Origin of the sequence: Pseudonocardia sp. Ae150A_Ps1 (genome assembly GCF_001932315.1) — a bacterium.
In the GTDB taxonomy this organism is placed as follows: domain Bacteria; phylum Actinomycetota; class Actinomycetes; order Mycobacteriales; family Pseudonocardiaceae; genus Pseudonocardia.
This window is the reverse complement of the sequence record NZ_MCIJ01000001.1, coordinates 4,718,360-4,775,609: the sequence shown is the minus strand read 5'-3', so window position 1 is coordinate 4,775,609 and position 57,250 is coordinate 4,718,360. Positions and strand designations below refer to the sequence as shown.

Sequence of the window (57,250 nt, the reverse complement as noted above, 5' to 3'; positions counted from 1 at the left end):
CCGCACGGCCGCCGCGTACGGCGCGCACGTGGCGACCCGCGCCCGCGTCGTCGGGCTGCTGAAGGACGCCGGCCGTGTGGTCGGCGCGACCGTGCAGGACCTGGAGACCGGCGAGCGGGTCGACGTCCGCGCCAAGCAGGTCATCAACGCGACCGGCGTGTGGACCGACGACACCCAGGGCCTGGCCGGTGAGCGTGGCCTGTTCAAGGTGCGGGCCTCGAAGGGCATCCACCTGGTGGTGCCCCGCGACCGGATCCGCGGTGAGTCCGGGCTGATCCTCCGCACCGAGAAGTCGGTGCTGTTCGTCATCCCGTGGGGCCGGCACTGGATCATCGGCACCACCGACACCGACTGGGACCTCGACAAGGCCCACCCGGCTGCCAGCGCGGCCGACATCGACTACCTGCTCGAACACGTCAACGCCGTGCTGGAGCAGCCGCTCACCCACGACGACGTCGAGGGCGTCTACGCGGGCCTGCGCCCGCTGCTGTCGGGCGAGTCGGACTCCACGTCGAAGCTGTCCCGCGAGCACGCGGTCGCGACGCCGGTGCCCGGCCTCGTCGTCGTCGCCGGTGGGAAGTACACGACCTACCGGGTGATGGCGAAGGACGCGGTCGACGCCGCGGTGCACAGCCTGGACGCGAAGGTCCCGGAGTCGTGCACCGAGGACGTGCCGCTGCTCGGCGCCGAGGGCTTCCACGCGCTGACCAACGCCACCGCACGGCTGGCCACGCAGTCGGGCCTGCACAAGGCCCGGATCGAGCACCTGCTCGGCCGCTACGGCTCGCTGATCCAGGAGGTGCTCGGCGTCGCCTCCGACGACCCGACGCTCACCGAGCCCCTCGCCGGCGCGCCGGACTACCTGCGCGCCGAGGTCGTCTACGCCGCGTCGCACGAGGGCGCCCGGCACCTCGAGGACATCCTCGCCCGCCGCACCCGGATCTCGATCGAGACGTTCGACCGCGGTGTCGGTGCGGCCGAGGAGGCCGCCCGGCTCGTCGCCCCGGTCCTCGGCTGGAACGAGGAGCAGGTCGCCCGCGAGGTCGACCACTATCGCAAGCGGGTGGAGGCCGAGCGGGAGAGCCAGAAGATGCCCGACGACGCCACCGCCGACGCGGCCCGGCTCGGCGCCCCGGACGTCGTGCCGGTCAGCGGCTGAGCCCGCCGTGAGCGAGCCCGGGCGGACCCCGGACGGCCGGTACGTGGTCGTCCGGGGCCGCCGATCCCGAGCTGCCCGACGACGTCCGGTCCCGGCTGCAGCAGCACCTCGGGCAGGCCCGCGCCGAGGTCGGCGCCGGGCGGCGGACCGGCGACGACGACCGGGTCACCGCCGCACGCGCCCGCGTCGACGCGGCCAAGCACGGCCTGGGTGAGCGCGGCACGCCGTGGTGGGAGCTCGGGCTCGGCGAGCGGCGCGACCGCTGGGAGGACGCGCTGCGCGAACTCTCCTGAGGAGCCCGGTCATCGAGGACCGGACCTGTCCGCATGGGGTCCTACCGTCGTTCTCGTCGGGCCGGGGAACAGCCCCCGGCCGGAGAACCCCCGAGAGGCGGGCCCATGAACGCCACCACCGAGTCCCAGGCCCTGACCGGCGAGCGCGCCGAGCTGGTCGCCCTGCTGGAGCGGCACCGCGGTTTCCTGTTGCAGACCGCCCAGGGCCTCACCGAGTCCCAGGCCCGTACGGCGAGCACGGTCAGCGCCCTCACCATCGCCTCGCTGCTCAAGCACGTCGCCGACACCGAGGAGCAGTGGTTCCGGTTCGCGCTGGAGGGCGCGAGCGCCTTCACCGCCGTCTACACCGACGACGTCGACTGGGACGCCGTCGCCACCGAGGGCGAGAGCAACGGCGGCGACTGGTCGGACTCCGAGTGGACCGACACCCGGTTCGTGCTGGCGGACCACGAGACCCTGGAGTTCCTGCGGGCGCGGATCGAGCAGGTCGCCGGGCGGACCGAGGAGATCCTGCGGACCGCGGACCTCGACGTCGTCCACGACCTGCCCGTCGCCCCGTGGTTCGAGCCGGGCGCCGCCTGGTCCGTGCGGCGGGTCGCGCTGCACATGCTGGCCGAGATCAGCCAGCACTCCGGGCGCGCGGACATCATCCGCGAGGCCCTCGACGGCGCGCGGACGATGGGCTGAGGGGGCAGGCGATGAACGACACCGCCGAGTCGATGACCGAACTGCTGGGCTCCGCCGCGCGCGGCCTGTCCGGCGAGCGGGCCTGCATCCTGGAGACCCTCGCGAAGCACCGGATGCTGCTGCGGCACACCGTGGACGGACTCTCCGAGTCCGACGCCCGGCGGCGCCCGACGGCGAGCGCGCTGACCCTCGCCGGGATCCTGAAGCACGTCGAGGGCGTCGAGACGTGGGCCGACGTCGCCGCGGACCCCGACGCCGAGCGTGCGGACTTCGCCGTCGGGCCCGACGACACGTGCGAGTCCCTGCTCGCGCGGTACGCGGCGACCGCGGCCCGCACCGACGAGCTGGTCACGACCGTGGACCTCGACGTCGCGCACAAGCTGCCGCCCGCGCCGTGGTTCCCCGGGGAGGCGTGGTGGAGCGCCCGTCAGGCGCTCGCACACATCGTCGGCGAGACCGCCCAGCACAGCGGGCACGCCGACATCATCCGGGAGACGATCGACGGCCGGAGGTCGATGGGCTGACCGGGTCACTACCGTCGGGGGCATGGCCGACCTGGTGACCCTCGACGACATCGAGACCGCGGCGGAGCGGATCGCCGGGGGCGTGGTCCGCACCCCGACCGTCCCCTCCCCCGGCCTCGCCGCCCTGCTGGGCGCCCCGGTGCTGCTGAAGCTGGAGCAGCTCCAGCGGGCCGGGTCGTTCAAGCCGCGCGGCGTGCTCGCGAAGCTCGCGACGTTGTCCGCCGCCGAGCGCGACGCCGGGCTGGTCGCCGTCTCCGGCGGGAACCACGGCCTCGCGGGCGCGGAGGTCGCGGGCGCGGCGGGGGTAGCGGCCGTCGTCGTCATGCCCGAGAACGCGCCGGCCCGTTCGGTCGCCGCCGCCCGGGCGGCGGGTGCCGACGTCCGGCTCACCGCGGACATCCCGGCCGCGTTCGCGCTGGCCGGCGAGCTGCAGGCGGCCGGGGCGACGCTGGTGCACCCGTTCGACGATCCGGTCGTCCTCGCCGCGCAGGGCACGGCCGGGCTGGAGCTGGCCCGCGACGCCGCCACGCTCGGCGAGCCGCCGACCGACGTCCTCGTCTCGATCGGCGGGGCGCGCTGCTCTCCGGTGTCGCGACCGCCGTGCGGGCGCTGCTGCCGGAGACCCGGGTGTGGGGCGTGGAGACGGTCGGGGCCGAGGCGATGTCCGCGGCGCTCGCCGCCGGTGGCCCGGTCCCGGTGACGATCACCTCGGCGATCACCACGCTGTCCGCGCCGTCGGTCTCGCAGCTGACCTACGACCACGTCCGCGAGCTGGTCCACGACGTGCTGGTCGTGCCGGACGCCGACGCCGTCCGCGGCAGCGTCGAGCTCGCCGAGCACGCCGGGATCTGGGCCGAGCCCGCCGCGGGGTGCCTGGTCGCGGGCGCCCGCACCGTCGTCGCGCGGCATCCGGACGCCCCGCTCGCCCTGGTCGTCTGCGGGGCGAACGCCGACGTCGCCGACGTGGTGGGCGCGGCGCGGCCACCCGCCTGACCGGCCGGGATGGCGGGGCGGCTCCCCGGCGTTGAGTCCGGCGTGGAGCAGCGGACGGACGTGGTCGTGATCGGCGCCGGGCAGGCGGGGCTGTCCGCGGCGGCCGGGCTGCGGCGCGGCGGGCTGGAGCCCGGCCCCGGGTTCGTCGTGCTCGACGGCGAGGACGGCCCCGGCGGCGCGTGGCGGCACCGCTGGCCGACGCTGCGGATGCGCACGGTCAACGGGATCCACGACGTCGCCGGCGTCCGGTCCGGGTTCGACGACCCGGGCGCCGATCCCGACCGGCCCGCCCGGGAAGCGGTCCCCGGCTACTTCGCCGCGATCGAGCGGGCCTGGGACCTGCAGGTCGTGCGCCCGGTCCGGGTGCACGCGGTGCGCGACGCGGACGACGTGGCCGGCCGGGACGGCGAGCTCACCGTCGAGACCGACGCCGGCACCTGGACGGCCCCGCACCTGATCAACGCCACAGGCACCTGGACGCGGCCGTTCGTGCCGTCCTACCCGGGCGCCGGGTCGTTCCGCGGGACCGCCCTGCACGCCCGCGACCACACCGGCCCGGAGGCGATGGCCGGGAAGCGGGTCGTCGTGGTGGGCGGCGGGATCACCGCGGTGCAGCTGCTCCTGGAGATCGCCCCGTACGCGGCGTCGACGACCTGGGTGACGCGGCGCGAGCCGGTCTGGCACGAGGGGCCGTTCGACGCCGGGCACGGCCGCGCCGCCGTCGCGCTCGTGGAGGAGCGGGTGCGGGCCGGGCTGCCGCCCCGCAGCGTCGTCGGCGTCACCGGGCTGGGCCTGACGCCGGAGGTCCGGGTCGGGATCGCGAGCGGCGTGCTGCGCAGGCGGCCGATGTTCGCCCGCATCACCCCCGACGGCGTGACCTGGGACGACGGCACCCACGAGGCCGCCGACGTCCTGCTGTGGGCGACCGGCTGGCGGCCCGCGACCGGGCACCTCGCGCCGCTGCGGCTCCGGTCGCCGGGCGGCGGGATCCGGCTGGGCGAGCCGCTCGACACGACCGTCGTCGCCGACCCGCGGGTGCACCTGGTCGGCTACGGGCCGTCGGCGAGCACGATCGGCGCGGACCGGGCGGGCCGGGCCGCCGCCCGCGCGGTGCTGGCCGGGCTGCGCGAGCGGGACGGCGCGGCCGCCCGAGCCGTCACTCCCGCCGTTCCCGGCTGAGCAGCCGGTACTCCCGCAGCACCAGCACGATGATCGCGACGTCGAGCGCGGCGAGGAACGGCAGCAGCAGCGACCCGGTGTGCCAGGCGTGCACCAGCTCGTAGACCACGAACAGCGACAGCACCACGATCGCGGGCGGGTACGCCGGCAGCCACTTCCGCAGCAGTGCCCCCACCAGCGCCAGCTTGATCGCCCCGTGCAGGGCGAGGTAGACGACGGCGAAGGTGCGGTCGCCGCCGGCGAACGCGTCGGTCCCGGCGACGAGGTGCCGCGCCAGGGTGCCGTCCGGCGGCCCGACGAGGTCGCGGGCGAGGATCCGCGCCACCACGTGGTGCAGCCATTCCCCGGACACCAGCAGCAGCGCGACCCCGGCCAGCAGCTCGGCCGCGCCGTCGACACCCTTGACCACCAGGGCGATCCGGAACAGCCGCTCGGTCCACCGGGCCTGCTCGGCCGCCGGTCGTGTCATGGCGCGACCCTAGACCGGCCCGGTCCCGTTGCAGCGCGCAACCGGCCGTCGTAACCTCGTTAGCGATACTCAAGGAAACCGGCGGCCGCTACCGGTGGGTCGCGCTGTCGAACACCACCATGGGCGTGCTGATCGTGACGATCAACATGTTGATCCTGCTCATCGCCCTGCCGGACATCTTCCGCGGCATCGGGGTCGATCCGCTCGCTCCGCAGAACATCGACTACCTGCTGTGGCTGATCATGGGCTACCTGGTCGTCACCGCGGTGCTGGTGGTCAGCTTCGGGCGGCTCGGCGACATGTACGGCCGCACCCGGATGTACAACCTGGGCTTCGCCGTCTTCACGCTGTTCTCGGTGCTGCTCGCGGCGACCTGGCTGCAGGGCGACGCCGGCGCCGTCTGGCTGATCGTGATGCGGGTGCTGCAGGGCGTCGGCGGGGCGCTCCTGCTGGCGAACTCGACCGCGATCCTCACCGACGCGTTCCCCGCCGACCGGCGCGGGCTCGCCCTCGGGGTGAACTCGGTCGCGGCGATCGCCGGGTCGTTCCTCGGGCTGGTCGTCGGCGGGGTGCTCGCCCCGGTGGACTGGCACCTGGTGTTCCTGGTGTCGGTGCCGGTCGGGGTGTTCGGCACCGGGTGGGCGTACGCGAAGCTGCGCGACACCGGCGTCCGCCGGGCGGCCCGGATCGACTGGTGGGGCAACGCGACGTTCGCGGTCGGGCTCGTCGCCGTCCTCATGGGCATCACCTACGGCATCCAGCCCTACGGCGACGACGTCATGGGCTGGACGAGCCCGCTCGTGCTCGGCTTGATCGGCGGCGGGATCGTCGTCCTGGGGATCTTCACCTGGATCGAGCGCCGGGTGCCGGACCCGATGTTCCACGTCTCGCTGTTCTCGATCCGCGCCTTCACCGCCGGGAACCTGGCGAGCCTGCTCGCCGCGCTCGGCCGGGGCGGGCTGCAGTTCATCCTGATCATCTGGCTGCAGGGGATCTGGCTGCCCGAGCACGGCTTCGCGTTCGAGGCGACGCCGCTGTGGGCCGGGATCTACATGGTCCCGCTGACGATCGGGTTCCTCGTCGCCGGGCCGGTGTCGGGGATCCTGTCCGACCGGTACGGGGCGCGGGCGTTCGCGACCGGCGGCATGGTCGCCGCGGCGGCGACCTTCCTCGCGCTGCTGGCCGTACCGGTGGACTTCGACTACCGCGTCTTCGCGGTGGTCCTCGCGCTCAACGGGCTCGCGATGGGGCTGTTCAGCTCCCCGAACCGGGCGGCGATCATGAACTCGCTGCCGGCGCACCAGCGCGGCGCGGGCGCGGGGATGACGTCGACGTTCCAGAACGCCGCGACCGTGCTGTCGATCGGGGTGTTCTTCTCGCTGCTGATCGCCGGGCTGGCGACGACGCTGCCGTCGGCGATGCACGACGGCCTGGTCGCCCAGGGCGTCCCGGAGCTCGCCGCGGACCGGGTGGCCGCGCTCCCGCCGGTGGGGATCCTGTTCGCCGCGCTGCTGGGCTACAACCCCGTCGCGACGCTGCTGGGCCCCGACGTGCTCGCCCACCTGGACCCGGCGCACGCCGCGTTCCTGACCGGGCGGGTGTTCTTCCCGCAGCTGATCTCCGGCCCGTTCGCCGACGGGCTCACCTTCGCACTGGGCTTCGCGGCCGTCGCCTGCCTGGTCGCGGCGGTGGCGAGCGCGCTGCGGGGCGGGCGGTACCACCACGACGACGCCGTGACACCCGCCCCCACACGGACCTGACCGGACCTGACCCGCCCCGGAGTGTCCCGGGGCGGGTGGTGCCGGTCAGTCGGTGCGGACCTCGGCGCCGTCCTGGCTCCAGCGGGTGTGGAACTTGCCGTCGGCGTCGATGCGCTCGTACGTGTGCGCGCCGAAGTAGTCGCGCAGGCCCTGGATCAGGTTCGCCGGGCCCCGCTCGCGGCGGTAGCCGTCGTAGTAGGACAGGCTGGACGAGAACGCCGGGATCGCGACGCCGTTCTCGGTCGCGGTCACCACGACCCGCCGCCACGCGTCCTGCGCCGCGCCGACGGCCTCGGTGAAGTACGGGACCATCAGCAGGTTGTCGAGGTCCGGGTGGGTCTCGTAGGCCTCGGTGATCCGGTTGAGGAACTGCGCGCGGATGATGCAGCCGCCGCGCCAGATCCGGGCCATCGCACCCAGGTCGAGGTCCCAGCCGTTCGCCTGCGACGCGGCCCGCATCTGCGCGAAGCCCTGCGCGTAGGCGACCACCTTCGACGCGTAGAGCGCCTGGCGGACGTCCTCGACCAGCTGGTCGACGTTCGCGGTGCGCTGCTGCGCCGGCCCGGCCAGCGTCGTAGACGCGGCCTTCCGCTCGTCACGCAGCGCCGACAGCGTCCGGGCGAACACGGCCTCGGTGATGCCGGTCAGCGGGACGCCGAGGTCGAGCGCGTCGATCGCCGTCCACCGGCCGGTGCCCTTCTGCTCGGCCTGGTCGGTGATGACGTCGACCAGCGGCGTGCCGGTCTTCTCGTCGGTCTTCGCGAGCACGATGCCGGTGATCTCGATGAGGAACGACTCGAGGTCACCGGTGTTCCACTGCTCGACGATCTTCCCGATCTCCGGCGCCGAGAGCCCGCCGACGTGACTGAGCAGGTCGTAGGCCTCGGCGATGAGCTGGATGTCGGCGTACTCGATGCCGTTGTGCACCATCTTGACGTAGTGCCCGGCCCCGCCCGGCCCGACGTGCGTGCAGCACGGGGTGCCGTCGACCTCGGCGGCGATCGCGGTGAGGATCTCGGAGACCTCGCCGTAGGCCTCCACCGGCCCGCCGGGCATGATGCTCGGCCCGTTGAGGGCGCCCTCCTCGCCACCGGAGACGCCGATCCCCATGAACCGCAGCCCGCGCTCGGCGCAGTAGGCGGCGCGGCGGTCGGTGTCGGGGAAGTGCGAGTTGCCGGCGTCGATGATGATGTCGCCGGAGTCGAGCAGCGGCGCGAGCTCGTCGATGACGGCGTCCACCGGCTTGCCGGCCTTCACCATGACGACGATCTTGCGCGGCGTCTCCAGCGCGTCGACGAACTCCTGCAGCGACTCGGCACCGGTGAAGGAGCCCTCGTGGCCGTAGTCCTTCATGAACTCGGTGGTCTTCGACGTGGTGCGGTTGTGCACCGCCACCCCGAACCCGCGGCGGGCCATGTTGCGGGCGAGGTTCGCCCCCATCACCGCCAGCCCGGTGACCCCGATCCGGCTCTTCTCCGCCATCGAACTCCTCCGTCTCGCTCTGCCGTGTGCGTGCGTCGCGCGCGATACCCCCGCGCGAGCCGCGGACCGGGCCCCATCCTGGCCCTTCCGGTGTCCGCCGCGCGCGGTGCGCCCGCTGTCCCCTTGGTCACGGCGGTCATCGGCCGCGGAGGAACTCCAGCAGGAGCCGGCCCGCCTCCTCCGGTGCCTCCTGCGGGATCCAGTGCCCGGCGCCCTCGACGAGCGCGAACCGGAAGTCCTCGACGAACTCCGACGAGCGCCGCATCTGCCCCTCGGTCAGCGCCATGTCCCCGTCGCTCCACACCCCGAGGACCGGGACCCGGATCGGTGGCACCTGCGGGATCTCGGTGGCCACGAACGTCGCCGGGTCCACGTTGGCGCGGTACCACTCCAGCGACGCGGTCAGCGCCCCCGGCCGGGACAGGTCGGCGATCTGCTGCCCGGGCAGCGGGTGCCCCTCCGGGAACGACGCCTGGGCCCAGGCCCGCAGGAACTGCCAGTCGTGCGCGGGCAGCACCTCCTCGGCGACGCCCGGGAACTGGAACCACAGCATGTACCAGGACATCGCCTTCTGCCCGAACCCGGCCGTCGCGAACGCGGCGGGGTTCCCGACGGAGAACGCGGCGTAGCGGGTCACCCGGTCCGAGGCGAGCGTCAGCGTCCACCCCAGCACCGCGCCCCAGTCGTGCCCGGCGAGGGCGAAGCGGTCGATCCCGAGCGCGTCGGCGACGCCGAGGACGTCCGCCCGGAGCGCCTTCATCCGGTAGTGCTCGGTCCCCTCCGGCCGGTCCGACTCGCCGAACCCGCGCAGGTCGGGCACGACGACCCGGTAGCCGGCCGCCGCGAGGACCTCGGCCTGGGGCTCCCACAGCGTCGCCCGGTCCGGCCAGCCGTGCAGCAGGACGACGGCCTCGCCCGGCCCGCCGGTGTCGTGCACCGACAGGGTGGTCTCGGGCCGGGTCGAGCCGGGGACGGTGATCCGCTGCGGTGCGGGGAGGGCCATGCGTCGCTCCTGGTGGATGTCCGGGACCTGTCCCCCGCACGCTAGGCGGTGATCGCCGGCGCGGGGCACCGCGGCCGGATCCCGGTTCGTGGGACCGCCCCGGCGCGGGGTGCCGGGCCGATCGAGAATGGGCCCATGGCCCGCAGCGACGCGATCGGACCGCCGGGTGCGGGCGGACAGGCCGACGACAGCGGCGCGGAGGGCGGGCGCAGCGGGCTGGTCGGCACGATCGGGCTGGTCGGCGGCGTCGTCGGCGGTCTGATCGGCGGCGGGAGCGGGGTGCTGTTCGTCCCGGCGCTCGACCGGTTCACCCGGATGTCGCGGGCCCGGATCCACGGCACGTCGACGATCGCCAACATCGGCGTGTGCGTCGCGGGGGCCGCCGCCTACGCGGCCGGTGGCGGGGTGCTGGACCTGCGGGCCGGCGTCGGACTGATCATCGGCGGCACGGTCGGCGGGCTGGTCGGGCCGGCGCTGCTGGCGCGGGCGTCGGAGACCCTGCTGCGCGTGCTGCTGATCGGGATCCTGCTGCTCACGGCCGTGAAGCTCACCGTCGACGCGCTCGCGCTCCCCCTGTTCGACGGTGCGCTCGTGCCGCAGGAGCTGATCGACGACCCGTGGTTCCTGTACCCGGTGACGACGGCCGTCGGGCTGGTCATCGGCGCGTGGGCCGGGGCGATGGGGCTCGGCGGCGGGCTGCTCGCGGTGCCCGCGATGGTGCTGCTGTTCGGGACCGACCTGCACGTCGCCGCGGGGACGTCGCTCCTGATGTTCATCCCGAACTCGATCGTCGGCACGGTCGTGCACCTGCGCCAGGGGACGGCGTCGGGCCGGTGGGGGCGGCTGCTCGCGGTGACGGCGGCCCCGGGGACGGTCGCTGGGGCGGCGCTGGGGCTGTCGCTCGACGCCGTCGTGCTCGGGCTGGTGTTCGGGACGTTCGCGACGGCGATGGCGGTCCGGGAGATCGTCCAGCTGCTGCGCACACGTGCATGAGGGGTCGCGGAGGCGCTACCATGAGGGGTGCGACGCGACGCGACGAAGAGCTCGTCGCGTCGCGCTTTCAGCATACCACGGATGGGAAGAGTGTGAACAGAGCCCTCGCCGACCAGGAACTGACCGCGGAGACCGGGCAGGTCCGCGCACTGCACGCACTGCTCGCCACCGAGCTCGCGGACGCGACGGGCCGCGCACGCGGCGGCGAGGCCGCACCGACCGGTGAGGAGCTCAGCGCCCGCTGGGAGCGGGACGTCTCGGTGCACCGCTGGTCGGAGCGGGTCACGGCGCTCAAGGCCGCCCGAGCGGGGCTGTGCTTCGGGCGCCTCGACCACACCGGCGGGGAGGCGACCTACGTCGGCCGGATCGGGCTCACCGACCCGGCCGACGGGGAGAGCGCGCTGGTCGACTGGCGGGCGCCGGCGGCCCGGCCGTTCTACTGCGCCACCCCCGTCACCCCGCTCGGGGTGACCCGGCGGCGGCATTTCCGCATCGCCGGTACCGCCCCCGACGAGCGCGTCGCGTCGTACCACGACGACGTCCTGGACCGCTCGGCCCTGGCCGGGACCGACGCCCGGTCGGCGTCGGACCCGGCGCTGCTCGCCGCACTGAACGCGCCCCGCGGATCGCAGATGCGCGACATCGTGACGACCATCCAGGCCGAGCAGGACGAGATCATCCGGCTCCCGCTGGCGGGCACCGCGGTGATCGAGGGCGGCCCGGGCACCGGCAAGACCGCCGTCGCGCTGCACCGGGTCGCCTACCTGCTCTACGCGCACCGCGACCGGCTGGCCCGCAGCGGTGTGCTCGTCGTCGGGCCGAGCGCCGGGTTCGTGCACTACGTCGGAGGGGTGCTCCCGGCGCTGGGTGAGTCGGCCGTGGTGTTCACGACGCCCGGCCGGCTGCGGCACGGCGTCGTCGCGGGCGCCCTCGACCCGCCGGAGGTCGCGCGCACCAAGGGCGACCTCGCGATGGTGGACGTGCTGCGCCGCGCGGTCGCCGACCGGCAGGAGCTGCCGGGCGGCCGGATCGCGATCGAGCTCGACGACGTCACCGTCGAGATCGACGACGCCCTGGTCGCGGAGGCCCGGCGGCGGGCACGGGCCACCGGGTCGGCCCACAACGTCGCCCGCGTGACGTTCCGCGACGCGCTCGGCGGCCTGCTCGTCGACCAGGGCCTGGAGGCACTCGGCGCGAGCCTGGAGGACCCGCCCGAGGTCGCCGAGCTCCTCGCCGGGCTCGGCGACCTGCCGGAGATCGAGCCGGCCGGCGCGGCGGAGGTGTCGGCGGAGATGCGGCAGGGGCTGCGCGCGAACCTGCGCTCGGAGCCCGGCTTCCACGCGGCCGTCGAGCAGCTCTGGCCGGTGCTGACACCGGAGCGGGCGCTCGCCGACCTCTACGCGTCGCGGCGGCGCCTCGCGGCGGCGGCCGGCGGGACCGACCTCACCGGCCTGCACCGCGCCGCGGGCGCACCGTGGACGGTGGCCGACGCACCGCTGCTCGACGAGCTCGCCGAGCTGCTCGGGGACCCGCCCGGCGCGGCGGCCACCGCCGAGGAGCCGGACGGGCGCTACGCGGCCGACGTCCTGTCCATCCTGGAGTCCGCCGACCGCGACCTCGCCGGTGAGGACGCCGACGAGCTGCGCCCGACCGACTTCGTGACCTCCGACGTCCTGGCCGGACGGCACGTGGCCGGGATCGGTGGGACGGTCGCCGAGCGGGCCGCGGCCGACCGGGACTGGCGGTTCGGGCACCTCGTCGTCGACGAGGCGCAGGAACTGTCCGCGATGGACTAGCACGTCCTGCTGCGCCGGTGCCCGTCGCGCTCGATCACCGCGGTCGGCGACCTCGCCCAGCGCAGCGCACCCGCCGGGGCCCGCAGCTGGACCGACGTGCTCGCCCCGCACCTCGACGACCGGTGGACGCACCGCACGCTCACGGTGAACTACCGGACCCCCACCGAGATCATGGACCCGGCGGCCGAGGTCCTGGCGTCGTTCGCGCCCGGGCACCGGCCACCGGACTCGGTGCGGGAGACCGGCGAGCACCCGTGGGACCGCACGGTCCCCGCGGCCGGCCTCGCCGACGCGGTGCGGGAGGCGGTCGAGGCCGAGGCGGCCCGGCTCGACGACGGGACCGTCGCGGTGATCGCCGCCGACACCACCGGCCTCGACGATCTCCCGGCTCACGTGCACACACCGGTGTCGGCGAAGGGCCTGGAGTTCGACGCCGTCGTGATCGTCGACCCGGAGCGCGTCCGGGCCGGGAACCCGGCCGATCTCTACGTGTCGATGACCCGGGCGACCCGGCGGCTCGGACTGCTGCGCCCGGCGGACTGAGCGGCCCGGGCCGGGCGGCGGAGGATCAGAACGCGGGCCAGGGGATCGCCGGCCCGAACCCGTCCGGCCCGGGGAAGTGCGGCTCGGCGAGGAGGTGGTCGATGCGGGAGCGCAGCGCGGCCACCTCCCGCCGGGTGACGTGCTCCCCCAGCGTGTCGGCGAAGTCCCCGGCGAGACGGGACCGCAGCTCCTTGAGCTGCGCGGTGCGCTCCTCGCCGATGCCGTCGCCGATCCAGCCCCACAGCACCGTCCGCAGCTTGGGCTCGGTGTGCAGGGTGAGACCGTGGTCGACGCCGTAGACGCCGCCGTCACCGGCGACGATGACGTGCCCGCCCTTGCGGTCGGCGTTGTTCACGACGACGTCGAACACCGCCATCGCGCGCAGCTGCCGGTGGTCGGCGTGCACGAGGACGACCGGGTCACCGGCGCCGTCACGGGCACGCAGCACCGGCAGCCAGCCGCCCGGCACGTCGCCGGGCTCGCACAGCTCCACCAGCGACTCCGACGCCAGGTGGAGGGTCTGCTCGTCGAGCTCCCCGTCGAGCTCGTCGCCCTCCGAGCCCGGGTCGGTCAGCGCGCTCTCGTCGCCGGACGACACCCAGGCCTGCACCATTCCCGGCCCGAACGGGGCCTCCTCCCGGAGCACCGTCGGCGGCACGACGTTCAGCCCGGAGACCTCGGACACCAGGTAGGCGCCGACCTCGCGCCCGGCGAGCGTGCCGTCCGGGAAGTCCCAGAGCGGGCGCTCCCCGCGGACCGGCTTGTAGACGCAGCGCAGCTCGGTCCCGTCGAGCGTGACGGTGCCGAAGAGGGTGGCGTTGGACGCGTCGACCATCCGTCCGGTGACCTCGAGCCGCCCCCGGTCGAGGATCTCGAGCACGGCCGGGTCGCGGAGTCCGGGAGCCGGGCTCACTCGACCCTGCTCACTCGGAGGACCCGGCCACGGGGTTGCGGTCGTGGTAGCCGTTCAGCCGGACGCAGACGTGCCCCTCGGGGTCGAGCGGCTCGGCACACAGCGGGCACGGCGCGCGACCCGCGCCGACGACCTTCTCGGCCCGGTCGGCGAACGCCTTCGCCGCGTTCGGCGAGAGGAACACGCGCAACGCGTCCGGCCCCTCCTCGGTGTCGTCGAGGACGACCGACTCGTCGATCTCCTCCTCCGACACCGCGAGGAGCTCGACGACGATCGAGCTGGAGTCCGCGTCCCACCCCAGGCCCATCGTGCCGACCCGGAACTCCTCCTCGAGCGGGACGTTCAACGGGTCGTTGTCGGAGCCCGGCGTCTCGTCGCCCTCGGGGAGGTTCTCCTCGCCGAAGCGCTTGGACACCTCGCCGAGCAGCCCGGTGATCCGCTCCGCCAGCACCGAGACCTGCTGTTTCTCGAGCAGCACGCTGATCGTGCGCGAGCTCTCGATCGCCTGCAGGTAGAAAGCGCGGTCGCCGGGTTCACCGACGGTGCCGGCCACGAAGCGGTCCGGGCGGCGGAAGACGTGGATGACGCGTGCCATGACCCTTCCCAGGGTAGGCGAGACGGGAACCGGGGGCATCCCCACCGTCGGCCGACAACGCTGTCACCAGGAACGATGGGAGAAGGATCACCTTACCTCACGCGTTGGTCGCGCCTCCGACCACCGCGTCCGACGACGGCTTCTCCTCCGCCGGCCTGGGGATCAGGCTCGCCACGTCGCCGGACTGCTCGTTCATCCGCGCGACGAACGGGCGCAGCTGGGTGTAGGCGACGACGCTCACCGAGCAGGTGTCGACGACGATCCGCTGGAAGTTGTCGAGGTGGCAGGCGAGCGCGTCGGCCAGGACCGCCTTGATGACGTCGCCGTGGCTGCACGCGAGCACGATGGCGTCGTCGCCGTGCTCGGCGCGCACCCGCGCGACGTGCCTGCGGACGCCCGCGACCGCCCTGGCCTGCATGCCGGCGAGTGACTCGCCGTCCGGGAACACCGCCGCCGACGGGTGGGCCTGGACGACCCTCCACAGGTCCTCCGAGGTCAGCTCGGAGATCTTCCGGCCGGTCCACGAGCCGTAGTCGACCTCGGCCAGGTCGTCCTCGACGACGGGCTCCAGCCCGCGGGCGGCCGCCAGCGGCGCCACGGTCTCCCGGCAGCGGCTCAGCGGCGAGGTGACCACGGAGGCGATCGGCAGGTCGGCGAGCCGGTCGACGACCTTCGCGGCCTGCTCGCGGCCACGGTCGTCGAGCTCGACCCCGGGGGTGCGCCCGGCCAGCACCCCGGCGGTGTTCGCCGTGGAGCGCCCGTGCCGCAGCAGGATCAAGGTCGTCACGCGGGCGAGGCTACGTGACGTGCGCGGACCGGGGCGGGAGCCCCGGGCCCGCTCAGGTCGCGGAGACCGCCCCGATCGCCAGCGCCGCCAGCAGGGCGACGCCCAGCGCGATCCGGTACGCCACGAAGACGTAGACGGTGTTGTTCTGCACGAACCGCAGCAGCCACGCGATGACCGCGTAGCCGACGACGAAGGCGATCACGACGGCGACGACCATCTGGGCCGCCGACGGTCCGTCGCCCGCGAACACGTCGGGCAGCGTGAACAGGCCCGCACCGAACACCGACGGGATCGCCAGCAGGAACGAGTACCGGACGACCGCCGGCCGGGTCAGGCCGAGCGCCAGTCCCGCGGTGATCGTGCCCCCGGACCGGGACACCCCCGGGACCAGCGCCATGGCCTGCGCGAACCCGAGCACGATGCCGTCCCGCCAGGTGATCTTCTCGATCGGTTTGCGCTGCTTCCCGAACCGTTCGGCCAGGCCGAGCAGGATCCCGAAGACGACCAGCATCGTCGCGACCAGCCACAGGTTCCGTGCCACGGTCTCGACCTGGTCCTTGAGCAGCACGCCCAGGACGGCGATCGGGATCGAGCCGACGATCACCAGCCAGGCCAGCCGGTAGTCGTCGGTCTGGCGGACCTCGGCGTCGCGGAACCCGCGGAGCCAGGTGACGAACAGCCGCCACAGGTCCTTCGCGAAGTACACGATCACCGCGGCCTCGGTCCCCAGCTGGGTCACCGCGGTGAAGGCGGCCCCGGGGTCACTGTTGAAGAACACCTCGGACGTGATCCGGAGGTGCCCGGACGACGACACGGGCAGGAACTCGGTGAGTCCCTGGATGAGGCCGAGGACGATCACCTCGAGCCAGCTCATCGGCGCCCCCGGACGAGGGGCACCGGCTGCAGTGCGGCCTGATCGGTCACAGGCCGTCACCGTACGCGTGGAGACGGGGGTCACTACGCGCGCCCTCGACGGTGGCGGGGGTGAACCCGCCTAGGCTCGGGGACCGTGCTGAGCAGACCGATGGGCGCCAGCGGCCTGGAGGTGTCCCGGGTCGGGCTGGGCACGATGACGTGGGGCGAGGACACCTCGCCCGCGGAGGCGGCGGAGCAGCTGCGGGTCTTCGTCGACGCCGGCGGCACCCTCGTCGAGACCGCCGACGACTACGGCGGCGGCGCGGCCCAGCAGGTGCTCGGCGGGCTGCTGCGCCGGACGGTCCCCCGGGACGACCTCGTGATCGCCGGGCGGGGCAGCACGGCCGGCACGGCGGGGCCGGGCGGGCGGGCGTCCCGGGCCACGCTGCTGCGCTCGCTGGACACGACCCTGCGCCGGCTCGGCGTCGACCATCTCGACCTGTGGCAGTTCCCCGGCTGGGACCCGCACGTCCCGCTGGACGAGATGCTGTCCGCGGTGCAGGTGGCGGTCTACTCGGGCCGGGTCCGCTACGCCGGGCTGGTCGCCCCGCAGGGCTGGCAGCTCGCCACGGTGGCCGGTGCCGCGGCGGGCGGGCCGGACCCGGCCGTGTGCCGGCCGGTGTCGACCCAGGTGGAGTACTCGCTGCTGGCGCGGGAGCCGGAGGCGGAGCTGCTGCCCGCGGCCCGGCACCACGGCCTGGGGATCCTCGCGTGGGCCCCGCTGGGCCGCGGGGTGCTGACCGGCAAGTACACCGACGGCACCCCGGCCGACTCGCGCGGCGCGAGCACGCTGCTGGCCTCCTACGTCGAGGCCCGCCGCACCGAGCACTCCGCGCGGATCGTGCAGTCGGTGCTGACCGCGGCCGACGGGCTCGGGACGTCCCCGCTCGTCGTCGCCCTGACCTGGGTGCGCGACCGGACCGGGGTGGCGAGCGCCGTCGTCGGTGCGCGGGACGCGGCGCAGCTGCTGGCCTCGCTCGCGGCGGAGGACGTGACCCTGCCCGCCGAGATCCGGACCGCACTCGACGACGTGAGCGACCCCGTCCGGTGACGTGACGCGGCCCGCAGGCCCCGGGGATGCGGGACGTTCGTGGTGGCCGGGGACCGAGCTGCATGCCTATCGTGGTCACGCCAGCACCACCCGCCGTTCACCCGGCGGGCGGCGCCGTGACAGCGCGACCGGGAGGCACGGATGGCGGAGAGCGGACCGGAGGAGTCGGCAGCCGAAGGGAATCGGTTCGCCGGGACTCGGGACGGCGAGGGCTGGATCGACGACCGGTACGAGTACCGCCCCGTGCGGATCGACGGCGACGTCCCCCGGTTGACGGCCGCGGTCCGGCTCGCCATCCAGGCCGAGTTCTCCGGCTGGGAGCTCTCCCGGCTGCGCCTCTACCCGGGCGGGGTGCGCAAGGTGGTCCTCCGGCGGAGGATCAGCCACGCGCACGGGCTCCTGCCCGAGCCGACGTTCTGAGCCTCAGCCGCCGTACGGCACCGTGATGATCTCCAGCAGGTGCCCGGACGGGTCCTCGAAGTAGATCCCGCGCCCGCCGTCGTTCGTGTTGACCTCGCCCGGACGGGACCGGCCCGGGTCCGCCCAGTACTGCTGGCCGCGGTCCCGGATCCGGCCGAACGCGGCGTCGAACTCCGCGTCGGAGACCAGGAACGCGTAGTGCTGGGAGACGACGTCGGCGCCCGGGCCGGCGTCGAGGTAGTCGAGGCTCACGCCGTTCGCGGTCTCGACGACCTGGAACGGGCCGAACGGCTGCGGCTCCGGCAGCGCGAGTACCTCGGCCAGGTACGCGGCACCGGCCCGCTTGTCGTGCGAGTGGACGATGGTGTGGTTCAGCTGTGCCATGCCGGAGAGCCTGCGACCTGAACCTCGGTCGAGGTCAAGGGGCCGTTCCCCGGCGGGTCCCGCTCAGTGGTCCTGCCAGCCGATCTCCGGGGGCTTCCCCGCGCCCTTCGGGCTCGGCACCCCGCGGAACCCGTACGGCGCAGGCTCCCGCCCCGGCTGCACGAACCAGCACTCCCCCGGCTCGCCCCGCTCGAGGATGTCCTCGATCCCGCCCGCGACGTCGTCCGCGGTCAGCATCGGGAACTCCCCGAACCGGTCGCGCACCCGCGCGATCAGCGGGGTGTCGGCGAAGCCGGGGCAGACCGCGTTCACCCGGATCCCCTCCGGCGCGAGCGTCGGCGCGGCGGACCGGACGTAGCCGACGACGGCGTGCTTCGTCGCCGTGTACAGCGCGTCGCCGGGCATCCCGACCAGCCCCGCCAGCGACGACGTCGCCACCACGTGCCCGCCGCCCGCCCGGCGCAGCGCCGGGACGGCCGCGGCCAGCCCGAACACGACGTGGTCGAGGTTGACCCCGAGGATGCGCCGGTAGTCGTCCAGGTCGAGGTCCTCGATGCCGGACTGGCCCGCGGTCACACCGGCGTTGAGGAGGACGACGTCGAGCCGGCCGAACCGGTCCTCCGCCGCGGCGACGGCGGCCGGCATCGCCCCGGGATCGGTGACGTCCGCGCCGATCGCCAGGCCGTCCGACCGGCCGGCGACGGCCGCGGCCGCGTCGGCGTCCCGGTCCACCACGACGATCCGTGCCCCCGCCGCCACCAGCCGGTCCACCGCCGCCGCACCGATGCCCGACGCGCCGCCGGTGACCAGGGCGACCCTGCCCGAAAGATCCATGACGGCCACCCTGCCCCATGCGGACCACCCGCCGGAAGCGGCCCGGCCTCGTCGTCCGGGCGGGAGCGTCCTGCGATCGTGCGGGGATGGAGGACCACGCGATCGCGGACGACGGCACCACCCTGCACGTCGAGTGGACGGGCACCGGCCCCGTCGTGCTCCTGCTCCAGGGCGGGATCTCCGAGGCGTCCGCCACCACGCGGCTGGCCGCCGAGCTGGCGGACACCTTCACGGTGGTCTCCTACGACCGGCGCGGGCTGGGCAGGAGCCCGGCCCCGGTCCCCGGCGAGCCACCCCCGGACGCCCTCCACCGGCACGCGCTCGACGCGGCAGCCGTGCTCCGGCGGTTCACCGACCGGCCCGCGTCCGTCGTCGGGGCGAGCATCGGCGCGGTCGTCGCGCTGCAGCTCGCCGTCGAGGAGCCGGACCTCGTCGGCACGGCCGTCGTCCACGAGCCACCGCTGCCCGCCGTCGTCCACGACGCGGAGCGCGAGGCCGGGCTGGACCACGTCGCGGAGCTCGCCCGGACCGACGTCGTGGCCGCGATCGGCGCAATGGGCCGGCTCGTCGCCGACAGGAGCGATCCCGAGCCCGGCGCCGGGGCGCCCCGGCCGGCCGGCGATCTCCACGCCGGGCTGCGGTGGTTCTTCGCGCACGACTTCCCGGCGGTGCGCGCCAACCCGCTCGACGCCACACGCCTCCGTTCCGTGCCCGTCACGTTCGTCCCGTCCGTGGGCGCGGACGTGCCCGGCGGCTGGGACCGACGCTGCGCGGAGGCACTCGCGGCCGCACTCGGACGGCCGGCGGTGCCGATGCCCGGCGGGCACGGCGCCCTCACGACCCATCCGCGAGGGGCGGCCCGGCAGCTGCGCCGGATCCTGACACCGTGACCGCGGAGGCGGCGCTCCCCCTCAGACCGTTCTGAGGAAGCGGTCCAGCACCCGGGTGCCGAAGGTCAGCGCGTCCACCGGGACACGCTCGTCGATGCCGTGGAACAGCGACGCGAAGTCCAGCTCCGGGGGCAGCCGCAGCGGGGCGAAGCCGTAGCACTTCATCCCCAGCGTCGAGAACGCCTTCGCGTCGGTCCCGCCGGACAGCATGTACGGGACGATCTCCGCGGCCGGGTCCTCGGTGCGCAGCGCCGCCTGCATCGCGTCGGTCAGGGCACCCTCGAACGGCGTCTCGACGGCGGGCAGGTCGGTGACCCACTCCCGCTCGACGTCCGGCCCGAGCAGCTCGTCGACCTCGCGCAGGAACTCCTCCTCGCGCCCCGGCAGCACCCGGCAGTCGACGACCGCCTCCGCCGTCGACGGGATGACGTTCGCCTTGTACCCGGCGTTCAGCATCGTCGGGTTCGCGGTGTCCCGGACGGTCGCCCCGATGATCCGCGCGATCGGGCCGAGCTTGGCCAGGGCACCCTCGAGGTCGTCCTCCGGGTACTCGACGCCGGTCAGCTCGGTCATCCGGTCCAGGAACGCCTGCACGGTGTCGGTGATCGTCAGCGGGAACGTGTGGTTCCCGAGCCGGGCCACGGCCTCCGACAGGATGGTGACGGCGTTGTCGTCGTGCAGGAACGAGCCGTGCCCCGGCTTACCCTTGGCCCGCAGCCGCATCCAGGCGATGCCCTTCTCCGCGGACTCGATCAGGTAGGCGCGCTGGTCCCCGCCCAGGGTCAGCGAGAACCCGCCGACCTCGCCGACGGCCTCGGTGCACCCGGCGAACAGGTCCGGCCGGTGCTCCACCAGCCACTGCGCGCCCCACTTGCCGCCGGCCTCCTCGTCGGCGACGAACGCCCACACGATGTCCCGCGGCGGGACGACGCCCTCACGCTTGAAACGGCGCGCGACCGCCAGCATCATCGCGTCCATGTCCTTCATGTCGACGGCGCCGCGGCCCCAGACGTAGCCGTCCTGCACCGCCCCGGAGAACGGGTGCACCGACCACTCGCTCGCGTCCGCCGGGACGACGTCGAGGTGCCCGTGCATCAGCAGCGCGCCCCGCGACCGGTCGGCGCCCTCCAGACGGGCGATCACGTTCATCCGCTTCGGCATGCCGGACTCGACCAGCTCGACGTCGTAGCCGACCTCGCGCAGCTTCTCCGCGACGTAGTCGGCGGCCTCGGCCTCACCGGCCAGGGTCTCGGGGTCCGCGGTGTTCGTCGTGTCGATCCGGATCAGCTCGGAACACAGCTGGACGACCTCCGCCTCGGCACTGCTGGGGCTCTCGTCCTGTGAAGCGGTCATGGGCGCCTTCCTACCACCGCGCACCGGGGCCGACCTGCCGAGACCCGGGGTGGACACCCGGGCGCAGACCGCCCGGAGGGCTCGGCTATGCTTCTCCCCGACGCGATCGAGAGATCGTGGCGTCCGAGTGGCGGAATGGCAGACGCGCTAGCTTGAGGTGCTAGTCCCCGTATTAGGGGGTGGGGGTTCAAGTCCCCCCTCGGACACCAGAAAGACCAACGAGAGCGGGGCGTCGAACAGACGGCCCGCTTCTTTTCCTGTCAGCCCCTTGCGCGCAGCCCCACAGAACCTGGGTACGGATCTCCCGGGCGAGACGGGTCAGGGTCGGAGCCGCCCCCGAGCGCGGCGACGCCGTTGATCACCCACGCCGGGTCGAACCCGGCGACGATCTCCGCACCCGATCCGGACGGCACCGGTCGCGGTACTCCGATGTCACCGGTGACCGGGTCGAGGAAGAGCGCACCGGACTCCGCGAGCCGGTCCAGCGTGACCGGCCACGCTGGGTGCCCCCACAGCCGGTCATTCAGCATCGGCACGGCCAGGATCGGTGTTCCCGCGCCGAGTGCGTCGCACAACGTCCCGGTGACGTGGGTGTCCATGATCCCGGCCGCGATCTTGTTCGCGGTGTTGAACGTCAGCGGGAACGTCACGACCCGCTTCGGCCGCGCGCCACGTCGCTGTTCGGACGCGTGACGCGGCCGGGTCGCGACGGGGTGCGCCGCCGCCTCGGCGAGCACGTCCGGCTCGATCCACCCGGTCGCGGCCTCGGTGACACCGACGGCCAGGGACCAGCCGTCGGCCGCCAGGGCCCGCGCGACGTCGGCCGCGCGCCTCGCCAGCGGAGCTCCGCAGACCACGAGACCCAACGGTGCCGTCATGATCCTCAGTGCAGCACATGTGCCCGGATCACCGACACCTACGGAGCGATTTCTGTCGCTGTAACCAGATCGGACGAGATATCGCGCGACTTCATCAGCACGAGGATTACCCACCCGTTGCGATGGCCTCAGAACGCAGGACGCCCTCTTGATCCACGTCGTCATGCCCGAGTTGCGATGAGGATGACCCCGCCCCCGAATGTTGCCGGTGTAGCTCGCGGGATCTCCGCAGTCGACATTTCGTGAAACTCGTGTTCGACCCGGCAGCACTGTGGAGAACTTGACGAATGACGCGGCTTCTTTCGAGAGTGTGACTCCGGCGCGACTGCGGCAGGCATACTCAGATCGGCAGTGGCCGCACGAACAGAAGACGGTGAGTATTTCTCGTGTCGAGAAACGAACGCCTCACGGCGTTGATGACCGATGCAGGTTTCCTCGATCGCAGCCGCACCATCGGACGCAAGCGGATCGCCCGCGCCGTCAACGAGACCCAGGCAGCCCGCACCGCAGGCCGCAGCTACAACCACACCTACGTCAGCCGTTGGTTCAACGGAGTCACTCCACGCGACGAAGCGACACGTGACGCCATCCGCGATGCTCTCAGCGCCCGTCTCGGTCGCACGGTCGCCCCGGACGAACTCGGCTTCCGTTCCACGGCCGGCGTCTCGCCCGATATCGGTCTGCGCTACCCCACCGGCCCAGAGGACGGCGTCACCACTACGGCACAGCTCCTCGACGCCGACCTATCCGGCTTCATCCAGCTCACCAGTGCGGGAGCGAATTTCGCCGCATGGAATGACGCCTCCCTCTCCTGGTTGGTCGGCAGCCGACAAAGCCTCGACCGCCCGGACGACACCCGCCGCATCGGCTCGTCGGATGTGGATCGACTTCGTGCAGTACGTCGGACCTTCGACCACCTGGACGGCACGTTCGGCGGGGCGCACGCACGGGCTGCCCTCGTGCAGTACCTCCGAACCGATCTCCCCCGACTTCTACGCGCTGACGCGCGGAGTGCGGTCCGGGATTCGCTGTGGTCCGCAGCTGGAGAGTTGACGCAGCTCGCCGCGTGGATGTCCTACGACGCAGGCCTGCACGGGCTCGCACAGCGCTACTTCATCCAGGCTCTCGGCCTCGCCGACGCGGGCCGGGACGGACTCCTCGCCGCGAGCATCCTCGACGCGATGAGCCATCAGGCGAACTTCCTCGGCCGGTACCGCGAGGCCGCAAACATGGCGCGAGCCGCCCAGCTGGGAACCGGGAGCCGCGCCGACCCGGTCCTCACCGCACACTTCCACCTCATGGAGGCCCGGGCCCTGGCCCGGACCGGCGATGCGACAGCCTGCGATCGCGCGATGGACGCCACCATAGAACATTTCGGGCGACGCTCACTCGGCGAAGGTCCGGAATGGATCAGCTACTTCGACGAGTCCGAACTGGCCGCGGAACTCGGGCATTGCCATCGGGACCTCGACCGACCGGTGCACGCGATCGAACAAGCGTCGCGGGCCCTCGACTCCGCTTCCGGCGACTACGCACGGAGCCGCTTCTTCGTCACTATGGTCCTGGCAGATGCTCACCTCGATCATGGCGACGTCGAGGAAGGGTGCCGGATCGCGGAAGAGGCGATCGTCGACGGCGAGAGTGTGGACTCGGTGCGCTGCGACTCCTATGTCACCGAGTTCCGCGAGCGTCTCACCCCGCACGCCACCAGCGGTCCGGCTCGTGAGCTGGCCGAGCGGGTGCGGGCATCCCGGATCTGGTCGCCTGCCGGCGCCGTAACCGTCAGTACGCGCCCCAGTCACGCCGGCTCGCACCGGTCCGGAGCGCCGTGATGCGCTTCTCCGCCTCCACAGCAGTGGCCACAGATTCGCCGGCCTTGCGCCCGAGCCAGGTGGTCATAGCGATCTCTCGCATGTCCGCGAGCTCCGCGTACCCTTCCCAATCGGTCAGGTCGTAGCCGTAGACCCGGACGAACTCCCGGTACTCGTCGGCTGTGTGCCAGCCGAGCCGATCGAAGAACAGCGCCGTCTGGACCAGGTCCCACTCGCGCGGCCCGACAGCGAAGCTGTCCAGGTCGATCAGCACCGGGCGACCGTCGTCGCTCCGAAGGACGTTGCCGACGTTCGCGTCGCCATGGACGACACCCGACGGGAGCAGGAACGGGAGCTCCGGGAACGTCACCCGCGCCCAGCGGATCCGCTCCTTCAGGAAGTTGCGATTCGCCGGTGACAGATGTCGCAGGTCAGGGAGTTCGTCGCCCATCCCCCCGAACGGACGCAGCGGCGGGAACGAGATGTCGTCCGGCGGCTCGAGTTCGTGCAGCTCCCGGATCAGCCCAGCGACGTCACCGATGGGCGCGTAGACCTCGCCCTGGCACACGGAACGCCAGAGCGTGACGGCCAGCCCGACGCCGTCGATCGGCTGCTCGACTGGCAGGGCGCGCATCGCCGGGTAGCCGACACGTTCCAGCCACCGCGCGACGTGGACCTGACGCACGACGTCGTCCCACGCTCGCCGATCAGTTGCTACCCGTCCGATCAGGTCCGTGCCGATCCGGAACACCGCATTCGAGCCAATACGGATCGTCTCCACCGATTCGACGTGGATTCCCACCTGGCGGCACGCGGCGCTGAGTGACGAGCGCGCGTCAGCCTCGACGAAGGACACGCCCCACCCTAGCTTTCAGCCGAACCGCCCTGTTCACAGCACGGAGGGCGCAGGTACCCAAGGGCAGGTCATCCGTTCCGACACGGATTCCACCGTCCATGTGTGCCCCCGACTGCGCCCTTCCGACCTCAGCCCTCGCTCCCGAGGCTTGCTCATCACGAGCGAACCGGCGCCACAGATGTGCCTGCCGAACCGCTCCCCAGCCTTCAGATCAGCGACGAGGTAGCGATTCAGATGCATGTCCGCGGGAAGTGCTACGCCTGTGGCGAAGCGGTCGACATTCTCCTGCCCTCTGCGATTCCGTCGTTCTGCGACCGTCGGAGATGCCGGCTCATCAAGAACCGGGAGCGCCTCATCGTCACTCAGCTCCTGGAGCGTGACCGCTGGTCGCACACGTCGGGAATCGTGCAGTTTGCCGATCTGAGTCCGGCAGCAGTTCACGATGTGCTGGCCCGCCTGTATCGACGCGGGTGGCTCGAAGTGCGTGTCATCTCGACACACCCGTCGCAAGCCGGACCCCGCCGGGAATACCGCCTCACCGACGCCGGCACATCTGCCGCGCCGGCAGCACTCGGCATATCCAGCGGGCCGCACCGGAGATGAGCGACGGACCGACATCGGGAGTTTCCGACCCACTCACTCCATCACCCCAGCGGCGCGCCACTACGCACCGTCCTCGACAGTCTCCGAATCTGCCCTTGCCGAGCCGGGAGAGTACGAATCCCACACCTCGAACCAGGGGTGCCGAGCTGATCGCCACCGCCGCGCACCTGCACGTGGCGAACACCGCTCCGGAAGGCGTCATCTGAGATCATTCGGGCCTGATCCGACAGGCGCTCTCCTGCGCCGTCCGGTCCCTGTCCACGGTCCCCCGGTGGGAGTGAGATCGTCCACCTCGACGGCACGTCCGCAGAGCGGCGGACAACCTGGCCGGGCATCACGACCGGGGACTGTCCGAGCCCCTCTCGGGGGCAGGGCCGGTCGACTCACGCACGACAAGAGTCGGCGGTCGAATCTCCGCCGCCGGAGCGTGGTCCTCGTCGAGGAGACCGAGCACGGCGCTGGCTGCGGATCGACCCGTTCCGTCGAGGTCCTGGCGGATCGTGGTCAGCGCCGGATGGAGCAGCGCTGCGATCGGGAGGTCGTCGTACCCGACGACGGAGAGCCGGCCCGGGACATCCACGCCCGAGCGGCGCGCGGCGCTGATCCCGGCCGCGGCCATCATGTCGTTCGCGAAGAGGATTGCCGTCGGTGCGTCGGGCGTGCCGAGCAGCGTCTCGACTGCGGTGATCGCTCCCGCAGCGGTGAAGTCGGCGACGATCGCCTGTCCGAGAGGTACGCCCTGCGCTGCGAGTGTCTCGGTGACCACGGCGAGCCGTGCACCGGTGTGTACGCGATCCTGAGGGCCGGAGACGTAGGCGATCTGCCGATGGCCCAGTTCGAGTAGGTGGGTCGCCGCCTCGCGGAGCGCATTGTGCCGTCCCTCGGCCGCCACCCACGGGATGGGCGCCGGTGATCGTGGCGTGCCGATGAGGACGGCGGGCAGACCCAGCTCACGCAGGAGAGCGAACCGCGGATCGCGGGTCCTGCTCTCGGTCAGGATCACTCCGTCCACCCGGCGCTCCGCCGCCAGTCGTCGGTAGACCTGCGACTCCGCGGCCGTATCGCTGCCCACGAACTGCAGCAACAGGCCGTACCCCGCCGGGGCGAGCACCTGCTCGACCCCTGAGATCAGCTCGGAGTAGTATGGATCGGCACTGAGGAGATCCGGTGTACGCCGGGCGACGATGCCGATCGTCCGGGACCGAGCACCGCGAAGTGCGACCGCCGAGGCCGACGGTGCCCACCCCAACGTGCGCGCAGCGTCAGCGATCCGGCTCTGCGTCGCGTCCGAGATACGCCCCTTGCCGTTGACCGCCTTCGACACGGTGGCCGTGGAGACCCCGGCGAGACGGGCGACGTCGACGATCGTCGCCCGCTTCCCCTCGGACGGACCCTCCATGATCGACAACTCCCCTCGCCAGGCGATCGTACGCGGCGGTCACAGGGTATTTCCGCAGCGTGCACCTCCCCGAGCCACGGGTGCGGTTACATACATGGCCGAGAAAGTCAACAGTCGACTCCTCACAGGGTAAACGTTATACCTGTCCGGTCGGCGATGACGACGAAGGGAACCATCGATGCGACGTAACGCACGACGACTGGCCGGCGACGGCGGGCAGCCTCGGCTGTGGCTGGGGGTGAACTACTGGTCGCGTCAGGGCGGCCCGTTCATGTGGCGGGACTACGACGGCGAGTTCGTCGCCACCGAACTGCGGCAGCTGCGCGAGCACGGCATCACGCTCACCCGCAGCTTCCTGTTCTGGCCCGACGTGATGCCGGCGGAGTCGACGCTCGACGAGGCGATCCTGGCGCACTACGACGACTTCCTCGAGCGGCACCGGGCACTCGGGATGACGACCATCCCGACGTTCATCGTCGGCCACATGTCCGGGCAGAACTGGGCCCCGTCCTGGCGGCGGGGACGCGACGTGTTCACCGACGCGAGCTTCGTCGAACAGCAGCGGTGGTACGTGCGTCAGCTCGCCGGCCGCTGGAGGGACCATCCCGCGATCGCCGGGTGGTTGCTGAGCAACGAGATCCCGATCTATGCGGACCCTCGCAGCGGCGGTGTGGGCACTCTCGACTCGGACTCGGTCACCGCATGGGCCCGCGACCTCATCGGCGAGATCCGCGACGCCGGAGCACCCCAGCCGGTGTCGGTCGGCGACGGCGGCTGGGGTATCGAGGTCACCGGCTGCGACAACGGCTTCCGCCTCCGCGAGCTCGCGTCGTCGGTCGACTTCCACGGCCCGCACGTGTACGCATCGGCGAACGACCAGGTGCGCCAGCACCTCCATGCCGCGTTCGTGTGCGAGCTGCTCGACATCGGCGGGTTGCCGGTGGTGATGGAGGAGTTCGGGGTCACCGACGAGTACGTCTCGGAGGTCAACGCCGCCCACTTCTACCGCCAGTTCCTGCACACCACGCTCCTGGCCGGGGCGACGGGCTGGATCCCGTGGAACAACACCGACTACGACGACCTGGCCGACCGGGAACCCTACGTACACCATCCCTTCGAGATGCACTTCGGACTGACCGACAGGAACGGCCGGCCGAAGGCTCAGCTGGCCGAGGTCCGGGCGTTCTCCGAGGTTCTCCGGCGCACCGACGCGGCACGTCTGCAGAGGCCGGACACCGACATCGCGGTCGTGGTGTCCTCGTTCCTCGAAGCCGAGTACCCGTTCACCGTGCCCGCGGACGCGTCCAGTGTGGTCGAGGCGACCAGGCAGGCCTACATCGCGAGCCGGGAGGCCGACCTGCCGGCCGGCCTCGCCCGTGAACTCGACGGGCTGCCCGATGACTGCCGGCTGTACGTGATCCCCTCCGCCAAACAGCTGCTGGGCCCCACCTGGAGCCGGCTCCGTGAGCTGGCCGACGCCGGCGCGACGGTCTACGCCTCGTACTTCGTCGGCGAGCACGGCAGCCAGCGCGGTTCCTGGTGGCCCTGTCTCGACGAGACGTTCGGGGTCCTCAAGCAGCTCCGCTACGGACTGGTGGATGCCATCGAGGACGACGAGGTGGAGTTCGTCATCCAGCGGCCCTTCGGCCATCTCTCCCCGGGCGACCGGCTGCGCTTCCGCGTGGGCGGACGGGGCGACTCGGCGGCCTTCCTCCCGGTGGAACCGGACGACGCCGAGGTGATCGCCGTCGACGGCCACGGCCCGCCGGCCCTGCTCCGCCACCGGGTCGGCCGCGGCGCACTGGTGCTGTGCACCTACCCCCTGGAACACCTCGCGGCCTGCACCCCCCACGCCAACCCCGAGGACACCTGGCAGGTCTACTCCGCGCTCGCCGCCGAGGCGGGAGTCACACCACCGGTGACCGTCGCGGACCCGAACGTGCTCGCCTCGGTCCTGGACCACGAGGACGGCCGGCGGTTCGCCTGGTTCGTCAACCAGTCGCCGGCCCCGGCATCGGTCACCCCCCTGCTGAACCAGGGCAAGCTCGCCGATCTCGACGGCGCACCGTGCACGGACGTCTCGCTCGACCCCTTCGGCGTCACCGTGTGCGAGATCTCTCCGTGACACCCCACGGCCGTGCGAGGGCGGCATCCGCTCGGCGTCGAGCGACGACTCGACGTCGAGCACGTGCACAGAACGATGCCTGACCAGCCCGATCGCCGGAGTGTGAGCGGCTCGGTGCCCTCGTCGCGGTGCTGGGCCGCCGCCCACGGTCGTCCGTGATCCCGTGTCCTCCGTCGAGGGCGGACTGCACAGCTCCGGTCGACACGCCGACCACCTCGGCAACGGCGGCGATGGTCAGCCGCCTCGCCGCCGTCGGCTCGAGCACGTCACCTGTCACCAACAATCAACGACGATCAGGACGGGCGCCGGTGACGGCCGTCGTGCCCGTTCGAGGGGAGAAGTCATGGCCGGTAGAGCCATCAGGAGACGTCGTCGTCTCCTCGTTGCCGGCGTACTCGTCACCGCGCTCACCGTGAGCGCATGCTCGGGCTCGGCCGGGCGCCCGACCTCGAACGGCACCATCATGACGGTGACCGCCGGCGCCTCCGGGGCGTACGTCGAGAACTTCAACCCCTTCGTACCCAGCCAGGCGCAACCGGGCATCGCCGGCACGGTCTTCGAGACGTTGAGCTTCTTCAACATGGCCGAACGAACGCCCCCGACGCCACAGCTGGCCACCGCGACCGAGTTCTCCGACGGCGGCAAGAAGCTCACCATCACCACCCGGCGAGGCGTCACCTGGCACGACGGGACACCGTTCAGTGCCGCCGACGTGGCCTTCACCTTCGACACCATCCGCAAGCGCCCGGAGTTGAACTCCAACGGGCTGACCATCAGTTCGGTCACGGCCACCGACGACGACACCGTGGTCATGACCTTCCCCGGCCCGGCGTACAGCGAGCTGTGGCGTATCGCGGGGCGCACACTGATCGCACCCGAGCATGTGTGGGCGAAGATCCCCGATCCGGCCAAGGAGCTGAATCCCGAGCCGATCGGGACGGGCCCGTTCACCCTCGCCTCGTTCACTCCGCAGACGTTCCTGCTCCGCAAGAACCCACGCTACTGGGAAAAAGGAAAACCGGCGATCGATGGCATGCGATTCATCTCCTTCAGCGACAACACCAGCGCCAATCAATCGCTGCTGGCCGAGCAGATCGACTGGGGCAGCACGTTCGTCCCCGACCCGCAGAAGAACTGGGTGTCCAAGGACCCGGCGACCCACCTGGTCCCCTCGACCGGCATCTACCAGACCTCGTTCGTGCCCAACACCACGACGTGACCCACCGACGACCTCGCGGTCCGCAGAGCGATCAATCTGGCGTTGGATCGCGAGCGGGTGGTGAAGACCGTCTACTTCGACGTGGCGAAGCCGGCCAGCCCCGAGATGTTCCAGACCCCTCGCGACGACGTCTACCGCACGCAGCAACCTGTCGTGCGCGACGTCGCCGGCGCCCGGGCCGCTCTGGAACAGGCCGGCTACACCCTGGGGGGCGACGGCATCTACGTCGAACGCACCGGGCGCCGACTCGCGATGACCGTGAAGGTCGTCGCCGGCTACACCGACTACATCCAGGCACTGCAATTGTTCCAGGGCCAGTTGCGCGACGCCGGAATCGCCCTCGACGTGCAGCAGGTGTCATCGGCCCAGTTCGGTTCCGACCGCGCCACCGGCGACTTCCAGCTGCTGATCGACGGGCTCGGCGGGCTGCCCGATCCCTACTCCCTCTACAAACAGCTCCTGTGGTCGGGTAACTCGGCACCGGTGGGCCGGCGCGTGGCGTCGAACTATTCGCGTTTCTCCGACCCGGCCGTGGACGCCGCCCTCGCGTCCATCGAGGGCACCGAGGACGAGCAGGCGCGGACCAGGTTCACCCACCAGATCTCCCGGGTCGTCCTCGACGAGCTACCCCTCATCCCGCTGTACCAGAACAGTCCGAACACCACATTCCTGGCCACGAAGGTCACCGGCTGGCCGACGGACGACAACCGGTACGCGGTGCCACGAGCGGACCTCTACCCGGATACCGGCATCATCGGTAAGATCGTCGTCCCGGTGCGGTAGGGGCCGACTCATGCGCTTTCTGGCAAAGAAGCTGTCCTTCTACCTGGCAGCACTGATCGCGGCGCTGTCGCTCAACTTCCTGATCCCCCGGCTCGCGCCGGGTAACCCGGTGGACGCGGTGCTGGCCCGCCAGTCCTCCATGGCTCCGGTCACGCCGGAGGCGCGGCGGTCGCTGGAACTGCTCCTCGGCGTCAGCGACGAGCCGCTTGGCGTGCAGTACCTGCGCTACTTCGGCCAGATCTTCAGCGGCGACCTGGGGCGCTCGGTGACGTTCTTCCCGACCCCGGTCGGCGACATCATCGGGCAGGCGATGCCGTGGACGGTCGGGCTGGTCGGCGTCGCGACGATCCTGTCGTTCACGCTCGGCATCGCCACGGGAACGGCCGCAGGTTGGTTCCGCGGCGGGATCGTCGACTCACTGGTGACCAGCTCGACGATGCTCGCCGCGGTGCCCTACTTCTGGCTGGCGCTGGCGGCGATCTACTTCCTCGCCGCCGGCCTCGGGTGGTTCCCGCTGGGATCGGGCTACGACATCGACCTCGAGCCGAGGGTGGTACCCCGAGTTCGCCGGCGACGTGATCGTCCACGCGCTCCTGCCGGCGATCACCATCGTGGTCAGTTCCCTGGCGGGATGGCTGCTCGGCATGCGCAACATGATGGTGTCCGTGCTGGGCGAGGACTACGTGGTCACCGCGCAGGCGAAGGGGTTGAGCGTGCGCCGCGTGATGCTCGGCTACGCCGCCCGCAACGCCGTCCTGCCCAGCGTCTCGGGTGTCGCCGTCTCACTGGGGTTCATCGTGGGAGGGTCCATCGTCACCGAAGCGGTCTTCAGCTACCCGGGGATCGGGTTCACCCTGCTGCAGGCGGTACGCAACAGCGACTATCCACTGATGCAGGGCATCTTCCTGATCATCACGGTGGCCGTGCTCGCGGCGAACCTGCTGGTCGACCTGATCTACACCCTGATCGACCCCCGCGTCCGGACCGGCGCCGAGGCAGGTGCGCGATGACCGCCCTCACCAGCACGACACCGTCTGCACGGGTCCGGCCACCCCGCAGGCTGACGGCGCTGCTGCGGCGGCCCAAGTTCGTGGTCGGGGCGTCCGTGCTCGCTGTCTACGTCCTCATCGCGCTGGTCGGGCCGCTGCTGGTCGGGGACCCCTCCGCCACCGGTACGGACCTGCTCGCGGCACCCTCGGCCGAGCACCTGCTCGGCACCAACAACAACGGACAGGACATCTTGGCCCAGACGGTCGTCGGTTTCCGGTCGTCCCTGATGGTCGGCGTGCTGGCGGGCGTCCTCACGATGGTGCTGGCCACGATCTTCGGCGTCGTCGCGGGCTACGCGGGAGCCTGGATCGACGAGACCCTCAACCTGGTCAGCAACATCTTCCTCGTCGTCCCGTCCCTGCCGCTGATCGTGGTCGCGGCGAGCTACCTGCAGGGCAGCGGCCTCGTCGCCATCGCCGTCCTCATCGCGATCACCAGCTGGGCGGCTGCGGCCCGGGTGCTCAGGGCCCAGACCGCCTCTCTGTCGCACCGCGACTACGTCGAGGCCGCCCGCGCCTCCGGCGAGCGCCCCTGGCGCATCGTCCTGGTCGAGGTGCTGCCCAACCTGTACCCGATCCTGATCTCTCAATTCGTCTTCGCCATGATCGGCGCGGTCCTCGCCGAGGCAGGTCTGTCCTTCCTCGGCCTCGGCGACCTCGACTCCGTCACCTGGGGAACGATGCTGTTCTTCGCCCAGAACGGAGAGGCGCTGCTGCGCGGGGCATGGTGGTGGTTCATCCCGCCCGGGCTGTGCATCTCCGTCCTGGGCGCGGGGCTGACCCTGCTCAACATGGGCCTCGACGAGCTGCTCAACCCACGCTTACGCCTGCCGGCGAGCCGAGCCGGCGGAGAGGACATCCGATGACCGGATCCCCGACCCGGCCGCCGTCGAGCGATCCCGTGCTGGTCGTCCGCGACCTGCACATCGACTACGAGGCAGCGGCTCCGGTACACGCCGTGCGCGGTGTGGACCTCGACGTGTACCCGGGGGAGCTGCTCGGCATCGCCGGCGAGAGCGGCTGTGGCAAGTCCACGTTCGCCTACGCCGTCGCCAGGCTGCTGCGGGCGCCCGCGCGTCGTGTGGGCGGCTCGATCCGTTTCCACGCCCCGTCGGCGTCGCCGGGTACCGCAGGGGTCGAGCTGACGGAGCTGGCCGGTGCGCAGCTGCGCAGGTTCCGGTGGGACCGGATCTCGATGGTGTTCCAGGGGGCGATGAACGCGCTCAACCCCGTGCAGCGCATCTCGGTCCAGCTGGACGACGTGCTCCGCACCCACCGGCCCGGCATCGATCGCACCGCACGTCACGCCCGCTGCGCCGAGCTGCTCGATCTCGTCGGCCTGGAGCAGCGGGTGCTGCGGACCTACCCGCACGAGCTGTCGGGCGGCATGCGCCAGCGGGTCATCATCGCAATGGCGCTCGCGCTCGAACCCGACGTCGTCCTCATGGACGAGCCCACCACCGCACTCGACGTACTCGTGCAACGCGAGATCCTCGACGCCATCAAGGAACTGCAGGCCCGGCTGCACTTCGCCGTCGTGTTCATCACCCACGACCTGTCTCTGCTCCTGGAGTACGGCGACCGGATCGCGGTGATGTACGCCGGACGCATCGTCGAGATCGGGACCACGACCCAGATCAAGAACGATCCGAAGCTCCCCTACACCGCCGGGCTGCTCGAAGCCTTTCCGACCCTGCGCTCGGAGCGTCGAGAACGACGGGGGATCCCGGGACATCCACCCGACCTGGCTCTCGAGCTGACCGGATGCGCGTTCGCCGACCGGTGTGGATTCGTGATGCCCGAGTGCACGAGCGGCGACGTCCACCTGGTACCGACCGCTGCGGCAGACGTCGCCTGCAAGCTGCATCACCCGCATACGGTGCCCGATGGATCACCGGCATCGCTGGACGTGAGCGCTGTACCTCGCAGCGCCGGGAGGGATCATCGATGAGCAGTCTGCAGGCCGTCGACCTGGTCCGCGAGTTCCGCGTGCGCGGCCGGCGCGATGCCCCGCTGCGCGCCGTCGACGGGGTCTCGTTCACCATCACGTCCGGTGCGACCGTGGCGCTGGTCGGCGCCAGCGGGAGCGGTAAGTCCACCGTCGCGCGCGTACTCAGCAGCCTCGACAGGCCCACCGCAGGCCACGTGCTGCTCGACGGCGAGCCACGGCGGACCGATTCCCGTTCGCTGCGTGCCTACCGCAAGGTCGTCCAGATGGTGTTCCAGGACCCCTTCGCCTCGCTCAACCCCGTGAAGCCGGTGCGGCACCTGCTGGGTCGTCCACTGCGTATCCACCGGCTGGCCACCGACGCCGACGCCGAACGGCGCGGCGTGCTCGAACTGCTGGAGCGGGTGAGCCTGCGCCCCGTCGAGCAGTTCGTCGACAAGCTGCCCCACGAACTGTCGGGCGGGCAGCGCCAGAGGGTCGCCATCGCGCGGGCTCTCGCCGCCCGGCCCCGGATCCTCATCGCCGACGAACCCGTGTCCATGCTCGATGTCTCCGTCCGGCTGGACATCCTCACGCTGATCGAACGACTCAAGCGCGAGGACGACCTGGCGGTGCTCTACATCACCCACGACCTCGCGACTGCCCGGCACTTCTCGACATCGATCATGGTCATGAACCAGGGACGCATCGTCGAGCACGGGGATGCCGACCAGATCATTTTCGAACCGGCCGATCCCTACACCCGTCGACTGGCCGAGGCTGCGCCTGATCCGTGGCGCACGTCGACGGGTCCACCCTGACCGGGGTCCACTCTGGACAGCCCGCGACGGCACCGGTCGGAGTGTGACCCTGTCACCGGTGCGCCGATCGCGGACGCACGTCGACGCCAGGTCACGGGCTGTGCCGCCACGTCGGCGAGTGCGTCCGGAGGACGCGTCCCGCCCCCGGATCCCGTCCGTCAGGAGACCGTGACCACGAGGCTCTCCAGCCCCCGCAACCCGTTGTTGACCATCGGGCGCGACTCGACGATCTCGAACCGGCGCACCCGGTCGGCCAGCCGGTCCAGGAGAGCCGTCATCTCCAGCCGCGCCAGGTGCATGCCCACGCAGACGTGCTCACCCCGGCCGAAGGCCAGGTGGTCCGACGGCCGCCGCGTGATGTCGAACCGCGTCGGATCGGGGTAGTGCCGGTCGTCGCGGTTCGCCGACCCGTAGAGCAGGGCGACGCGCGACCCCGCCGGGAGCAGGGTCCCACCGATCTCGTGGTCCTCGGTGAGGACGCGGGAGAACTGCGGCACCGGCGTCTCCAGGCGCAGCGACTCGTTGATCGCGTGCGGGATGAGCGAGCGGTCCGCGCGCAGCAGGTCCCACTGGTCGGGGTGCTCGGCGAACAGCCGGACGGTGTTCGAGATGGCCAGGATCGTCGTGTCCAGGCTCGGCGTGACGTAGTCGAGCATCATCACCGGGCACTTGTCGTGCGGCATCTCCCCGCGGTCGGCGGCCTCGTAGAGGTGCGCCGCCCAGCCGTCCGGGCGGAGCCGGCCCGGCACCGCCTCCTCGACGGCGAACGCCATGAACTCGTCGACCGACGGCTGCGACGCGGTGAACCGCTCGTTGGCGGGCCCCTGGACGTTCCAGATGGCGGCCGCCCACTCCAGCATCTTCTCCCGCCCCCGGTCCGGGAGCCCGACCAGCTCGGACACGACGGCCATCGGGAGGTGCTCGGCGAGCTCGGTGGCGGCGTCGAACCGGCCGCGGTCGACCAGCTCGGTGACGATCGTCGCGGCCTCGGCCTCGATGCGCGGGGCGATCTCGCGCATCCGGTCCTGGCGCAGCGGGCGTCCGAGGACCGAGCGCATCATCGTGTGGTCCGGCGGGTCGCTGCACAGCGTGATGCCTTCGAGCTGCGCGTTGACCTGCGGGTCGACGAACACTCCCCGGGCCGACGAGAACGTCCGCCAGTCCATGAGGGCCGCGCGGACCTCGTCGTAGCGCGGCAGCGCGTAGAGGCCGTCCCGGGTCAGCCGGACCACGGGCCCGAGCTCCCGGAGCTCCTCGTAGATCGGGTAGGGGTCGATCCGCGCCGGTTCGGAGAACAGGTCGACGTCACTGGCAGGGACGGTGGGCGCTGCGGGAACGGTCACGGCTCTCCCGGGTGGTGGGGCGTCGTCCGTCCGATGTCTACCAGCTCCGGGCACCGCTGCCCCCGGTCCGACGACGACCGGCCCGGCCGGGCGGCGACGGCACCCGCGGGGGCGGTCCCGTCGTCGTTGTTGATTTATAAATTATTCGGTACCGTCCCGCCGACCACCCCGTCCAACGTCCGGAGGCACCGCCGTGACCCCGCTCCCTCTCGACGGCGTCACCGTCGTCGCCCTCGAGCAGGCCATCGCCATCCCGTTCGCCACCCGCCAGCTCGCCGACCTCGGCGCCCGGGTGATCAAGATCGAACGTCCCGGCACGGGTGACTTCGCCCGCCAGTACGACACCACCGTCCTGGGCCAGTCCAGCCACTTCGTATGGGTGAACCGGGGCAAGGAGTCGGTCGAGCTCGACGTCAAGGACCCCGACGGGCTGGCCGCGCTGCGGTCGCTGCTGGACGAGGCCGACGTCTTCGCGTCCAACCTGGCCCCCGGCGCGGTGGGCCGGCTCGGGCTGGACGGCGCGACGCTGTCGGAGACCCACCCCCGGCTCGTCGTCTGCGAGCTGTCCGGCTACGGCGAGGACGGGCCCTACGGCGGTAAGAAGGCCTATGACCTGCTGGTCCAGTGCGAAGCCGGGCTGCCGTCCGTGACGGGGACGCCGGACGAGCAGGTGAAGGCCGGGATCCCCGTCGCCGACATCGCCGGGGGCATGTACGCGTTCTCCGGGATCCTGTCCGCCCTCTACGAGCGCGAGCGCACCGGCCGCGGCCAGGTCCTCGAGGTGACGCTGTTCGAGGCGCTCGCCGAGTGGATGGGCTACGCCGCCTACTTCTCCCGGTTCACCGGCTCGGCGCCGCCCCGGTCCGGGCTCCACCACGCCGCGATCGCGCCGTACGGCCCGTTCGCGACGGCCGACGGCGCCGTCTACCTGTCCGTGCAGAACGACCGGGAGTGGCGGCGGTTCTGCGAGGTCGTGCTGGGCGAGCCGGAGCTGGCCGACCGCGCCGGCCTGGTCACCAACGACGTCCGGTACCGGAACCGGGGCGCCGTGCAGGAGCTCGTCGAGCAGCGGTTCGCGACCCTCACGGCCGCCGAGGCCGTCGACCGGCTGGACCGCGCGCAGATCGCCAACTCCCAGCTGCGCGACGTCGGCGAGCTGTTCGACCACCCGCAGCTGGCGGCCCGGGACCGGATCCGGGAGGTCGGCACCCAGGGCGGTCCCGTCCCGGCGCTGCTGCCCCCGATCACGGTGCGCGGGCGCGAGCCGCGGATGGCGCCGGTCCCCGCGCTGGGCGAGCACACCGACGCGGTGCGCGCCGAGCTGTCCGCCCGCACCGGTGGTTCCTGAGACCCGCCGGCGGTCAGTCGCGGTCCAGCCAGTCGGCCGCGCTCGCCGCGGCGTCGGCGATGTGCCGGTGCAGGATCTCCCGCGCGGCCGCCGGGTCCCGGCGGGCCAGCGCGTCGACGAGCTCACGGTGTTCGCGCGCGAACGTCTCGTAGCGGTTCTCGAGGACGACGGCCTGGAACGGCAATGCGTTCCACAATCGCGCGACGAATTCCTCCAGCATCGGCGACCGGGCCGCCCGGTACACGCGACGGTGGAATTCCGCATTGCGCGCGCCGACCGTCGAGATGTCCGCGTTCGCCCGGGTCGCCTCGTCGACCGCGCCGAGGGCCGCCTCGATCTCGCGGACGTCGGTGTCGGTCACCAGCCCGGCGGCCCGCTCGGCCGCCATCGGTTCGAGTGCGAGACGCAGCCGGTAGATCTCGGCGACGCGTTCCGCGCTGTGCCGGGCGATCACGGTGCCGCGGTTCGGCACCTGCTCGACCAGCCCGTGCTCGGCGAGCCGGCGCAGCGCCTCGCGGACCGGCGTCAGGCTCATCTCCAGCTGCTCGGCGAGCCCGTTGAGGGTCACCCGCTCGCCGGGCGCCAGTCGGCCGGACCGGATCGCCTCGCGCAGCACCGTGTAGGCGACCTCCGCCTTCGTGGGTGTGTGCGCCGGCCCCAGATTCACGTCCGGCATCGTACGTGACCATTGTCCGGCCACCCGGACACGATTCCCATTTCCCGACCCGACGAACCCCACTGCACAGGAGCAAGGATGATCGTGGTCCACACGACGATCGCGATTCTCGCGGTCGTCCTTCTCATCATGGCGCTGAAAGTGGACCCGATCATCTCGCTGATCACCGGGTCGCTCTATCTCGGCCTGGCGTCCGGCCTGGGCTTCGAGGCCACGCTCGGGGCGATCGTCGACGGCTTCGGCTCGATCATGGCCGAGGTCGGGCTGCTGATCGGCTTCGGCGTCCTGATCGGGTCCCTGCTGTTCGCGATGCGGGCGCTCCAGCGGCTGGTCGGGCTGCTGCTGGACGGGCTCGGCGCACGCCGCCTGCCGTACGCGATGGCCGCGGTGATGACCGCCCTGTTCCCGTCGATCTACGTGGACGTCCAGCTCGTGCTCGCCGCCCCGCTGGCCCGGCAGGCAGCGCCCCGGCTGGGCCCGCGCGGGCTGGGCATCATGGCCGGCGCGCTCACCACCGGGATCCTGGTCGGGTACGTCTTCGTCGTCCCCGGGCTGGGGACGATCTCGATCGCCGGGTTGCTCGGCGTCCCGCTCGCCCAGATGCTCGGCTACGGCCTGCTGATCGGCGTCGCCACCGCGGTGCTCACGGTGTTCCTCTACCGGCGACTCGTCGCGGCGGGCTTCTGGAACCCCGAGCGCGACGAGGTCGATCCCGCCGAGCTCCCGCGGACCGGGCAGGACACCGGCACCGGCACCGAGGCCGCACCCGCGCCGGGTTCCGGCCGCATCCCGTCGCTGCCGGTCTCGCTGCTCCCGGTACTGGTCCCGCTGCTGCTGATCGCGTTCGGGGCCGTCGCCGAGGCCGCCGGGTTCTCGACGCCCTTCATCGCGTTCCTCGGTGACCCGGCGCTGGCCCTGTTCGTCGGCCTGGTGGGCGCCTACGCGCTCGCCAAGGCGACGATCGGTGGCGCGGCCACGGACTCCGCGATGGGCCGGGGGCTCGCCACCACCGGCCAGATCCTGCTCATCACCGGCGTCGGCGGCTCGCTGGGCGCGGTCATCGGCGAGACCGACCTCGACGGCGTCCTCGCCGGCCTCTTCTCCGCCGACGCCGCCTCCCCGGTGGTGGTCAGCATCCTGGTCGCCTGGCTGATCGCCGCCGTGCTGCACCTCGCCATCGGGTCGATCTCGGTCGCCGCGATCACCGCGGCCGGGATCATCGGCCCGATCCTCGCCCAGCTCGACGTCCAGCCGCTGATCATCGGGCTCGCGATCGGCGCGGGCTCGCTGTTCGCGCTGCACGTCAACAGCAACTTCTTCTGGATGTTCCAGGCGCTGCTCGGCGTGACGACCCGCGGGGCGCTCAAGGCGCTCACCTTCGTCACGGCACTGGCGTCGGTCGTGGCGCTGCCCCTGATCGTCGTCCTGGGCCTCGTCGTGTGAGCCCGCGGCCCGCGCCGTCCGGCGCGCCGGGTTCCGCGGATCCCCGGACCGGCACTGCCGGTGCGGGCTCAGCGGGACGACGGCGTCCGGGTCCCGAGTGCCAGCAGTGCGCCGAGCGTCGTCGCCCCCGCGAGGACCACGAACAGCGCCGGGTACCCGCCGAGCAGTCCGGCCAGCGCCGCGCCCGCCCACGGCGAGATCGCGACGGCGGCCGTCGCCGGGGCGGACAGCAGGCCGTTGAGCCGGCCGTAGTACTTCGACGGCCACCGGTCGGACACCGCCGTCGCCTGCAGCAGCGTCGTGATCCCGCGGGCGGCGCCGGTCAGGACGGCCACGGCGACCAGCAGCCACGCCGGTCCGGGCAGCAGCCCGAGCAGCGCCGTCGTGGCACCGAGCCCGGCGAGGACGACGACCGCGCGGGTCCGCACCCCGAGCCGCCCGACCGTCCGCGCGTAGAACGCCCGGCCCGCGACCTGGCCGAGACCGCCGAGGCCGAGCGCCCAGGCCGCCGCCTGCACGTCCAGGCCGCGCTCGATGAGCAGCGGCACCTGGTTCACCGCGACCGCGAAGCTGCAGAACACGCCGAGGCACACCGCGGCGACCGTCAGCAGGAACGCCGGGCTGCGGGTGATCGCGCCCGGCCGGGCGCCGCGCGGCGGTTCCGGCGCCTCCGGCCACGGCCCGCGCAGCCCGAACAGGTGCGCGGGGACCGTCACCACCCCGAGGACGACGGCGAGCACCAGGTAGGTCCCGCGCCACCCGAACGGCTCCAGCAGCGCCGCCGTGAGCGGCGCGAACACCGTGCTCGCCAGCCCGCCGGCCAGGGTGACCCAGGTCAGCGCCCGCACCCGGTCGGTGCCCCACCAGCGGGTCAGCGCCGCGAACGCCGGCGGGTAGAGCGTCGCGGACTGGGCGAGCCCGGCGAGCAGCCACGCGGCCAGGAACCACGGCCACGACCCCGCACAGGCGATCGCGACGACGGCAGGCACCGCGAGCAGCGACCCGGCGGTCATCGGCCACCGCGGGCCCCACCGGTCCAGCACCCGTCCGACGCCGATCCCGGCCAGCGCCGACACCACCAGCCCGGCGGAGAACGCGCCGGTCACGGCGGAGTGCGACCAGCCCGTGTCGTCCGAGATCGCCGGGGCCAGCACCGGGAGCGCGTAGTAGAGGACGCCCCAGCTGGTGAGCTCGGTCAGGCACAGCACGGCCAGCACGCGGCGGCGCGGCACCGGGTCGTGCACCGGACGTCTCACCTCGCAACCGTTCGCCCGGAGGACCGTAGCGGCGCGCCACCTAGACTGCCCGTCGGACAGCCGACGATCGTCTGAAGAACCGGAAGGACGGCGCGCAGCGGTGCGACTCGACCCCACCACGGCAGCGGGCAGCGACTCCCCCATCGGCGCGGCGCTCGCGCTGGCCGGCGAACGCGACCCCGCCCGCGACGCCGAGCACCCGCTGCTCGACCTCTCCCAGGCCGCACCGGCCTACCCACCGGCGCCGGAGGTCGTCGAGCAGGTCGTCGCGACCACCCAGGACCCGGCGATCCTCGGCTACGCGCCCGTCCCGGGGCTGCCGCCGCTGCGGCGGGCGATCGCCGACGAGCTCTCCCGCGACTACGCGGGCACCGTCACCCCGGACGACGTGACCGTCACCGCGGGCTGCAACCAGGCGTTCGCCGTCGTCGCCGACGCGCTCGCCGGGCCCGGCGACGAGATGATCATGCCGCTGCCGTACTACTTCAACCACCAGATGTGGCTGACGATGCGCGGCGTGCGCCCGGTGTACCTGGAGCCGGACGAGCAGCTCGTCCCCCGCGCCGCCGACGCCGAGGCCCTGATCACCCCGCGCACCCGGGCGATCGTGCTGGTCACACCCGGGAACCCGAACGGGGTCACCGTGCCGCCGTCGGAGATCGTGGCGTTCGCCGGGCTGGCCCGCCGGCACGGCATCGCGCTGGTCGTCGACGAGACCTACCGCTCGTTCCGCGACGCCGCGGACGAGCCGGCGCACCCGCTGTTCGCCGACCCGGACTGGCGCGACACCGTCGTCAGCCTGCACTCCTACTCCAAGGACCTGGCCATCCCCGGCTACCGCGCCGGGTCGGTGGTCGCCGGGGCGGACCTCACCCGCCAGGTGCTCAAGCTGCTCGACTGCGTCGCGATCTGCGCGCCGCGGGTCGGGCAGGAGGCGGCGCTCGCCGGGCTCACCCGGGCCGGGACCTGGCGGGCCGAGCGGGTCGCCGAGGTCGCGCGCCGCCGGGCCTGGCTGGGCGCGGCGCTGGCGGACCGGCCGGGCGGCTTCGAGGTCGTCGCGCTCGGCGCGTTCTTCGCGTGGGTGCGGCACCCGTTCGAGGGCACGCCGACGCTCGACGTCGTCCGTGAGCTGGTGCTCGGCCACGACACCCTGACCATCCCCGGCACGGCGTTCCTGCCCGACGACCGCCGGATGCTGCGGCTGAGCGTCGGCAAGGTCGACGAGGCGGCAGCGGCGACGCTCGCGACCCGGCTGGCGGCGGCCGGCAGCCGGGCCGGCGCAGCCTCCTGACCGGCCTGGAGCGACGGGGCGGGCCAGGAATCCGGGCGGGGCGGCACGCGTTGAGGCCCGCGTGACCGACACCGGACTGCGCACCGGCACCGCCGCGGGCCGATGGGTGATCCTCGGCTCGGGCATGGCGATGCTCGACAACACCGTCGTCACGATCGCGCTGCCGCGCATCGGTGAGGAGCTCGGCGCGGGCTTCGCCGGTCTGCAGTGGACGGTCAATGGCTACACCCTCACCCTGGCCGGGCTCATCCTGCTGGGCGGCTCGCTGGGTGACCGGTTCGGGCGGCGCCGGGTGTTCGTGACGGGGGCCGTGTGGTTCGCGGTCGCGTCCCTGCTGTGCGCGCTCGCCCCGACCGTGGAGCTGCTCGCGGTCGCGCGGGCGCTGCAGGGCGTCGGCGGGGCGCTGCTCACGCCGGGCAGCCTGGCGCTGATCTCCGCGTCGTTCCACGGCGCCGACCGCGCCGCGGCGATCGGCGCCTGGTCCGGCCTCGGCGGGGTCGCGGGGGCGCTCGGCCCGTTCGTCGGCGGGACGCTGGTCGAGTGGTCCTGGCGGGCGGTGTTCCTGATCAACCTGCCGCTCGCGGCGGTCGTCGTCGCGGTCGCGCTGCGGCACGTGCCGGAGTCGCGCGACCCGGAGGCGCCGCACCGTCCGGACCTCCCGGGCAGTGTGCTCGCCGTGGCCGGGCTGGCGCTGCTGACCTGGGCCGGGACCGCGGCCGGGACCGGTGGGACGCCCGGCCCGGCGGTGTGGGCCGCGGGCGCGGCCGGCGTGGTCGCGCTGGTGGCCTTCGCGCTGGCGGAGCGGCGCAGCCCGTCCCCGCTCGTGCCGCCGGACCTGTTCACCGGCAGCGCGGGCCGCCGGTTCACCGGCGCCAACCTCGTGACCGTCGCCGTCTACGCGGCGCTGTCGCTGCTGTTCGTGCTGATCGCGGTCCAGCTGCAGGTGGTGGCCGGGTTCTCGCCGCTGCTGGCGGGCACCGCGACGCTGCCCGTCACCGTCCTCATGCTGCTGCTGTCACCGCGCGCCGGGCGGCTCGCCACCCGGACCGGACCGGCCCCGCTGGTGACGACCGGGCTGCTGCTGGCCGCCGCGGGTGCGTTCCTCGCCGGGCGGCTGGACGCGGGCGCGAGCTGGCTCCTCGACGTCCTCCCCGCGACCGCGCTGGTGGGGCTGGGGCTCTCCGCCGCCGTCGCCCCGCTCACGACCGCCGTGCTCGACGCCGCCTCCGACCGGCACGCCGGCGTCGCCTCCGGGGTGAACAACGCGATCGCACGGGCGGCCGGGCTGCTGGCCGTCGCCGTCGTGCCCGCGGTGGCGGGCATCCGGGGCGACGGACCGGCGGACGCGGCGTCGTTCGGCCCGGGGTTCGGGGTCGCGATGACGATCGCGTCGGCACTTCTCGTGGTCGGAGCCGTACTCGCCGCTGCACTGTTGCGGCGTTCCGACGCGACATAGGTCACCTCGGCAGGACACGGGCTGCGCCGGTCACTACAAAGGCGTTACTGCAAACGTGTGAGGTGTGAGTGCGCGGAGCCGGTCCCGAGCCCGTCACCGTCGCCGACGACGCGGGTCGGCCCTCACGCACGGTCACCACTCCGCTGCTCGCCGCAGTCTCCCGCGCCGTCGAGGACTTCGCACTCGCCCCGTCCCGGGACCGCCCGACGGCCGTCGTCGGGCTCGTGCAGCGCGCCGGCTACCTGGAACCGCACCTGGGGACCTGGGCCCGGATCGCCGAGCGGTGCGGCGGCGGCGCGGTCGTCGCCGTCGCCGGGGAGCCGCCCGAGGGCCTCCCACCGGGGCTCGGCTGCGTCCCGCTCGCCGACGGCGAACCGGCGGCCCGGGAGTGGAGCGTCACGGTGCTCACCCCACGGTCCGGGGCCACCGTCGTCGCGCACGACCTGGAGGCCGTCGACGGGTCGGCCCGGTCGCTGGAGCGCGGGCGGCTGTTCACCGCACGCTGGTCGTTCCGGCACTCCGACGCGCACGACGAGCTCCTGCGGCTGCGCCGGGAGCTCGGGCCGCGGCTCGGGCCCCGCCGGACCGGCGCGCTCGACGAGGTGCTGTCCCGCGTCGTCCCGATCCCCGGCACGGCCACCGACCACCGCTACGACGCCGCGGCGGACCGGCTCGCGCGCAGCCTGTCGGACGAGCGCCGGCGGGCCGACCTGGCCGAGAACCGGCTCGACGCGCACGAGCCGGGCGCCGAGCGGGATCCGCGCAGCGGCCTGCCCACCCGGGCGTTCCTGGACCGGTGGATGCACGGCTCGGCCCCCGGGACGCTGCCGCTCGGGCTGGTGCTGCTGCGGGTGCACGGCCTGGGCACGGTGAACCGCCTGCACGGGTTCCGGGCCGAGTCCTCGGTGCTCCAGGGCGTCGCCCGGCTGCTCGGCGGGCACACCGGCGCCACCGGGCGGCCGGTCCGGGTCGGCCGCGAGGAGTTCCTGCTCGTGCTGCCCGGCCTCGACGTCCGGACGCTCGCCGGTACCGCCCGGCGGCTCTGCGAGAGCGTCGCCGGCCTGTCCTCGGCGTTCCCGTTCGTGCCGACGCCGTCCCACGCGGTGATCACCCGGACCCGGGACCGGCCGCTCCCGCTCGACGCCCTGTGGGCGGCGCTCGACGGCGCGGCGGGCACCGGCGTCACCCTGCTGCGGGGCTGACGGCGGTGCACCGAACGGGCCGCTCAGGACTCCAGCGCGATGCCCTCCGCCGACCGGCAGGCCAGCGCGACCAGCGCCAGCGTCGGACCGACCGCCCCGGCCGACGGGAACACCGCGCTGGACGCGATGTGCACGTTGGGGGTGCCGTGCACGCGGCAGTCCGGGTCGACGACACCGGTGCGCGGCGAGTCCGACATCCGCAGCAGGCCCATCTGGTGCGTGCCGTCGGTCATGTCCATCGAGTGCACCTGCTCGACGTCGGACAGGTCGACGTGCGCCAGGCCGGTCCGCTCGAGCTCCTTGCCGATGAGCGTCAGCGAGGTCGCGATCGCGTCCCGGTCGGCGGCGGAGACCCGGTAGTCGACGCGCAGCCGGTGCTGCCCCAGTGCGTCCCGCTCGCGGTCCAGGGTGACCCGGTTGGCCGGGTCCGGGGTCTGCTCGGCGTCGAACCGCAGCCGGCAGTGCCCGGTGTCCAGCGGCATGAACGACGGGACCCGCCGCTCACCGGTGATCCGGGGCCGCACCCACCCGCGGGCGAAGCGGGCCACCCGCAGGGGGTCGGCCGCGACGTTGCGCACGTGCCTGCCGATGCCGGTGGTGCGGGCGTACTGGGCGTGCGTGCCCGCCGCCTTGAACCCGGTGCGGATCCGCCCCATCCCCCAGTACGTCAGGGCGAACGTGGACAGCAGCGCGTCGCCGTGGGCGGGGTCCTTCGGGTCGGCGAACCACAGCGCCGCCTTCAGGTTGCCCAGCCGGTGGTCGGCCTGCGCCCGGGGCGTCAGCGAGAGCATCCGGCGGGCGTAGACGCCGTCGTCGGTCGGGAGGTAGCCGAGACCGAGCGACCGGCCGGCCTTCGTCAGCCGCAGCCGGCCGACCTCGCCGACCGGGTGCGTCATGTAGTGCCTGCCGACCTGGCCGTACTCGTCGCCGATGCCGGTGCCCATGCCGGTACCGCCGTAGCCGTCGGACGCGAGCAGGATCCGGGTGGACTCCAGGCCGCCGGCGGCGACGACGAAGTGCCGTGCCCGCACCCGCACCTCCAGCCCGGGACGCGGGACGACGACGGCCTCGGTCGCGGCCCCCGACACCGGGTCGCGCTCGAGCCGGGTGACGGTGGCGTGCAGGAACAGCCGGATCCGCCCGGCCCTCGCCATCGCCTCGACCCGCGGCGCGAACGACGTCGGCGGGCTCCAGCGCCATAGGTCGTCCCAGCGCAGGACGTCCGACGACACCCCGGACGGGGTGAGCGGGAAGCCGGACGAGGCGGCGGAGTACTCGCAGGCACCGGCGTCGAGGTGCCGCTGCGCGACCGCGTACCAGCCCTGCAGCTCGTCGTGGGCGATCGGCCAGCCGGAGCCGGGCAGCCAGTCGCGCTCGGCGAAGTCGACGTCGTCGAGCGGGGCGCAGCGCCCGCCCCAGACGATCGAGGTCCCGCCCAGCCGCTTCTGCCGGACGGCGTCGACCGGGTCGTGCGCGCCGCGGCCGGTGACGCCGCGGTAGGTGTCACGGGCGGTGCGTCCCAGGCCGGGGCCGCCGCCCTCCAGGACGACGACGCGCAGGCCGCGGTCGGCGAGCTCCGCGGCGACCGCGGCACCCGCCGGGCCGCTGCCGATCACGCAGACCTCGGCCTCGAACCAGGAACCGGGGAGCGCTCGTCGGGTGTCGATGAGCATTGCGGCGCGGATCCTTCCGGTCGTGTCCCCCGGGGGCAGGGGGCAGACGTGCTCGGTACCGTCTGTCCGGTTCCGCAGGGTTGTGCGGAACCCGAATCGGGTGTGTTTCGTTGCGTTCGACCGATTCTCGCCGGAAGAGCTCCGGTGAAGCGGTCCAGGAGGACAATTATGGGACTCGCCGCCGCGGCGACGACCGCAAGGGGTATGGCCGCCACCGTCCGCGTGCTCGGACCGGGTGAGCTGGGCCGGTTCACCGGCGGCGACCGGTCCGAGGTGGCCCGCTTCGAGCGCGAGCTCGCGGCCCACGTCGGCACCGGGCACGCGCTGGCCGTGAACAGCGGGACCAGCGCGCTCGTCGCCGCGCTCGTCGGTGCCGGGATCGGGCCGGGCGACGAGGTGCTCGTGCCCGCCTACACCTGGGTGTCGACGGCCGCGGCGGCGCTCGCCGTCGGCGCCGTCCCGGTGCTCGTGGAGATCGACGGGTCGCTGACGATGGACCCGGCCGACCTCAAGGACCGGATCACGACGCGCAGCCGCGCCGTGGTGCCGGTGCACATGGGCAACCAGGTCGCCGACATGGACGCGATCATGGAGGTGGCCGCCGCGCACGACCTCGTCGTGATCGAGGACGCGTGCCAGGCGATCGGTGTGTCCTACCGCGGCCGGAAGGTGGGCTCGATCGGGCACGCCGGCTGCTTCAGCTTCAACCAGCACAAGAACATCCGCGCCGGTGAGGGCGGGGCGCTGGTGACGAACGACGCCGCGCTGTTCGAGCGGGCGTCGATGTACCACGACGTCGGCAGCGACGAGCGGCCCGGCTGGGCCGGGAACGACGCCGACCTGATCGTCGGGGTCAACCTGCGGATGCCGGAGCTGTCCGCGGCGGTGCTGCGCCCGCAGCTCGCCGGGCTCGACCGGCAGATCGCCCGGCGCCGCCGGCACCGCACGATCGTCCTCGACGCGCTGGCGTCGCGGACGGACCTGGAGCCGGTCCCCCATCACGACCCGCTCACCGCCGCCGGGCTGGCCGTGCGGTTCGACGGGGCGGCCGACCCGGTCCGGTCGGCCACCGCCTTCGCCGGGAACCGCGGCGTGCATCGGCTGATCGACACCGGCCGCCACGTCTACACGAACTGGCGTTCGCTGCAGGCCCGCAACCCGGTGCACCCGGCGCTGGACCAGTACGCGGCGGTCGACGCGCACATCGACCACGGTCCGACGGCCTGCCCCCGCACCCTGGAGATCCTCGCCCGCACCTGCGCGGTCGACCTGGCGCCGGAGCTGCCGACCCCGGCGTTCCGGCTGCTCGCCGGGCGGATCGCCGGCTGATCCCGGGCGGCGGGAGCGTGCCGGCACCGGCAGACTGCGCCGGGTGACCGGCCCGCTCGATCCCGCTCCCCACGACGACGCCGACCCGCTCGCCCGCTTCCGGGACCGGTTCGCCCCGGCCCCCGGCCTCGTCGCCTACCTCGACGGCAACTCGCTCGGCCGCCCGCCGGCGGCGACGGCCGAGCGGCTCGCCCGCTTCGTCCGCGAGGACTGGGGCACCCGGCTGATCCGCGGCTGGGACGAGGGCTGGTGGACCCGGCCGGAGGACCTGGGCGACCGGCTCGGCGCGCTGGCGCTCGGGGCCGCACCGGGACAGACCGTCGTCGCCGACTCGACGACGGTGCTGCTCTACAAGCTGGCCCGGGCCGCCGTCGCGCTCCGGCCGGGCCACGACGAGATCGTCACCGACGCCGGGGACTTCCCCACCGACCGCGACCTGCTCGCCGGGATCGCTGCCGAGCGCGGCCTGCGGCTGCGCCGGATCGACACGGACCCGGCCGGCGGGATCACGCCGGAGGAGGTCTCCGCGGCCGTGTCGGAGCGGACGGCACTGGTCAGCCTCAGCCACGTCGCGTACCGCTCCGGCCGGATCGCCGACGTCGCCGCGATCACCCGGATCGCGCACGACGCGGGCGCACTCGTCCTGTGGGACCTGTCGCACTCGGCCGGGTCGGTGCCGGTCGAGCTGGACGCCTGGGGCGCCGACCTCGCGGCGGGCTGCGGCTACAAGTACCTGAACGGTGGGCCCGGCGCCCCCGCGTTCGGCTACGCCCGCGCCGGGCTGCTGCCCGGCATCGAGAACCCGGTCCGCGGCTGGGTCGGCCGGGCCGAGCCGTTCGCCATGGACGCGGAGTTCGCGCCGGATCCCGGGATCCGGCGGCTGCTGTCCGGCACCCCGCCGGTGCTCGCCACGGTGCCGCTGCAGGTCTCGCTGGAGATGCTCGCCGAGGCCGGGACCGGTGCGGTCCGGGAGAAGTCGCTGCGGCTCACCTCGTACGTGCTGGACCTCGCCGACGCCTGGCTGGAGCCGCTCGGCGTCACCGTCGCCTCGCCGCGCGACCCGCGGCACCGCGGCGGGCACGTCATGCTCACCCGGCCCGGGTTCGCCGGCCTGCTCGCACCGCTGCACGCGGCCGGGGTGATCCCCTACTTCCGGGAGCCGGACGGGCTGCGGATCGGCCCGGCGCCGCTGTCGACCTCGTTCGCCGAGGTGCACGCCGGGATGGCGGTGCTCCGGGACATGATCGCCCGGGAGCCGGGATCGGCGCCCGGGTCTGGCCGGACAGCTCCGGTCGATCACCGAACGTGATCCCATCTCGCGGACGGTCACCAGGTCGGCGGACGCGGGCCGTCGGGGGCGGGCTAGCGTGGCCCCGTGTCCCGACGTCCCGACGATGCCACGGTGACGGCGTGGGCGCTGGCCGCAGGCGCCGGCGACCAGGCCGCGCTGTCGTCGTTCGTGCGGGCGACCCAGGCCGACGTGCACCGGTTCCTGGTGCACCTGAACGGCCGTGCCGACGCGGAGGACCTCGCCCAGGAGACCTACCTGCGGGCGCTGCGGACCCTGCCGACGTTCGAGGCCCGGTCCAGCGCGCGCACCTGGCTGCTGTCGGTCGCCCGCCGGGTGGCGGTGGACGCCGTCCGTACGGCGGTGCGGCGTCCCCGCACCCGTGACCTGGGCGAGGACACCGCCGAGGTGATCGAGCGGGCGCTCCCGCGGACCGGCGCCCAGGAGGCGGTGCTGCTCCGCGCGCTGATCGACGACCTCGCCGCGGAGCGGCGGGAGGCGTTCGTCCTCACCCAGGTCCTCGATCTCGGCTACGCCGAGGCCGCCGAGGTCTGCCGGTGCCCGGTCGGCACCATCCGGTCCCGGGTCGCCCGGGCCCGGGAGGACCTGGTCCGGGCGCTCGACGCCGACGGCGGGACCCGCACGGACCGCGCCGGCCGGGCGGCACGCTCCGCACCGAGCTGAGCCGGCGCCCGGACGTCCCGGACCCACGTGACGAGTGTCGCACCGGGAACCACGATCGTTCCGGCGACGACCACTCCTCCACGTGACCGCGCGACCGCGGCCCACGTCCCGGACGACCCAGGAGGACACGTGATCACGTCCGTGCCGCTCGCGTGGGCGCTCACCGCGCTCTTCACCGCCACCGGCGGCTACGCGCTGGCCCGCTGGTCGGAGGCCGTGTCGGCACGGCGCTCGGCGGCGCACCGCACCGCGGAGCTGGCCCACGTCGTGATGAGCGCCGCGATGGTCCTGATGACCTGGACCTGGTCCGGCACCGCTGGTCTCGCCGTCCAGATCGCGCTCTTCGCGGTCTTCGCGCTGTTCTTCGTCGTGACCGCGGCTCGCGGGATCCACTGCGGACCGACCGGGCCGGTCGCCGGCGCGGCGCACGCGTTGATGGCGGCGGCGATGGTCTGGATGCTCGCCGCGATGCCGGTGATCATGCCGGTGGCCGCCGCGTCGTCCGGTGGCGGCGGGCACGCGGGCCACGCCGGCCACGGCGGGGGTTCCGGCGACGCCGGTCACGCGATGCACGCGGGCCAGGCGGGCTGGGCGGTCGCGGCGACGGTCGTGCTGTGCGCCGCGCTGCTCGCCGTCGCCGGGTTCTGGGCGGTGCGCGCGCTGAGCCACGGCACCCGCTCCGGCGACCCCTTCACCCCCGACGACGACGTCACCGGCGGTTCCGGCGCGGCGGTCGGCTGCCCGGACGGCTGCGCGCCCGGCACCGGCGCCACCACGACGGCCGCCCCGGCAGGCGTGGACTCCGACGTTCCGGCCCGCGCGGACAGCGCGGCCGCCGGAACCGCGACGGTGCTCGCGGAGCGCCCGGCCGCCACACCGGCGGCGTCCCGGCTCGGTGCCCGCACCGACGCCGTCTGCCACGCCGTGATGAGCGTCGGCATGGTCGTGATGCTCGCCGCGATGGTGGCAGGCTGGTGAGCGCCGACCTCGAGACCCGGCCCGGCGCGCCCACCCCGCCGCCGGAGCGCGGGCCGCTGTTCCGCGGGCTGAAGCCCCTGATCACCCGGGTGCACTTCTACGCGGGCCTGTTCGTCGGTCCCTTCCTGCTCGTCGCCGCGGTGACCGGGCTGCTGTACACGGTGTCGCCGCAGATCGAGCGGTGGGTGCACGCCGACGCGCTGTCGGTCCCCGTGTCCGGGCCGGAGCGGCCGATCGGCGACCAGGTCTCGGCGGCCCTCGCGACCCAGCCGGGCCTGACGGTGACGGAGGTCAGGCCGTCACCGGAGCCGGGGACCACCACCCGCGTCTCGTTCGACGCCGATCTCCCGGAGAGCTACGCGCGGACGGTGTTCGTCGACCCCTACACCGCGCAGCCGGTGTCCACGCTGGACACCTACGCCGAGTGGCTCCCGGTCCGCGGGGTGATCGACAACCTGCACCGGTCGCTGCTGCTCGGGCCGCCCGGGCAGGTGTACACCGAGCTGGCCGCCTCGTGGCTGGCCGTCCTGACGCTGTCCGGGCTCGTCGTCCAGCTGAGCCGGCGGGTGCGGGCCCGCCGCGACCGGTTCGTCCCGCGGGCCGCCGGCTCGCAGCGGGCGCGGTTGCGCTCCTGGCACGGCGCGGTGGGGCTCTGGGCCTCGGTCGGGTTCCTGTTCCTCGCCGCCACCGGCCTGACCTGGTCGCTGTTCGCCGGGTCGAACGTCACCCAGCTGCGCCAGGCCATGGACTGGACGACACCGTCGGTCAGCAGCACGCTGCCGGACGCGGCGCCCGGCGGCTCCGGCGGCTCCGGGGACACAGGGAGCCCCGGCGGGTCCGCGGGCACGGACCCGGCGGCCACCGCACAGCGGGTCCTCGACGCCGCCCGCGCCGACGGCCTCGGCGGGCCGGTCGAGATCGTCCCCGGCGACGCCGGGGAGGCCTGGCGCGTGCAGCAGGCGGTCCGGAGCTGGCCGGAGCAGCAGGACTCGGTCGCCGTCGACCCCGCGACCGGCGTCGTCACCGACCGGCTCGCGTTCGCCGACTGGCCGGTCGCGGCGAAGCTGGCCCGCTGGGGCGTCGACGCCCACATGGGCCTGCTCTTCGGGACCGCCAACATGATCGCCCTGGCGGCACTCGCGCTGGCCCTGATCGTCCTGGTGGTCTGGGGCTACCGGATGTGGTGGCTGCGCAGGCCCGCGGTGCGCGGGGCCGGGGCGGGACCGCCCGGTTCGCGGGAGCGGCCGTCACCGGCGTCGGTGGCGCTGCTCGCGGGCCTCGCCGTGGTCGTCGGGATCGTCCTGCCGGTGCTCGGGGTCTCGCTGATCCTGTTCCTGCTGCTAGACGCGGCGCTCACCGCGCGGCGCGGGGCCAGCGCCGGGGACCAGAGTCCGGATCCCGTGGGCCGGCCGGACCCGGTGGGGTGATCGGGCCCGGCGGCGCCGGTCCGCGACGCCGCCCCGGGTCCACTCGCGTCCGGGCGCGGCCCGCGCCCCGGCTCCGCTGCCCACCCCGGAGGACCCCTGTCGCGGAATCGCTTCCGCAGGCAGCGAATCCACCGACCCGCTCCACCCGGGGCGGCTCCCGAGCCCGGCCCGCGCCCCCGCTCCGCTGCCCACCCCGAGGGGCCCCTGCTGTGGAATCGCTTCCCCAAGCAGCGAATCCACAGAACCCCCTCCACCCGGGCGGATCCCGGACCTCTACGGCCGCGGACCGTCCCGGTCCCACCCCTCCGTGACGGGCAGCGGCCGGCGGGAACGGGTAGACCGGACGCAGCGATCCCGCCCCCGTCCGCGAAGGAGCCCCCGTGTTCCGGAACTCACCCGCTCCCTGGACCGCCGCCGACATCCCCGATCAGTCCGGCCGGACCGTGGTCGTCACGGGCGCGAACAGAGGCCTGGGTCTCGAGACGGCACGCGCGCTGGTCGACGCGGGTGCCCGCGTCGTGCTGGCCGTCCGCGACACGGCGAAGGGGGACGCCGTCGCCGGCGAGCTGGGCGGCGCGGCGACGGTGCGGCGGCTCGATCTCGCGGACCTGACGTCGGTGCGGGAGTTCGCCGCGGGCGTCGAGGGGCCGATCGACGTGCTCGTCAACAACGCCGGGCTGATGGCGGTCCCGCAGAGCCGCACCGCCGACGGGTTCGAGACCCAGCTGGGGGTGAACTTCCTCGGGCACTTCGCGCTGACCGGCCTGCTCGCCGACCGGATCACCGACCGCGTCGTGACGCTGTCCAGCGTGATGCACCGGATCGGCCGCATCGACCTGGACGACCTGAACTTCCGGCGCCGCCGCTACGAGCGCTGGACCGCCTACGGCCAGTCCAAGCTGGCCTGCCTGATGTTCGCCTACGAGCTGGAGCACCGGTTCGTCGCCGCGGGGTCCCGGCTGCGGTCGACGGCGGCCCACCCCGGCTACTCCGCGACGAACCTGCAGTCGCGGACGGAGTCGGTCCAGGACGCGGTGATGGGCGTGCTGAACCGGATCGTCGCCCAGCCCGCCGCGGCCGGTGCCCTGCCGACGTTGTTCGCCGCGACCGTCACGGACCTGCCCGGCGGGGCATACATCGGCCCGGACGGGATCGGCGAGGCCCGCGGGCACCCGCGCCCGGTCGGATCGACGGCCGCGTCGCACGACCGGCGGGTGCAGGCGGCGCTGTGGGAGCGCGCCGAGGAGCTGACGAAGGGCGCCTTCCCGGTGTAGCGCCGGCCCGGCACACCACACGTGGTGCACCGGGCCGGCGGACCGCGGTCAGAGCTTGGAGGTCCGCGTGAAGTTCTCCGGGACGATCAGGTCGTCGCGGCTCAGCTCGTGGATCGACGACTTGCCGAGCCCGAGCAACGCCTCGTCGATTCCCTTGTAGAGGATCGACAGCACGTTGGTGACGCCGCGCTCGCCCTGCGCGGCCATCCCCCACAGGTACGCACGCCCGATCAGGCAGGCGCGGGCGCCGAGCGCGAGCGCCTTGACGACGTCGGCGCCGCGGCGGATCCCGCCGTCCATCAGCACCTCGACCTGGTCACCGACGGCGTCGACGACGGCGGGCAGCGCCCGGATCGCGGCCGGGGTGCCGTCGAGGTTGTTGCCGCCGTGGTTGGAGACCGAGATCGCGGTGGCGCCGGCGTCGACGGCCCGGCGGGCGTCGTCCGGGTGCATGATCCCCTTGATCATGAACGGGCCGTCCCACTGCTCGCGCAGCCAGGCGAGGTCCTCCCAGGTCGGCAGCGGGCTGGTCCACCAGACGCCGTAGGCGCCGAAGAACGTGGGCGCGTCGCCACCGTCCGGCGGGGCCATGTTCGGGGTCTTCAGGTCCGGCAGCTTCCCGGAGCGGGCCCAGTCCAGCAGGTAACGGGGCTTGTTGATCACCTCGGGCGCGAACTGCATCATCGCCTTGAGGTCCATCTTCTCCGGGATGGGCGGGCTGCCCCAGTCGCGCCGGGTGGCGAAGGTCCAGTCCAGGGTGACGATCAGTCCCTTGGCGCCGGCCCGCTTCGCCCGCATCGCGCGGGCCAGGATGTCCTCGCGGGACCCGGCCCAGTAGACCTGGAAGAAGACCTTGTCGTTGACCGCGCAGACGTCCTCGACCGACCGCGACGCGAACGACGACAGGCCCATCGCCGTCGACACCGTCTGCTCGGGGTTCAGCGGGTTCTGGATGTTGGAGCTCGCCGCGGCCCGCGCGACGGCGACCTCGCCCTCCGGGTCGACCGCCTGGACACCGGTCGGCGAGATCACGACCGGGAAGTCGATCTCCTGTCCGAGGACGCTCGTCCTCTGCTCGCGCTGCGGCGGCAGGCCCGCGATGTGCGGGCGGAAACCGATCTCGTCGAAGGCGGCCACGTTGTCGGCGAGGGTGATGCCCTGCTCCGCCCCGGCCACCAGCGCGTAGTAGACCGACTTCGGGAGGCGCCTGCGCGCCCGGCGCTGCGCCTCCGCGACCGTCTCGAACCAGTCCTTCGTGCTCGCCATGCCTGCCCCTTCGCAGTCCGTGGTGCTCGTGGTCGCTGTCACGTCACGTCGTCACGTGACGGACTTCACGCACGCTATCGTTTCGGCACCCGGTGCCACAATCCGGCGTGCCCGTACCCCGTCCGATCGGCGGGGGCCGTACCGTCCGCCCGACCAGCCACGACGCCGCCCCGCACGGCTCCGGGCACCGTCCGGTGGACCGTCACCCGGTCCGCCGCACCACCACCTCACGGAGCGCGACCGGCGCCACGGGAACGGCCCACCCCGGTTCGTGGAGGCCCGGACGGAGGACCGGCCGTCGGTGACGCTGCGCAGTCTCGCTACGGTGTGCCCGCAGTCACCGGTCAGCGGGCGACGGGCCCGCGGCAAGGAGGAGCCGTGTACAGCCACGCGCGGGGTGGGCACGCTTCCGGTGCGACGCCGGTCGTCTCCGGCGTCACCGGGTACGGAGCGCCTCCCGAGTACGGCGCGAGCCACCACCGGCCGATCGGGCTGCCCGGGCAGTCCCGCAGCCCCGAGCAGCCGCAGGCCCCGGCGCCCGCGGGGACCGGCAACCTGCTGACCGTCCTCGCGGTCGACGACGAGGAGCCCGCCCTCCTCGAGCTCGCCCACCTGCTGGGCGAGGACCCGCGGGTGGACACCGTGCTGACCGCACCGGACGCCACCGAGGCGCTGCGCATCCTGCACAGCTCACAGTCCGACAGCTCCACGCCCGGCGTGGACGTCGTGTTCCTGGACATCCGGATGCCGGGTCTCGACGGCCTGGAGCTCGCCCGGGTGCTCAACGCGATGGCCGACCCGCCGCCGGTGGTCTTCGTGACCGCCCACGACGACCGCGCCGTCGACGCCTACGAGGTCGGCGCCGTCGACTACCTCCTCAAGCCGCTGCGCAGCGAGCGCCTGTCCGGGTCGCTGGACCGGACCGTCGCGCTGCGTGCGGCGCGCCGTGCCGACGCCGCCGGGCCGCCCCCCGGCGCCCCGCCCGTCCCGCACGGCGCACCCGGCCCGGCCGTCCGTCGCGGGGCACCTGCCCCGGTCGCCACCACGGACGACGAGGTCGTCCCGGTCGAGCTGGCCGGCACCACGAAGCTGGTCCCGCGGTCGTCGATCCGGTTCGTCGAGGCCCAGGGCGACTACGCCCGCCTGCACACCGCCGAGGGCAGCCACCTCGTCCGGATCCCGGTGTCGGTGCTCGAGGACCGCTGGGGCGACGCCGGGTTCGTGCGGATCCACCGGGCCTACCTCGTGGCGCTGCAGCTGATCACGGAGCTGCGGATGGCGGGCTCGGGCTACGTCGTGCGGCTCGGCAACGGGCCGACCGCCGTCGAGCTGCCGGTGAGCCGCCGCCACACCGCCGGGCTGAAGCGCATCCTGCGCGGACGACCGCCGCGGCCGCAGCGCGGCCCGGAGGACGGGCCGGACGGCCCCGTCCTGCCCCGGTAGGGCCCCGCCACCGCGGCGGACGGCGTGGACTCCGGAGCGGCGACACGCCGTCACACTCCGCACGGCCGGAACCCGGCCCGTCACCTAACCTGGTGACCGGTGTCTCTCCTTCGTGTCCCGGTGTCCCGTTCCCTCCGTCACCGGTCGTCCGCCCGCGTGCGGCCGGCCGCCGTCCTCACCGCGGTGCTCGCGCTGTGCGCCGTCCTCGCCGGCTGCACGTCCGATCCACCCGCCGCCGCGGAGCCCCCGCCGCCCGCGCCCGCCGCGCCGCCCGCCGACGCCGCGCCACCGGTGCCCGAGCTACCGGGCGGCGGCACCGAGGTGTTCCCCGGACGCCGGATGGCGGCCCTCTACGGCCATCCCGGCACCCCGTCGATGGGCGTGCTCGGCGAGCAGGACCTGCCCCGCTCGATCGCCCGCGCCCGGGACCTCGCCGCGGACTTCCAGCCGCTGGTGCGCGAGCCCGTCGTCCCGGCGTTCGAGATCATCGCCACGGTGGCCGACAGCGTCCCCGGGGCGGACGGCGACTACTCGGCGGAGATGAGCGTCGACGAGCTGCGGCCGTGGGTCACGGAGGCCGGGAAGGCCGGGGTCTACGTGGTCATCGACCTCCAGCCGGGCCGCGCCGACTTCCTCACCCAGGCGAAGCGCTACACCGAGCTGCTGGCCCAGCCGCACGTCGGCCTGGCCCTGGATCCGGAGTGGCGGCTCGAACCCGGGCAGCGGCACGGCGACCAGATCGGATCGGTGGACGCGGCCGAGGTCAACGCCACGTCGGCGTGGCTGGCCGGGCTGGTCCGGGAACGCGGGCTGCCGCAGAAGGTGTTCCTGATGCACCAGTTCCGCGTCCCGATGATCGCCGACCGGCAGGCGGTCGTCACCTCGCACCCCGAGCTCGCGACCGTGCTGCACGCCGACGGCTACGGCACCCCGCAGGAGAAGCTCGACACCTGGAACGTGCTGCACTCGGCACCCCGGCCGGAGGGCCTCTGGTGGGGCTGGAAGAACTTCCTCGACGAGGACACACCGACGTTCACACCCCGCCGGACCTACGACGTCCGACCCGAGTCACCGGTCTTCGTCTCGTACCAGTGACGGGTACGTCCACCCTGTCCGGAGACACCCACAGGGGTGGGTGGGCGGCCACCGAGATCACGATCACGGCAAGTACTCTCGGGTGACCCGGGCGCCGGAGCCGTCGCCGGGCACACGCACCGTGCCGGTTCCACAGCCGTCACAGGTACCCATCCGTGCCGATCAGTGAAGGGGGTGCCCGAGTGGACGACCGACCGCCTGACGGCACCCCTCCTCCCGGCCGCTCCGGCCGCTCCCGCAACGACGGGCGCCCGCGCCGCGACGACCGACCGCACCTGCGCGGC

The 57,250-nt window shown here is 73.3% G+C and carries 51 protein-coding genes, 1 tRNA gene and 1 pseudogene (1 of these 53 only partly in view); 34 read left to right on the top strand and 19 right to left on the bottom strand.

All coding sequences use genetic code 11. The features are described 5' to 3' along the window. The 6 genes from Ae150APs1_RS22425 to Ae150APs1_RS22400 form a co-directional block, all read left to right on the top strand. Nucleotides 1-1,159, top strand: partial view of a glycerol-3-phosphate dehydrogenase/oxidase gene (locus tag Ae150APs1_RS22425; RefSeq protein WP_010231847.1) — the 3' portion only. The gene continues 554 nt to the left of window position 1, outside the view; only the last 1,159 of its 1,713 coding nucleotides appear in the window; the start codon falls outside the window, past its left edge; its stop codon occupies nt 1,157-1,159. Nucleotides 1,160-1,557: 398 nt separating this feature from the next. After that, nucleotides 1,558-2,139 carry a DinB family protein gene (locus Ae150APs1_RS22415; RefSeq protein ID WP_075300119.1) on the top strand — a complete coding sequence of 194 codons (582 nt, stop codon included), beginning with the start codon at nt 1,558-1,560 and terminating at the stop codon, nt 2,137-2,139. A gap of 11 nt (nt 2,140-2,150) precedes the next feature. Then, nucleotides 2,151-2,663, top strand: a complete 513-nt coding sequence (locus tag Ae150APs1_RS22410) for a DUF664 domain-containing protein (protein ID WP_083680299.1) — start codon at nt 2,151-2,153, stop codon at nt 2,661-2,663. Between the two features lie 22 nt (nt 2,664-2,685). Beyond that, nucleotides 2,686-3,363 carry a pyridoxal-phosphate dependent enzyme gene (locus tag Ae150APs1_RS32955; RefSeq protein ID WP_212567248.1) on the top strand — a complete coding sequence of 226 codons (678 nt, stop codon included), beginning with the start codon at nt 2,686-2,688 and terminating at the stop codon, nt 3,361-3,363. After that, nucleotides 3,264-3,656 carry a pyridoxal-phosphate dependent enzyme gene (locus tag Ae150APs1_RS32950; RefSeq protein ID WP_212567247.1) on the top strand — a complete coding sequence of 131 codons (393 nt, stop codon included), beginning with the start codon at nt 3,264-3,266 and terminating at the stop codon, nt 3,654-3,656. The genes Ae150APs1_RS32955 and Ae150APs1_RS32950 overlap by 100 nt, the downstream gene beginning before the upstream one ends. Nucleotides 3,657-3,698: 42 nt before the next feature. Continuing rightward, nucleotides 3,699-4,835, top strand: coding sequence for an NAD(P)-binding domain-containing protein (locus Ae150APs1_RS22400; RefSeq protein WP_249266440.1), 1,137 nt, complete (start codon nt 3,699-3,701; stop codon nt 4,833-4,835). On the opposite strand, the gene Ae150APs1_RS22395 is transcribed toward Ae150APs1_RS22400, so the two are convergent. Next, nucleotides 4,813-5,304 carry a DUF2127 domain-containing protein gene (locus Ae150APs1_RS22395; protein WP_075300115.1) on the bottom strand — a complete coding sequence of 164 codons (492 nt, stop codon included), beginning with the start codon at nt 5,302-5,304 and terminating at the stop codon, nt 4,813-4,815. The genes Ae150APs1_RS22400 and Ae150APs1_RS22395 overlap by 23 nt on opposite strands. A 119-nt stretch (nt 5,305-5,423) precedes the next feature. On the opposite strand from Ae150APs1_RS22395, the gene Ae150APs1_RS22390 reads away from it, so the two are divergent. Continuing rightward, on the top strand, nt 5,424-7,064 hold the full coding sequence (locus Ae150APs1_RS22390) for an MFS transporter (RefSeq protein ID WP_075300113.1): 1,641 nt from the start codon (nt 5,424-5,426) through the stop codon (nt 7,062-7,064). A 45-nt stretch (nt 7,065-7,109) separates the two neighbouring features. Here Ae150APs1_RS22390 and gndA read toward each other — a convergent pair whose 3' ends face one another. Beyond that, on the bottom strand, nt 7,110-8,546 hold the full coding sequence (gndA, locus tag Ae150APs1_RS22385) for an NADP-dependent phosphogluconate dehydrogenase (RefSeq protein ID WP_010227149.1): 1,437 nt from the start codon (nt 8,544-8,546) through the stop codon (nt 7,110-7,112). Nucleotides 8,547-8,682: 136 nt separating this feature from the next. Next, the gene (locus Ae150APs1_RS22380; RefSeq protein ID WP_075300111.1) at nt 8,683-9,549 is read right to left on the bottom strand and encodes an alpha/beta fold hydrolase; all 867 of its coding nucleotides are present in this window, start codon (nt 9,547-9,549) and stop codon (nt 8,683-8,685) included. Nucleotides 9,550-9,684: 135 nt separating this feature from the next. Between Ae150APs1_RS22380 and Ae150APs1_RS22375 the strand changes: the two genes are divergently transcribed. The 3 genes from Ae150APs1_RS22375 (at nt 9,685) to Ae150APs1_RS33880 (ending at nt 12,881) form a co-directional block, all read left to right on the top strand. Next, nucleotides 9,685-10,542 (top strand): sulfite exporter TauE/SafE family protein, encoded by an 858-nt coding sequence (locus tag Ae150APs1_RS22375; protein WP_010227147.1) that lies wholly within the window; start codon nt 9,685-9,687, stop codon nt 10,540-10,542. A 92-nt stretch (nt 10,543-10,634) separates the two neighbouring features. Then, nucleotides 10,635-12,338: a UvrD-helicase domain-containing protein gene (locus tag Ae150APs1_RS22370; protein ID WP_249266439.1), complete on the top strand. Its 1,704-nt coding sequence runs from the start codon at nt 10,635-10,637 to the stop codon at nt 12,336-12,338. 96 nt (nt 12,339-12,434) lie between these two features. After that, entirely contained in the window at nt 12,435-12,881 is a 447-nt protein-coding gene (locus Ae150APs1_RS33880) for an ATP-binding domain-containing protein (protein ID WP_249266438.1), read from the top strand. A 25-nt stretch (nt 12,882-12,906) separates the two neighbouring features. Here Ae150APs1_RS33880 and Ae150APs1_RS22365 read toward each other — a convergent pair whose 3' ends face one another. The 4 genes from Ae150APs1_RS22365 to Ae150APs1_RS22350 form a co-directional block, all read right to left on the bottom strand. Continuing rightward, nucleotides 12,907-13,794 (bottom strand): SCO1664 family protein, encoded by an 888-nt coding sequence (locus tag Ae150APs1_RS22365; protein ID WP_075300109.1) that lies wholly within the window; start codon nt 13,792-13,794, stop codon nt 12,907-12,909. Nucleotides 13,795-13,804: 10 nt separating this feature from the next. Continuing rightward, nucleotides 13,805-14,389, bottom strand: a complete 585-nt coding sequence (locus Ae150APs1_RS22360) for a DUF3090 domain-containing protein (protein ID WP_075300107.1) — start codon at nt 14,387-14,389, stop codon at nt 13,805-13,807. A gap of 97 nt (nt 14,390-14,486) precedes the next feature. After that, a complete protein-coding gene (locus tag Ae150APs1_RS22355; protein WP_075300105.1) occupies nt 14,487-15,176 on the bottom strand; it encodes a histidine phosphatase family protein in 690 nt (229 codons plus the stop codon). A 52-nt stretch (nt 15,177-15,228) separates the two neighbouring features. Further along, entirely contained in the window at nt 15,229-16,050 is an 822-nt protein-coding gene (locus Ae150APs1_RS22350) for an undecaprenyl-diphosphate phosphatase (RefSeq protein ID WP_010227141.1), read from the bottom strand. Between the two features lie 135 nt (nt 16,051-16,185). On the opposite strand from Ae150APs1_RS22350, the gene Ae150APs1_RS22345 reads away from it, so the two are divergent. After that, nucleotides 16,186-17,142, top strand: a complete 957-nt coding sequence (locus tag Ae150APs1_RS22345) for an aldo/keto reductase (RefSeq protein WP_139317014.1) — start codon at nt 16,186-16,188, stop codon at nt 17,140-17,142. A 141-nt stretch (nt 17,143-17,283) separates the two neighbouring features. Next, on the top strand, nt 17,284-17,562 hold the full coding sequence (locus Ae150APs1_RS22340) for a DUF5703 family protein (protein WP_075300103.1): 279 nt from the start codon (nt 17,284-17,286) through the stop codon (nt 17,560-17,562). 3 nt (nt 17,563-17,565) lie between these two features. Here Ae150APs1_RS22340 and Ae150APs1_RS22335 read toward each other — a convergent pair whose 3' ends face one another. Both Ae150APs1_RS22335 and Ae150APs1_RS22330 read right to left on the bottom strand, forming a co-directional pair. Continuing rightward, complete coding sequence (locus Ae150APs1_RS22335; RefSeq protein ID WP_010227135.1) at nt 17,566-17,946, bottom strand: VOC family protein; 381 nt, start codon at nt 17,944-17,946, stop codon at nt 17,566-17,568. 63 nt (nt 17,947-18,009) lie between these two features. Further along, complete coding sequence (locus Ae150APs1_RS22330) at nt 18,010-18,780, bottom strand: SDR family NAD(P)-dependent oxidoreductase (protein ID WP_033199097.1); 771 nt, start codon at nt 18,778-18,780, stop codon at nt 18,010-18,012. A gap of 86 nt (nt 18,781-18,866) precedes the next feature. On the opposite strand from Ae150APs1_RS22330, the gene Ae150APs1_RS22325 reads away from it, so the two are divergent. Then, on the top strand, nt 18,867-19,670 hold the full coding sequence (locus Ae150APs1_RS22325; protein ID WP_075302424.1) for an alpha/beta hydrolase: 804 nt from the start codon (nt 18,867-18,869) through the stop codon (nt 19,668-19,670). 21 nt (nt 19,671-19,691) lie between these two features. Here Ae150APs1_RS22325 and Ae150APs1_RS22320 read toward each other — a convergent pair whose 3' ends face one another. Next, nucleotides 19,692-21,023 (bottom strand): M20/M25/M40 family metallo-hydrolase, encoded by a 1,332-nt coding sequence (locus tag Ae150APs1_RS22320; protein WP_075300101.1) that lies wholly within the window; start codon nt 21,021-21,023, stop codon nt 19,692-19,694. 121 nt (nt 21,024-21,144) lie between these two features. On the opposite strand from Ae150APs1_RS22320, the gene Ae150APs1_RS22315 reads away from it, so the two are divergent. After that, a tRNA-Leu gene (locus tag Ae150APs1_RS22315) sits at nt 21,145-21,232 on the top strand. A 51-nt stretch (nt 21,233-21,283) separates the two neighbouring features. Here Ae150APs1_RS22315 and Ae150APs1_RS22310 read toward each other — a convergent pair. After that, nucleotides 21,284-21,901 carry a flavoprotein gene (locus tag Ae150APs1_RS22310; protein WP_170918118.1) on the bottom strand — a complete coding sequence of 206 codons (618 nt, stop codon included), beginning with the start codon at nt 21,899-21,901 and terminating at the stop codon, nt 21,284-21,286. A gap of 386 nt (nt 21,902-22,287) precedes the next feature. On the opposite strand from Ae150APs1_RS22310, the gene Ae150APs1_RS22305 reads away from it, so the two are divergent. Further along, a complete protein-coding gene (locus Ae150APs1_RS22305) occupies nt 22,288-23,733 on the top strand; it encodes a hypothetical protein (protein WP_075300097.1) in 1,446 nt (481 codons plus the stop codon). Here the strand turns inward: Ae150APs1_RS22305 and Ae150APs1_RS22300 are convergent. Next, complete coding sequence (locus tag Ae150APs1_RS22300) at nt 23,684-24,568, bottom strand: aminoglycoside phosphotransferase family protein (protein WP_075300095.1); 885 nt, start codon at nt 24,566-24,568, stop codon at nt 23,684-23,686. The two genes, Ae150APs1_RS22305 and Ae150APs1_RS22300, sit on opposite strands and share 50 nt — an antisense overlap. Before the next feature lie 937 nt (nt 24,569-25,505). Then, a complete protein-coding gene (locus Ae150APs1_RS22295) occupies nt 25,506-26,570 on the bottom strand; it encodes a LacI family DNA-binding transcriptional regulator (protein ID WP_075300093.1) in 1,065 nt (354 codons plus the stop codon). 178 nt (nt 26,571-26,748) lie between these two features. Between Ae150APs1_RS22295 and Ae150APs1_RS22290 the strand changes: the two genes are divergently transcribed. Both Ae150APs1_RS22290 and Ae150APs1_RS33875 read left to right on the top strand, forming a co-directional pair. Further along, nucleotides 26,749-28,695 (top strand): cellulase family glycosylhydrolase, encoded by a 1,947-nt coding sequence (locus Ae150APs1_RS22290; RefSeq protein ID WP_075300091.1) that lies wholly within the window; start codon nt 26,749-26,751, stop codon nt 28,693-28,695. 343 nt (nt 28,696-29,038) lie between these two features. Then, nucleotides 29,039-30,697, top strand: a pseudogene (locus tag Ae150APs1_RS33875) (ABC transporter substrate-binding protein). Between the two features lie 225 nt (nt 30,698-30,922). On the opposite strand, the gene Ae150APs1_RS34405 reads toward Ae150APs1_RS33875, so the two are convergent. Continuing rightward, nucleotides 30,923-31,057 carry a hypothetical protein gene (locus Ae150APs1_RS34405; protein WP_256385546.1) on the bottom strand — a complete coding sequence of 45 codons (135 nt, stop codon included), beginning with the start codon at nt 31,055-31,057 and terminating at the stop codon, nt 30,923-30,925. Nucleotides 31,058-31,272: 215 nt separating this feature from the next. On the opposite strand from Ae150APs1_RS34405, the gene Ae150APs1_RS33870 reads away from it, so the two are divergent. Genes Ae150APs1_RS33870 through Ae150APs1_RS22260 form a run of 4 tightly spaced genes read left to right on the top strand, consistent with a single transcriptional unit; the run spans nt 31,273 to nt 34,494 of the window. Next, the gene (locus Ae150APs1_RS33870; protein ID WP_249266437.1) at nt 31,273-31,707 is read left to right on the top strand and encodes an ABC transporter permease; all 435 of its coding nucleotides are present in this window, start codon (nt 31,273-31,275) and stop codon (nt 31,705-31,707) included. After that, a complete protein-coding gene (locus Ae150APs1_RS33865; RefSeq protein ID WP_075300085.1) occupies nt 31,704-32,612 on the top strand; it encodes an ABC transporter permease in 909 nt (302 codons plus the stop codon). Before Ae150APs1_RS33870 ends, Ae150APs1_RS33865 begins: the two co-directional genes overlap by 4 nt. Beyond that, a complete protein-coding gene (locus Ae150APs1_RS33860; protein WP_075300083.1) occupies nt 32,609-33,697 on the top strand; it encodes an ABC transporter ATP-binding protein in 1,089 nt (362 codons plus the stop codon). The genes Ae150APs1_RS33865 and Ae150APs1_RS33860 overlap by 4 nt, the downstream gene beginning before the upstream one ends. Further along, nucleotides 33,694-34,494 (top strand): ATP-binding cassette domain-containing protein, encoded by an 801-nt coding sequence (locus tag Ae150APs1_RS22260; protein WP_075300081.1) that lies wholly within the window; start codon nt 33,694-33,696, stop codon nt 34,492-34,494. The genes Ae150APs1_RS33860 and Ae150APs1_RS22260 overlap by 4 nt, the downstream gene beginning before the upstream one ends. Before the next feature lie 158 nt (nt 34,495-34,652). Here Ae150APs1_RS22260 and Ae150APs1_RS22255 read toward each other — a convergent pair whose 3' ends face one another. Beyond that, a complete protein-coding gene (locus Ae150APs1_RS22255) occupies nt 34,653-35,837 on the bottom strand; it encodes a cytochrome P450 (protein ID WP_075300079.1) in 1,185 nt (394 codons plus the stop codon). Nucleotides 35,838-36,030: 193 nt separating this feature from the next. On the opposite strand from Ae150APs1_RS22255, the gene Ae150APs1_RS22250 reads away from it, so the two are divergent. Then, a complete protein-coding gene (locus Ae150APs1_RS22250) occupies nt 36,031-37,185 on the top strand; it encodes a CaiB/BaiF CoA-transferase family protein (protein WP_075300077.1) in 1,155 nt (384 codons plus the stop codon). Between the two features lie 13 nt (nt 37,186-37,198). On the opposite strand, the gene Ae150APs1_RS22245 is transcribed toward Ae150APs1_RS22250, so the two are convergent. Further along, nucleotides 37,199-37,852, bottom strand: a complete 654-nt coding sequence (locus tag Ae150APs1_RS22245) for a GntR family transcriptional regulator (RefSeq protein WP_075302422.1) — start codon at nt 37,850-37,852, stop codon at nt 37,199-37,201. A gap of 87 nt (nt 37,853-37,939) precedes the next feature. Here Ae150APs1_RS22245 and Ae150APs1_RS22240 point away from each other — a divergent pair, with 87 nt between their 5' ends. Further along, the gene (locus tag Ae150APs1_RS22240; RefSeq protein ID WP_075300075.1) at nt 37,940-39,304 is read left to right on the top strand and encodes an SLC13 family permease; all 1,365 of its coding nucleotides are present in this window, start codon (nt 37,940-37,942) and stop codon (nt 39,302-39,304) included. Nucleotides 39,305-39,372: 68 nt separating this feature from the next. Here Ae150APs1_RS22240 and Ae150APs1_RS22235 read toward each other — a convergent pair whose 3' ends face one another. Further along, a complete protein-coding gene (locus Ae150APs1_RS22235) occupies nt 39,373-40,560 on the bottom strand; it encodes an MFS transporter (RefSeq protein WP_249266436.1) in 1,188 nt (395 codons plus the stop codon). 100 nt (nt 40,561-40,660) lie between these two features. Here Ae150APs1_RS22235 and Ae150APs1_RS22230 point away from each other — a divergent pair, with 100 nt between their 5' ends. From Ae150APs1_RS22230 to Ae150APs1_RS31415, 3 genes are all read left to right on the top strand, one after another. Continuing rightward, nucleotides 40,661-41,851, top strand: coding sequence for an aminotransferase (locus Ae150APs1_RS22230; protein ID WP_075300071.1), 1,191 nt, complete (start codon nt 40,661-40,663; stop codon nt 41,849-41,851). A gap of 61 nt (nt 41,852-41,912) precedes the next feature. Then, entirely contained in the window at nt 41,913-43,307 is a 1,395-nt protein-coding gene (locus tag Ae150APs1_RS22225) for an MFS transporter (RefSeq protein WP_075300069.1), read from the top strand. Between the two features lie 68 nt (nt 43,308-43,375). Then, nucleotides 43,376-44,509 carry a DICT sensory domain-containing protein gene (locus tag Ae150APs1_RS31415; RefSeq protein ID WP_075300067.1) on the top strand — a complete coding sequence of 378 codons (1,134 nt, stop codon included), beginning with the start codon at nt 43,376-43,378 and terminating at the stop codon, nt 44,507-44,509. A gap of 23 nt (nt 44,510-44,532) precedes the next feature. Here the strand turns inward: Ae150APs1_RS31415 and Ae150APs1_RS22215 are convergent, their stop codons facing one another. Next, complete coding sequence (locus Ae150APs1_RS22215) at nt 44,533-46,182, bottom strand: FAD-dependent oxidoreductase (protein WP_010230230.1); 1,650 nt, start codon at nt 46,180-46,182, stop codon at nt 44,533-44,535. A gap of 168 nt (nt 46,183-46,350) precedes the next feature. Between Ae150APs1_RS22215 and Ae150APs1_RS22210 the strand changes: the two genes are divergently transcribed. From Ae150APs1_RS22210 to Ae150APs1_RS22185, 6 genes are all read left to right on the top strand, one after another. Then, nucleotides 46,351-47,511 (top strand): aminotransferase class I/II-fold pyridoxal phosphate-dependent enzyme, encoded by a 1,161-nt coding sequence (locus Ae150APs1_RS22210; protein ID WP_249266435.1) that lies wholly within the window; start codon nt 46,351-46,353, stop codon nt 47,509-47,511. Nucleotides 47,512-47,554: 43 nt separating this feature from the next. After that, nucleotides 47,555-48,820 carry an aminotransferase class V-fold PLP-dependent enzyme gene (locus tag Ae150APs1_RS22205; RefSeq protein WP_075300063.1) on the top strand — a complete coding sequence of 422 codons (1,266 nt, stop codon included), beginning with the start codon at nt 47,555-47,557 and terminating at the stop codon, nt 48,818-48,820. A gap of 66 nt (nt 48,821-48,886) precedes the next feature. Further along, nucleotides 48,887-49,483: a sigma-70 family RNA polymerase sigma factor gene (locus Ae150APs1_RS22200; protein ID WP_075300061.1), complete on the top strand. Its 597-nt coding sequence runs from the start codon at nt 48,887-48,889 to the stop codon at nt 49,481-49,483. A gap of 129 nt (nt 49,484-49,612) precedes the next feature. After that, nucleotides 49,613-50,461 carry a DUF5134 domain-containing protein gene (locus Ae150APs1_RS22195; protein WP_075300059.1) on the top strand — a complete coding sequence of 283 codons (849 nt, stop codon included), beginning with the start codon at nt 49,613-49,615 and terminating at the stop codon, nt 50,459-50,461. Then, complete coding sequence (locus Ae150APs1_RS22190) at nt 50,458-51,888, top strand: PepSY domain-containing protein (protein WP_075300057.1); 1,431 nt, start codon at nt 50,458-50,460, stop codon at nt 51,886-51,888. The genes Ae150APs1_RS22195 and Ae150APs1_RS22190 overlap by 4 nt, the downstream gene beginning before the upstream one ends. Before the next feature lie 380 nt (nt 51,889-52,268). Then, nucleotides 52,269-53,162: an oxidoreductase gene (locus tag Ae150APs1_RS22185; RefSeq protein ID WP_075300055.1), complete on the top strand. Its 894-nt coding sequence runs from the start codon at nt 52,269-52,271 to the stop codon at nt 53,160-53,162. A 48-nt stretch (nt 53,163-53,210) separates the two neighbouring features. Here the strand turns inward: Ae150APs1_RS22185 and mftD are convergent, their stop codons facing one another. Next, entirely contained in the window at nt 53,211-54,428 is a 1,218-nt protein-coding gene (mftD, locus tag Ae150APs1_RS22180) for a pre-mycofactocin synthase MftD (RefSeq protein ID WP_010235874.1), read from the bottom strand. A 558-nt stretch (nt 54,429-54,986) separates the two neighbouring features. Here mftD and Ae150APs1_RS22175 point away from each other — a divergent pair. Next, nucleotides 54,987-55,871: a LytTR family DNA-binding domain-containing protein gene (locus tag Ae150APs1_RS22175; RefSeq protein WP_212567325.1), complete on the top strand. Its 885-nt coding sequence runs from the start codon at nt 54,987-54,989 to the stop codon at nt 55,869-55,871. Between the two features lie 156 nt (nt 55,872-56,027). Continuing rightward, nucleotides 56,028-56,966 (top strand): hypothetical protein, encoded by a 939-nt coding sequence (locus Ae150APs1_RS32225; protein ID WP_060573563.1) that lies wholly within the window; start codon nt 56,028-56,030, stop codon nt 56,964-56,966. The last annotated feature ends 284 nt before the right edge of the window (nt 56,967-57,250 follow it).

Coding starts and splice junctions, on each gene's coding strand:
- Ae150APs1_RS22415 (WP_075300119.1), top strand. CDS start 1,558: ATGAACGCCACCACCGAGTCCCAGGCCCTGACCGGCGAGCGCGCCGAG.
- Ae150APs1_RS22410 (WP_083680299.1), top strand. CDS start 2,151: ATGAACGACACCGCCGAGTCGATGACCGAACTGCTGGGCTCCGCCGCG.
- Ae150APs1_RS32955 (WP_212567248.1), top strand. CDS start 2,686: ATGGCCGACCTGGTGACCCTCGACGACATCGAGACCGCGGCGGAGCGG.
- Ae150APs1_RS22395 (WP_075300115.1), bottom strand. CDS start 5,304: ATGACACGACCGGCGGCCGAGCAGGCCCGGTGGACCGAGCGGCTGTTC.
- Ae150APs1_RS22390 (WP_075300113.1), top strand. CDS start 5,424: ATGGGCGTGCTGATCGTGACGATCAACATGTTGATCCTGCTCATCGCC.
- gndA (WP_010227149.1), bottom strand. CDS start 8,546: ATGGCGGAGAAGAGCCGGATCGGGGTCACCGGGCTGGCGGTGATGGGG.
- Ae150APs1_RS22380 (WP_075300111.1), bottom strand. CDS start 9,549: ATGGCCCTCCCCGCACCGCAGCGGATCACCGTCCCCGGCTCGACCCGG.
- Ae150APs1_RS22375 (WP_010227147.1), top strand. CDS start 9,685: ATGGCCCGCAGCGACGCGATCGGACCGCCGGGTGCGGGCGGACAGGCC.
- Ae150APs1_RS22360 (WP_075300107.1), bottom strand. CDS start 14,389: ATGGCACGCGTCATCCACGTCTTCCGCCGCCCGGACCGCTTCGTGGCC.
- Ae150APs1_RS22350 (WP_010227141.1), bottom strand. CDS start 16,050: ATGAGCTGGCTCGAGGTGATCGTCCTCGGCCTCATCCAGGGACTCACC.
- Ae150APs1_RS22340 (WP_075300103.1), top strand. CDS start 17,284: ATGGCGGAGAGCGGACCGGAGGAGTCGGCAGCCGAAGGGAATCGGTTC.
- Ae150APs1_RS22335 (WP_010227135.1), bottom strand. CDS start 17,946: ATGGCACAGCTGAACCACACCATCGTCCACTCGCACGACAAGCGGGCC.
- Ae150APs1_RS22330 (WP_033199097.1), bottom strand. CDS start 18,780: ATGGATCTTTCGGGCAGGGTCGCCCTGGTCACCGGCGGCGCGTCGGGC.
- Ae150APs1_RS22325 (WP_075302424.1), top strand. CDS start 18,867: ATGGAGGACCACGCGATCGCGGACGACGGCACCACCCTGCACGTCGAG.
- Ae150APs1_RS22320 (WP_075300101.1), bottom strand. CDS start 21,023: ATGACCGCTTCACAGGACGAGAGCCCCAGCAGTGCCGAGGCGGAGGTC.
- Ae150APs1_RS22310 (WP_170918118.1), bottom strand. CDS start 21,901: ATGACGGCACCGTTGGGTCTCGTGGTCTGCGGAGCTCCGCTGGCGAGG.
- Ae150APs1_RS22295 (WP_075300093.1), bottom strand. CDS start 26,570: ATGGAGGGTCCGTCCGAGGGGAAGCGGGCGACGATCGTCGACGTCGCC.
- Ae150APs1_RS22290 (WP_075300091.1), top strand. CDS start 26,749: ATGCGACGTAACGCACGACGACTGGCCGGCGACGGCGGGCAGCCTCGG.
- Ae150APs1_RS33865 (WP_075300085.1), top strand. CDS start 31,704: ATGACCGCCCTCACCAGCACGACACCGTCTGCACGGGTCCGGCCACCC.
- Ae150APs1_RS33860 (WP_075300083.1), top strand. CDS start 32,609: ATGACCGGATCCCCGACCCGGCCGCCGTCGAGCGATCCCGTGCTGGTC.
- Ae150APs1_RS22260 (WP_075300081.1), top strand. CDS start 33,694: ATGAGCAGTCTGCAGGCCGTCGACCTGGTCCGCGAGTTCCGCGTGCGC.
- Ae150APs1_RS22240 (WP_075300075.1), top strand. CDS start 37,940: ATGATCGTGGTCCACACGACGATCGCGATTCTCGCGGTCGTCCTTCTC.
- Ae150APs1_RS22215 (WP_010230230.1), bottom strand. CDS start 46,182: ATGCTCATCGACACCCGACGAGCGCTCCCCGGTTCCTGGTTCGAGGCC.
- Ae150APs1_RS22210 (WP_249266435.1), top strand. CDS start 46,351: ATGGGACTCGCCGCCGCGGCGACGACCGCAAGGGGTATGGCCGCCACC.
- mftD (WP_010235874.1), bottom strand. CDS start 54,428: ATGGCGAGCACGAAGGACTGGTTCGAGACGGTCGCGGAGGCGCAGCGC.